Source organism: Glaciibacter superstes DSM 21135 (assembly GCF_000421145.1).
GTDB classification, from domain to species: Bacteria; Actinomycetota; Actinomycetes; order Actinomycetales; family Microbacteriaceae; genus Cryobacterium; species Cryobacterium superstes.
The window spans coordinates 1-51,275 of record NZ_ATWH01000012.1; the positions used below are offsets into that span (position 1 = coordinate 1).

Consider the following 51,275-nt stretch of genomic DNA (forward strand, 5'->3'; position numbering starts at 1 on the left):
CCCGGAGCGTTCGACGACATCGACCATGCCGTCGCCTGGTTCGGCGCTTTCGTCGAGCACTACAACGACCATCACCACCACTCGTCGCTAGCCGGATTCACGCCCGCTCAGGTCTATGACGGCTCATGGCTTCACTCCGCCCAGCAGCGCCAAGCCACCCTCGATGCCGCCTACCAGGCCAACCCACACCGCTACCGGAAACCACCCGTCGTGAGCCCACCCCCGCAGCAAGTGACCCTGAACCTCGCCCACAAAGACGGCAAAACCCACACCCCACCTACCCTGCTCGAACTCCTCGCAGGATAAACACACCAAACAGGTCACACCAGATTGACAACCAGCGGCGGTCCGAAATCGGGGCGAAATGGTTCATTTTCACGAATATCTCCGTCGAATGGGTCGGGTGATTGGTGAAGCGGCCTTGTCAGGGAAGGCGCAGAAGACTCTCAGTAGACTGAGACCATATGAATTGGAATGAATTCTGGGCGGTGCCCGAGGGCTTCTTCGTGGTTTCGGTCGTGCCTCGGCTGATCGGCGTCGTGGTGATCATCGTCGTCGCGCTCATCCTCCGCTGGGTGCTGCACTTCGTCATCCGGCACGTCGTCAATCGAATCGTGTCTGGTGTCAAGAAGAAGCAGAACATCGAAGACACCCAGGCGCTGATGGCGTCGCCACTGGCGGCCGTGCGCGTGGTGCAGCGCACCCGCACCCTCGGTTCGGTGCTGACCAACATCGTCAACATCATCCTCTTTATCGTCGCAATCCTGCTGATCATCAACACGATCAACGATGCCGTTCTGGGATCCTTCGCCATCCTCACTGCAGCAATCGGTGCCGGTCTCGGTTTTGGTGCCCAGAACATCGTCAAAGACGTGTTGAACGGCCTGTTCATGGTGGTGGAGGACCAGCTCGGAGTGGGCGACGTCGTCGATGTCGGACCGGCCACCGGTGTCGTTGAGGGTGTCGGCATCCGAATCACCCAGATCCGCGACGTCAACGGCATCCTCTGGTTCGTCCGCAATGGCGAGATTCTGCGAGTCGGCAATATGTCGCAGGGCTGGGCGCGTGCCATCATCGACCTGGCGATCCCCTACGACTCCGACGTCGAAGCGGTGCAGACCGAGGTCCTGCGGGTCGCCCTCGACATGGCGTCGAATAGCAAGTGGCGGTCACGCATCCTCGAAAAGCCTGAGATCTGGGGGCTTCAGTCGATTTCAGACGAGGCGCTCGTGATCCGGCTGGTCGTCAAGACCCGCACCTCGACGAAGGACGACGTCTCCCGAGAGCTGCGGATCCGGCTGAAGAAGGCCCTCGATGAAATGGGCATCGTTCTCCCGTCGCTCAACACCGTCGTGCTGACCGGGTTCGACAGCGCCTCCAGCGTTTCCGGCGCAAGGCCGCCTCGAACCAGCCCGATGCCGGTTGTTCCCACGAAAAAACTGCTGCGCAAATCCAAACGCCAGACCCGGCCGGAGGCACCCGATGTCCGCTGAGCACCCGATGTCCGCTGAGCCACCGATGATCCCCGTGCGACCAATCGCCAGTGAACCAACCGGACTGCACCTCCGTGATGGTGAGAACGGGGCATCCGTCACCGTGTCGTTCTACGACCAGGTGGGCGGCAGGGAGTTCTTCCAGAAGCTGATCACCGAGTTCTACCGCGGTGTCGCCGATGATCCCGTGCTGAAGCCGATGTACCCGGAGGATGACCTCGGGCCTGCCACCGAGCGCTTCACGATGTTCCTCGAGCAGTACTGGGGTGGCCCTGGCACCTACAGCGAGCAGCGTGGCCATCCGCGCCTGAGAATGCGGCACCAGCCGTTCAAGGTTAATCCGGATGCCCGCGACCGCTGGCTGGGCCACATGAAAAATGCTCTCGACAGTATGGAACTCCCTCCCTTGCACTATGAAACGCTCTGGTCATACCTGGAGCGCGCGGCCCATGCCATGGTGAACACGTTCGACGAATAGCCTGGGAGCAGCCGGCGCCCGGATAAACTCGGGTCGCGACGTTCGACAGACACGATGATGCTCGACAGCTGCTGACGAAGGAGTCACAATGCCAGCTCGCCCCACCGAAGCCGATGTGATCGTGGTCGGGGCCGGCCTCGCCGGACTTGTGGCCACAGCCGAACTGATCGATGCAGGCAAGCGCGTTCTTCTGGTCGAGCAGGAACCGGCGGCGTCCCTCGGTGGTCAAGCATGGTGGTCATTCGGCGGCTTGTTCCTCATCGACTCGCCTGAGCAGCGCCGCATGGGTATTCGTGACTCACTCGAACTCGCCAGGCAGGACTGGTTTGGCAGCGCCGGCTTCGATCGCGAAGAGGACGCCTGGCCGAAGCAGTGGGCAGAGGCCTACCTGAACTTTGCGGCGGGCGAGAAACGTGCGTGGCTTCGCGAGAAGGGTGTCGGCTTCTTTCCCGTCGTCGGCTGGGCGGAACGCGGTGGGTACACCGCGCTCGAGCACGGCAACTCCGTGCCCCGATTCCACATTGTCTGGGGCACCGGCCCCGGCGTCCTTGAGCCATTCGTGACACGGGTGCGCGAGGGAGTGAGCGCCGGTCTCGTGACCGCGCTGCACCGCCACCGCGTCGACGAACTGATCGTTGAAGGCGGCAGTGTGGTCGGAGTGCGCGGCGCCGTGCTCGCGGCCAGTGGTGCTGCACGAGGCGAAGCGAGCTCGCGGGCATCCGTTGGAGAATTCGACCTTCGCGCTTCAGCGGTGATCGTCACCAGCGGCGGCATCGGCGGCAACCACGACCTCGTCAGGGCACAATGGCCGAAGCGTATGGGGGCGGCACCCGGGCATCTGCTCTCCGGGGTGCCGGCTCACGTGGACGGACGGATGCTGGGCATCGCGGAGCAAGCCGGCGCCCGACTGATCAACGGCGACCGGATGTGGCACTACACCGAAGGCATCACCAACTGGGATCCGGTCTGGGCGGCCCACGGCATCCGTATTCTGCCCGGGCCGTCGTCGCTCTGGCTCGACGCCACCGGCAAGCGGCTCCCGGTGCCGTTGTTCCCCGGGTTTGACACGCTGGGAACCCTGGAACACATCCTGCAGACCGGGTACGAGCACAGCTGGTTTGTGCTCACGCAGAAGATCATCGAGAAGGAGTTCGCCCTCTCGGGCAGCGAACAGAACCCCGACCTGACCGGCAAAGACCTGAAGCTGCTGGCCAAGCGAGTCACGCCTGGCGCGCCTGGACCGGTGGAGGCGTTCAAGGACAAAGGCGTGGACTTCGTTGTGGCGGACACACTCCACGAGCTGGTGGCCGGTATGCAGAAGCTCTCCCCCGATGTGCCACTGGACTTCCCGCGGATCGAACAGGAGATTCTCGCCCGCGATCGCGAACTGGACAACGACTTCACGAAGGATGCCCAGATTAACGCCATCCGGCAGGCCAGGCACTATCGGGGTGACAAGCTCATCCGGGTAGCGAGCCCGCACAAGCTGCTCGACCCGAAGGCAGGGCCGCTCATCGCCGTGAAACTGCACATTCTTACGCGGAAGAGCCTCGGCGGCATCGAGACCGACCTGTCCGCGCGAGTGCTGGCTGCCGACGGCCAGCCGGTACCCGGCCTGTACGCTGCAGGGGAAGCGAGCGGATTCGGCGGTGGAGGGATGCACGGCTACCGGTCACTCGAGGGAACCTTCCTCGGCGGATGCCTGTTCTCTGGTCGCGTCGCGGGGCGCGCGGTCGCCGCCGCGCTGTAGGGTTCAGGCCCGCAGGGTCCAGGGCTTGCGACGCACGAGCACATGGCCTCGACTGGTGCTGAGCCTGGTCCACGGTCCGGTCTCGAACAGCTGCACCGGCTCGTCGGGCGCAAGGAAACCCAGGCTGACGGCGGCGAACGCGGCTCCGGCCGGAATGTGCTCAAGTGCCTCTATGGGTCTCCCCCACACCTCGGAACGCACGCGCTGCACGATCTGCTCACCGGTTCCGCTTGGGATCACCGACGCCACCTCAGCGATACCGGCGCGGGCCGCGGAATCGAGGATCGCGGCATCCGTTTCACCCTGCGTGACCCAGCCGCCACGCGGCGGGGAGATGCCGGCCCAGGTCACCGTGCTCACCTGGAGCGGCACAGTGACGATCACCGCCTGGCCAGCGGATGACGCGGCCTGGCCCTGCACGGACTGCAGGCGGGCAATCCGGTCGAGGAGGGAACGCATCGGCACAACCACGTCGAGGTCGACAGGCTCCGTCAGGGCGAAGGTTCGCAGCCCGAGCACCGTCGGGCTCGAATCGAGCAGACCCCGTGGATACAGGATGGCCGTGTACACCGCCAGCACGCCGGAAGCCGAAATGAGGCGCACCGAACCGTCCTCCACCCTGGCAGCGCGCGACAAGTACACGTGGAGGTCGGCGAGGGAGTGGGAATCGGCAAGGGAGAATGACTGGCTCATCTGATCTCTAAACTACCAAGTAAGCAGTAGCGGAATGTACGCCGGAGGAGACAGCATGGATACGCCGATGGAAGGCCTGCTCGCCGCTCTCGACCTCACCGACACCGGAGCACGCACCAGCGAAGACATCTTCACCGGACCATCACAATGGATGCCGCTCGGCCGGGTCTTCGGCGGCCAGGTACTCGCGCAGTCGCTCGTTGCTGCAATGCGCACCGTGCCCGATGACCGGTTCGTCCATTCCATGCACGGATACTTTCTCCGCCCGGGCGACGTCAACCAGCCGATCACCTTCTCTGTCGACCGCATCCACGACGGTCGGTCGTTCTCAACGCGGCGCACGCAGGCTTACCAGGACGGCGTGCCGATCCTCTCCCTGATTGCGTCGTTCCAGGACGAGGACGAGGGTGTCGAACATCAGATCGAGATGCCCGGCGACATTCCGGAGCCGGAATCCCTTCCGAGCGCCGCCGATGCACTCGCCCAGGTCGACCACTCGATCGCCAGATACTGGGCAAGTGAACGGCCATTCGACATCCGTCACCTGCCGTCGCCGATCTATCTGCGCGTGAACGGCGAGCACACCGCAAAGCAGGCGGTGTGGATGAAGACCCTTGGCGTTCTGCCAGACGACCAGAACCTGCACAGGGCGGCCCTCGCCTATGCGAGCGACTACTCCATCATGGAACCGGTGATGAGGCGCCACGGCGTCGCCTGGGCGACACCGGGTCTGAAGGTTGCGAGCCTCGACCACGCCATGTGGTGGCACCGGTTCGGTCGAGTGGACGAATGGATGCTGTACGTGCAGGACTCCCCCTCGGCCCAGGGCGGCCGCGGCCTCGCCACGGGCAGCATCTACAGTCGCTCAGGGCTGCTCCTGGCCACCGTCGCCCAGGAGGGGATGCTACGGGTGCCGTCCGGCGAAGACCAGCCGCTCCGACCCTGATCCCGCATACTGATCGTGTGACGAGTCACAGTGAACCGTATTACCTGGCGTCTCGTTGTACTGGATAGAGATGCCGACCCGTGGGCATCGGCCATCGCACAACCGATTCGAAGACCGATTCAAGGAGCATGATGACGACGAACACGGATGTCTCCCGCCGCAGCCTGATTCTCATCGGAGGAGCAGGGAGCGTGCTGGCCCTCGCGGCATGCAGCACTCCTGACGAATCGCCGGGTTCAGCCCCGGCCGACAGCAGCGCGCCGGACCCATCGCCGGATTCCAGCGGCACCGAAAGCGCCGCGCCAGGTGCATCAGCGGAAATCGCCAAGCTCGCCGACATTCCGGTGGGCGGCTCGGTCGCAGCCGAACTCGACGGCAAGCCGATCCTGATCTCACAACCGACGGCGGGGTCGATCGTCGCGTTCAGCGCGATCTGCACCCACCAGGGCTGTGTTGTGAACCCTGCGCAGGACACGCTGGACTGTCCGTGCCACGGCTCCCGGTACGACGCCGCAACCGGCGAGGTGCTCGACGGGCCGGCACCGCTGCCGCTGGAGAAGGTGACAGTCGCCGTTTCCGGCGAGTCGGTTGTGGCGGGCTGAGGCGGCAATGGACGGCTACGCCATCAATGGGCTGCCGCTGCATGTTCTTCTGGTGCACGCCGTTGTTGTTCTCGTTCCGCTGACGGCCCTCGGCCTGGTGCTGTCGGCATTGTGGCCGGCGGCCAGGCGTCGCCTGGGATTTGTCACGGCGCTCCTTGGGCTGGCGCTGATCGCCCTCGTGCCCCTGACGACCCAGGCCGGACAATGGCTGAAGAGCCGGGTTGCCAGCACTCCGCTGGTGGAGACCCATGCTTCTCTCGGCGACCGGTTGTGGCCGTGGTCGCTCGCTCTCGGAATCCTCGCGATCGCCAGCTGGCTGTGGTACTTCTTCGCGGCCCGCAGAGACCACCGACACACTTCGCATCGACGTGCACGCCGCGCGGTGGCGACGGTCATCGCGATCCTGGCCGTCGTCGTCGGTGGAGTCGTGACCTACCAGACGATCGTTGTCGGCGAGTCCGGCACCAGGGCGGTGTGGGAGAACTCGTTCAGCGAGACGGAACTGGACTAAACGGGGTCAGAATCCGCAGAACCGGACTCGCGAATGCAGATCATCCTGGCCGCTTCAGCGACGGGCGAACCGTACGGGTTCGTCAAGGTACGGCGTCCAGGCCGCACGCTCGATCTCGCTGATCTTGCGCGGTCGCTCTGATGCGGCATCCACAAGCACGATGGTGGTGCTGGCACGGGCATACTGCACGGCAGGCTCCGCCCCCTCCGGGCTCCACACCTCGTAGCAGACCTCAAGGCTTGCGCCGCCGAGTTTGCCCAGCCAGAGCCTGACATCGACCGGTTGCCGAAGGTAGGGCACGGGCGCCAGGTATTCGATCTCCTGCCGAGCGATCAAAGTGAGGGTGGCAGCGCCCGGCCGCCCGTCGAGCACGGCTGTGCTGGCCCCGACGGCCGACTCGCCAGACTCGCCGTTGGCCCAGAAGGCCTGGATGCGGGCCTCCTCGAGGAGACGGAGCATCTCAGCGTTGTTGACGTGGCCGTAGGCGTCGAGGTCTGACCAGCGCAGACGGATCGGTACGTGCAGCTTCACCGCCGTGCCTAGTCGCGCGTGAGCTTGCGGTAGGCGGAGCGGTGCGGCTTGGCGGCGTCCGGCCCGAGACGCTCGATCTTGTTCTCCTCGTACGCTTCGAAGTTGCCCTCGAACCAATACCACCTCGCCGGCTCCCCATCTGTGCCCTCGTACGCGAGGATGTGGGTGGCAATGCGGTCGAGGAACCATCGGTCGTGTGTGATCACCACAGCACAGCCTGGGAACTCGAGGAGTGCGTTTTCGAGAGAGCCGAGGGTTTCAACGTCGAGGTCGTTTGTCGGCTCGTCGAGCATCAGCAGGTTGCCGCCCTGTTTGAGCGTCAACGCCAGATTCAGACGGTTGCGCTCACCGCCGGAGAGGACTCCCGCCTTCTTTTGCTGGTCTGGTCCCTTGAATCCGAAGGTGGAGACGTATGCGCGGGACGGAATCTCGCTCTTGCCGACCTGGATATAGTCCTGACCGTCTGAGACGACCTCCCACAGCGATTTGTTGGGGTCGATGCCACCGCGCTCCTGGTCGACGTAGGAGATGTCGACGGTGTCGCCGATTTTCAGCTCGCCGCCGTCGAGCGACTCCTTGCCGACGATGGTCTTGAAGAGGGTCGTCTTTCCGACTCCGTTCGGGCCGATCACGCCGACGATGCCGTTGCGGGGCAAAGTGAAGGTGAGGTCTTCGATGAGCACCCGGTCGCCGAAGCCCTTCTTCAGCTTCTTGGCGTCGATCACCTGCGAACCGAGCCTCGGACCCACCGGAATCTGGATCTCCTCGAAGTCGAGCTTGCGTGTGCGTTCGGCTTCCGTCACCATTTCTTCGTATCGGGCAAGGCGCGCCTTCGACTTCGCCTGGCGGCCCTTTGCATTGGAGCGAACCCACTCGAGTTCGTCTGCGAGGCGTTTCGAGAGTTTTGCGTCTTTCTTGCCCGCCACCTGCAGGCGCTCCTGCTTCTTCTCGAGGTAGGTCGAGTAGTTGCCCTCGTATGGGTAGAGGTGGCCGCGGTCAACCTCGGCGATCCATTCGGCGACGTGGTCGAGGAAGTACCGGTCGTGGGTGACGGCGAGCACGGCGCCCGGGTACTTCGCGAGGTGCTGCTCGAGCCACAGCACGCTTTCGGCGTCGAGATGGTTGGTGGGCTCGTCGAGCAGTAACAGGTCTGGCTTCTGCAACAGCAGCTTGGTCAGGGCGACCCGGCGCTTCTCTCCTCCGGAGAGGTTGGCGACGTCGGCATCGCCAGGCGGTGTGCGCAATGCGTCCATGGCCTGCTCCAGCTGCGAGTCGAGGTCCCAGGCGTCTGCATGGTCGATCTCTTCCTGGAGCACGCCCATCTCAGCCAGCAGAGTGTCGAAGTCGGCATCTGGTTCGGCCATCGCCGCGGAGATCTCATTGAACCTGTCGATCTTCCCCTTGATGGGGCCGACGCCTTCCTGCACATTCTCGAGCACGGTTTTCGACTCGTCGAGCTCAGGCTCCTGCATCAGGATGCCGACGCTGTAGCCGGGAGTGAGCTTGGCTTCGCCGTTGCTCGGGGTGTCGAGCCCGGCCATGATCTTGAGAATCGTGGACTTTCCGGCACCGTTCGGGCCGACCACGCCGATCTTCGCTCCCGGCAGGAACGACATCGTGACGTCGTCGAGGATAAGTTTTTCGCCAACCGCCTTGCGGGCGCGGACCATCGAGTAAATATATTCGGCCATAGTGCTAACCAGTCTATTTGGCCATCCGCGTCAGTTTGGCACTACCAGTCGATTGGTCGGGTGGCTCCCACCAGGCACGTCCCGGTGCCGAGGATGGGAGCGATCGTGCTGTGGTAGCCGTCGCTGGCCGGGCCGGTCTGGCCGATCAGGCATTCTCCGTTGAATCGAACGGAGAATTGGATCGAGTCCGCGTCAAGGTCGACCGAGGTCTTGTCGAAGGTGACTTCCATCTGGGTCTTGTCGAACCCGGCAGCCGTGAGCGCATCGATGAAGGCAGCCCCGCCGGCGGCGGGGTCTGCGGCGAGTACCTGCCCGGCTATCAGGTTGAAGTACGGGAGGTTCTCCGACGCACTGAGCTCAGGGGCGAGAACCGGTGGAAGTCCTGGTGACTCTGCCGGCGTCGTAGCAGTCGGGGTACCGGTCTCTGGCGTGGGTGCCGGAGAGGTGCACGCGACAAGGCCGAAGCCGAGTGCTGCGCTCAGCGTCAGCGCGGCGACACGCCTGCGAAGCTTCCTTGCGGGCGTGCTCACTGATCGTGAGCCCTTGGTCAACCCGCGTGCCTCGAGCATGCGCCATCCTCCCCGTTGGCTGCGCCCAGAGCAGCCAACCCTACGAGTCTATGGTGGCGAGGCCGTGAATCTCTGACCCAGCAGCGTCGTCGGGAAGAAAGCCATCCGTTCGCGCTTCGACCTCGTTCTGGAGGCCGGCGTCTTCTGTGCGGGTGTCTTCTGGTGCATCGGGGTCGGGTGCACCCGACCCCTGTTCATCACGTGATGTCGACCGCGCAATCGGTGCTTTTGCATAGTTGGTGGTGCACCAGAACAGGTCGTGCCCCACCGAATCAGCTTCCACCTCGATGGAGGTTCCCTTCCGGTCGGGGTTCTCCCAGTTGCGAACCCGCAGCTTCCCCGTCACCAGCACATGCTCGCCCTTCCGCACCGAATGCGAGACGTTGTATGCGAGGTGTCGAAACGTCGAGACCGTGTACCAGTTCGTGTCTCCGTCGATCCAGGCCCCTGTCGCCCTGTCGTACCTCCGCTGGCCAGAGGCCAGCCGAAATGACGTGATCGCCAGCCCGGAAGTGGTGACCAGGTGCTTCGGGTCCGTGCCAACGATTCCGGTCAGCGTGATGGTGTCGCTCATTGTTCTCTCCCTGCATGAGTGTCGAGACATCGGCTCGTCGAGCCGGTGCACGCACCCCGGGATCGGCCACTCGTGCCAGTCTCCGTCGTCCCGGGGTACGCACGAACGAGTGTGCGCTCATGGCCCGTCGCGTGGCGGCGCACACGACGCATCCGTGGACAACTACAGAAAGCGAAGGCTGGGGAGGGCGACAGAGGCGCGCAGCCCTAAGGTGTTTCCATGACTTTCATCGCTTCCGAGAACCGCTACGAATCCATGCCATATCGCCGAACGGGGAGAAGCGGACTCCGGCTTCCCGCGCTGTCATTGGGCCTCTGGCACAATTTCGGCCACGAGCGATCCGTCGAGACCCAGCGTGCGATTCTGCGCAGGGCATTCGACCTCGGCGTCACGCACTTCGACCTGGCCAACAACTACGGACCGCCCCCCGGATCCGCCGAGTCGAATTTCGGGCGCATCTTCGCGGAGGATTTCCGCCCATACCGCGACGAGCTCGTGATCTCCAGCAAGGCCGGCTACGACATGTGGCCGGGACCATACGGCGACTTCGGTTCGCGCAAGTATCTGCTGTCGTCCCTGGATGCGAGCCTCGGGCGCCTCGGCCTCGACTATGTCGACATCTTCTACTCCCACCGGCCAGATCCGGAGACTCCAATCGAGGAGACCATGGGAGCCCTGGCAACAGCCGTGCAGCAGGGCAAGGCGCTCTACGTCGGCATCTCCAATTACGATCCTGAACAGACCAGAGCGGCTGCAGCGGCACTCGCCGAACACAAGATTCCCCTGCTGATTCACCAGCCGAGGTATTCGATGTTCGACCGCCACATCGAAGACGGCCTGTTCCCGGTACTCGACGAACTGGGCGTCGGCAGCATCGTGTTCTCCCCACTTTCACAGGGCCTGCTCACCGACCGCTACCTCGATGGCACTGTTCCATCTGGCTCTCGGATCGCGACCAGTCACTTCCTCTCCGAATCATCCCTGAGTGACGTCTACCTGGAGCGGGCGAGGGCCTTGAATGAGATCGCTGCCGGGCGCGGCCAGAGCCTGGCACAACTGGCGGTGACGTGGATCCTCCGGCAGCCGGCGGTGACCAGTGTCCTGGTCGGCGCGTCGAGTGTCACCCAGCTCGAGCAGAACGTTGCGGCGCTGGACGCGCCGGCACTGACGGAACAGGAAGTCGCCGCCATCGAGCCGTATGCAGTGCATGGCACGTCCCGGTAGCGAGGCCCGGTAGCGAGGTGAGTGTCGGTGGTCAGCCGTACCGTGAAAGCAACATCAATCGCGGCCGGCTGACTCTCGGAGGATTTCATGACCGCACTGCCAACACTGCCCGCACTGGCCCGCCCTGCCTCGCCCAAGGGCGTCACACTCGTTCCGGTGAAGGAGACCCTGTGGCGGGTCACCGACAAGGCTGGCACCGTTCTCGGGCACATCGAACGACGAACGGATGCCGATGGCGAACGTTTCGCCGCGCGCCGGCTGATTGCCGCAGTGCGTTCAATGGAGCTGGGCGTGTTCTGGCGTATCGACGACGCGGCTGACTGTTTCCGCTGACCGTAATCCGGGTTTCTCCACCCAGTTGGGGCACGCCGCGCGTGGTGCCGATGATCGGTGCCGATGGCCGGTAGTCTGCGGCACATGCAGTGGTGGAATAGCTTTTTAGACTGGCTCACGGCCCTCAGCACGCGCCCGGTGGTTTTCGGTGCGATCGTGCTCGTCATAGCGATTGTCGTGGCCAGCCTTTTGGCCGCGTGGATCTCCCGAGGCGCCATCAGGCGCTTGCTGGAGCAACGCGATCGCGAGTTGAGGGCGGCAGCTGTCGGTGCCCTCGTCGATGCCGCCACCGAGGCATCCGTCTGGAATTCACTGACACCCCAGGAACAGGTGATGGCAGACCGGTCGGTCGGCCAGGCCGACATCCAGGTGCGATTGCTGCCGGTGAAGGGTTCCGCCATCGCCGCCAACTGGGCAGCCCACCAGCTTGCCGAGTTCAAACGCACCTCGGCCACGTTCGGCTACCAGCTCGAACCCGCGGTGCTGGAGTTCAGGGACCGCCTGATCGAATGGCAGAACAAGCCAGGTCGCGCACGCAAGATCTTCCAGGACGACCTCGAACGTTGGTCCGTTTCGAAGTCGACGCCTGACGCGGGCCTCCTGGCCGACCAAGACAAGTGGGTCGCCGGCCAGCACCACGACCAGTTTGCGGCCCCAACGCCGGTTGCTGCTACCCGGTCCGAATCGACGCCGGCCACGACTCCAACGTCGTACCCGGCGCACACTGCATCACCCGGCACCGAGACTCAGCGACTTCTTGACGACGTCCAGGCGCTTGAAGTCCGACCGGCTGGCACGGCCGATGACCGCACCGCACCGGCCCGAACCGTCTGATTCGGGCTAGATCCACCAGTCGTCGAACGGTGTGACCGGCGTGCGGCGCTTGTGCTCTGTGCTGAGGTATCGACGCTCGATTGCTTCGGCGACCTCGGCGGGAACTTCCTTGCCCTCGAGATAGTCGTCGATGTCGTCGTAGCGGAGCCCCAGGTTGGCCTCATCCGTCTGTCCGGGAGTGTCGTCGAGCAGGTCTGCCGTCGGAACCTTCAGGTAGAGCCGCTCCGGCGCACCCAGCTGCATCATCAGTGATCGTCCCTGGCGTTTGGTCAAACCGGTCAACGGGAGGATGTCAGCTCCGCCATCTCCGAACTTCGTGAAGAAGCCGGTGACGCCCTCTGCGGCGTGGTCCGTTCCCACCACGACCGACGCGCTTTGCCCTGCCAGGGCGTATTGAGCGATCATCCGCGCGCGGGCCTTCGCATTTCCCTTGTTGAAATCGCTCATTTCAGCGCCCGTGCTGTCGGCAAACTCCGATTCGAAGCCGTCGACGGCACGTTGGATATTAAAGGTGACCACGGATGACGGGCGGATGAACTCGAGCGCCGACTGCGCATCGTCTTCGTCTCGTTGCACCGCATACGGAAGCCGCACGGCCGTGAACGACGCGTGGTATCCGTCGGTGGCCAGGTGCTCGACCGCGAGCTGACAGAGCCGCCCGGCCAGTGTCGAATCCTGTCCCCCGCTGATTCCTAGAACGAGCCCGCTCAACTCAGTGCGCCGCAGGTAGTCGCCCAGAAAACGAACCCGCCGCTCGACCTCTCTGGCCGGATCGATCTCTGCTGAGACGTGGAGCTCCGCGATGATCCGCGCCTGTAGTTCTCGCATGTGCCCCCGGTAGGAATCGAACCTACGACCGACAGATTACAAGCACGTAGGTTTGCTGACTGGTGAACATAGCCTAGTCGACCTGGATTCGGAGCGTCATCGGCGTCAGAACGTACATTCTGCGTCGGCGCCGAAGACCGGCCTCGCCCACGTAACTTCCATCAGGAAGGCAGCGCACGCATGAACCGCATCGACCAGGCCATCAAGGACCGCGACGAGATCCTTGCCCTCCTCGTCGGTCACGACAGGCGGGCAGTATCGGCGCTCGAACACGGCGAGGATCTGGAGCTCCTGCGACGCATCACGAAGGCACCACTGGACGCGGCACTCCCTCTCGCAATCGAAAGAGCGTGGATGCGCGGACACAGCCGGCGCTCGATTCTAAAAGCTTCCGGAGTAACGCACGAGCAACTCGACAGCCATGTTGCCGGCATGTACCGCGTGCGCGCGTCCCAAACCTCCGCCCCGGCATACAAGTCCCAGAAGACGGCGTGACGCCGTTCACGCACCTGCGGTTAGTCTCCGATAAAGGAGATACAACGGTGCAAGATTCTGGGGATATTCTCGCCTTCTGGGCGCGATTCATGCAGGCGGAAGATCTGACAGACGCGACCATTACGGAACGTCTCAGATTCATTCGCCACGTCGAGCGGGCAACTGGAGACCTGCTAACCCTCACCAGGCATGACCTCATTAGCTTCATGGGCTCAAATGAAACCTGGACGAACTCGACCAAGCAGCACTACCGATCAGCGCTGCACACATTCTTCACCTGGCTCCAGGACGAAGGCGTGCGCCTAGACAACCCCGCTGCGCGCCTCCCAAAAGTGAAAGCGCGAAAGCGCACCCCGAACCCCGCAACCGTCGATGACATCGCCCTGGTCCTCAATGGCGGTGCCTACGCACGCACCAGACGAATGGTGGCCCTTCACTACTACGTGGGTCTCCGCGTCCACGAGATCGCAAAAGCCCACGGTCACGACGTCGACTGGAACGAACGCACAATCCGCGTGTATGGGAAGGGCAAAAAGACTCGCGTCCTCCCGTTGAACGACGCAGTTTGGGAGGTCGTGAAGGATCTCCCCCGTGACGGGTATTGGTTCCCGAACTGGAAAGCAAACAAACTCTTCGCGCTCGGTGAGGGTCACATTCTCTCGAACTCTGTCAGCGACGTTCTGAGCCGTGCAATGCGACGCTCGGGCATCATCGGTCACAAACCCCACGATCTCCGCGCAGCGACAGCCACAGAGCAGAACCGGGCCGGTGTGAGCCCCTTCGTGATCCAGCAGAACATGCGGCACGAGAACATGGACACGACGACGAAGTACGTGCTGGTCGATATCGAACAGATGCGTGCCGGCTTCAACGCGCTACCGGCGGTTCCTATGCCGGGGAAGTCGAATCGTCGCAGGGCCGCGTAATAGACTTTCGTGGTCGCCCCCGTAGCTCAGCGGATAGAGCAGAGGCCTTCTAATCCTTTTGTCGCCGGTTCGATTCCGGCCGGGGGCACCCGAGTAGTACGATCACTTCACCCTGAACCAAGGAGCATCACGCAATGAAGCGCACTCTCGCAACCATCATCACCGCGGCAGCGATCGTCATGCTCATCACGAGTTGTTCGAGCTCTGCAGCTCCCGTTAGTGCACCAACTGCAGCCGTCCCTGACGTCATCGGTACCACTGGGGATGTTGCAAAGACCCAGCTCAAAGAGGCTGGCTATGAGGTCGAGTTCACCACTCCGGATGAGGGCAGCGTGTGGATGCCTTCGAACTGGACTGTTGACGGCCAGGACCCAGCGGCGGGGACGAAGGCAGAGGCAGGTGTCACGGTCACGCTGAGCGTCAGCAAACCTGAAGTGGTGGCCGAGCCTGTCGCACCAGCGCTTGCGACTTCGACAGGGCTCACGGCGACGTTTGCTCAGGCTGCATGCGACCAATCCGGCGAACAGGCCTTCCCCTACGGATTCAAGGGTCACTGGATTGTTGGTAGCCTCGCTGAGGAGATCCAGGATGACCAGTGGTTCATGAAGGTGGAGGCCACTGTGACCAACGAGGCGAACGCGGAACGCGAGTACAACGTCGAGTGCTTCGTGTCCGGGACGAACGAGGCACCAGTGGTCACCGCTTTCAACGCCTACTAGAATTCCCCGCATGAAGGATGACCTCGAGCTGATCGACGGCGAAGCCGATGACGACGACCCCGAAGTGATCGCCGGCATGGAATACCTCCGCGAGGTGCGTGCGGCCGAGGCTGAGCTGCCCGCACCGTGGGATGTCAGACGCACAACCTAGAATCTTCCGTGCGCGGGCCGGCGCGCTCCCCGATCTGAGGAGCCCCGAATGACTTTCCCGAAACCCATCCGCCTGGACGTCGATAACTGGATCTGTATGCGCACCGACCCTGTTCTCCCGAAGGCCGGTATCCAGCGTCTCCGTGACCGTGCAGGGGCCGAGAAGTACCTGCTGATCAAATGGGACACCGACCCTGCGAAACGTGCGCTGATGGGCGTGTACGCGTCGCTCGAGCAGGCTAACGAGCTGGTGCTGTACGACACTCCGAAGGGCGGGCCGGACGGTCCACCGAACGGGCGGAGTTAACGACGAAAGGCCCCGACCGATCCGAAGATCAGCCGGGGCCAGTGTTCGTGCGGGGTCAGTTGTGCTCGAGTAGGAAGTCAACGATCAGCTGATGGTCGACCGCGGCGTACGTGTCGAAGTCGTGCCCGGTGGGCAACGCCACCAAGGTTCTGTTGGTGGGGTCTGCCGCCGCGAACGCTTCCGTGTAGGCGGGCAGGCAGAGCGTGTCGGTGAGGCCGTAGAAGATCAGCATCGGGATGCCTTGCAGTGCCGAGCTTGCCCGGTACGTGTATGGGTTTCTCGTTGCTCCTTGCGTCGATTCGACGTAGGAGCCACCGTAGGCGGCGTTCACGAGTGAACCGTAGCCCGACCGGTTGTTTGCCCGAATGTCTTCCGGGTTCATGACGGGGATGACGGAGACGATGCAGGTCACCCGTGTCGGGTTAGCTCTGGCGTAATTCAGGGACACGATGCCGCCCATAGAAGCGGATATCAGCGCGCTCTTGAGCAAGCCACCCGATGTCACCCCGTCCAGTTCAAGAAGCCGTTGCCGGTTCGACACTAGACGCGCCGTACTCGTCGCGTTGCCCCACGTCTGCTGGCCGCCGTTGTCCCCTGAGATGCCGGTGAACTCCGCGGCAGCAACCATGTTCGTCAGCGTGTCCTGATTGCCCAAGGGGCTAATGCAATAGGTGCAATCAGAACCCGCTCCGTGCACGTATTGCACACCTTGCTTTGCGGGGCTAGATGGAATCTTGGGGTATATCTCCAGGTGCCCCTCGTTGAAGGCAATCACATCGCGGGTGTACGTGGTCGCGGTCATAGGCTCACCACCGAGATCCCCATCGGGTTCGTGGCATCCCCCGAGACTCGTGCCCCGATAGCATCGGTGCCGGACTTGACCTGAACCTTGTACACGTAGCTCGCCCCTGGAGTGAGCCCGCTGACGCGAACACGCCGGCTGACCGAATGCCACAGGTCGGTGCCCCCTCCACGTGTTTCAATCCGCGCCTTCTCCGTGGCCCCCAGTCGCATCGACAGGATGGTTTCGACGACCCCGTTCTCGTTGGCTACGTTCGCATCGCAACGCAACTCGACCGGCCGCGTGCCAGCCTTGAAGGTTATCGTCAGGCCCGGCACATCGACCAGTGTCGTGGTGCTGGTGCTAAAGAACGCGGTCGATTCGGCATACCCGAGCTCGCTACCGCCGTGACCTACCACCACCCACGCGGACCCAGTGGATCGGTACGCTTCTTCAATTTCCGTGCAGTAGTAGATGGTGCCATCCGGAACGGTTGACGCGGCGGGGCGCGCGGCGTATGTGCCGGTGAGATCGCGTGCCACCCACGACGGATTGGCGCTACTCCCGCCCGACTGCAGAATCTGCCCCGCCGTGCCTACCGGCACCGACACCTGCGCGGCCGTGCTGGTCGTCCCTCCGATAACGAGCGCCCTGGCAGTCTGGGATGCACGCCCAGTACCGCCCCGGGCAACGAGCAGGGTGCCCGAAGTAATGTCGACGGCGGAGTGCTCGTGATCGGTGTCAGACTTCCCCTCGAGCGCAGAATCAACCTCACCCCGCGTGACGATATCCCGGGGTGAGGTCGACGGCGGGCCGACGTACTCCACAGCCATCGTCTACGCCTGAACGGTGACGGTGTACTGGTTCGCCGTTGGCGCGGTCGCGAACAGAACGGTGACCGCGCTCGTGCTGGTCTTCTGCACCTCGGCGACAACCTGACTGTACGGCGACGCGGTGAGGGACACGTCGACGGTCACGGCGCGGGTGCCGAAACCGTGCGTGACGACGAACGACGTCGCCGAAGCGTTGCCCACCGTCTGCGTGAACACCGGCTTGTCGGTGAGATCGTCGTAGCTTCCAGACGTGGCCACGGTTGCGAGGTCGGCGATGTTCGCTTTGAGGGCGATCGACGCTGTCACCGTGGCGGCGAAGTTCGGGTCATCCCCAAGCGCGGCCGCGAGCTCGTTGAGGGTGTCGAGCGAGCCGGGTGCTGCGTCGATGAGGGCTGCGATCTTCGCCGTCACAGCGGTGTCGAAGTCGGAGATCGTGGACACGGTCTGCGTGCCGGTGTGGTTCGCTCGTGAGCGCAGGAACGTGTCGGTCTGGTTCGCGGTCGCCGCGGTGGCGATGCCTGTGAGCTTGGTGCGCTCGGCCGCGGTCAACAGTTTCAGACCTGCGGTCTCGGCGAGCTTGTCGAGGGTGATCGCCGCGGCCGCGGCGACCTGCGCGTTGCTGATCGCAGAGTTCGCCACCGACAGGCTAATGGTCCCGGCGGTGTCGTTGTACGTGGCCGTGACGTTGGACGACCCGGACAGCATCGCCGCGACGACGTCCTGCACGGCTTCGGCGTCGAGCGCACCGTCGTCGCCGAGGTACACCCAGCCGGTGCCGTTCGAGATGCCGAACTGTTCGAGGGTGGTGTCGAAGTAGAACCGGCCCGCCTTGTGCGGCGGCGCGGTCGCCAGGTTCTGCGCCGTCGCGTTGAGGAGCTCGAGCAGGTTGAAGTCCATGGGCTGGACAATGGGAATGGCCATGATGCTCCCTAAGAGAGTCGGGCGGTGCCAGAGAAGGCGCCGACTGAGATGGATCGAACGAGGTTCGGCGCCGGGTAGGTGATCTCCGTTTCGACACGTGTGCCAGCGGAGTCGGTGATGGTCACGTTCGGTTCGAACGGGAGCGGGTGAACGATCTCCCACACGGCGGCCGGTGTTACCTGGTTGTGGGTGAAGCGCACGTCGTCGAGGGTCATCCCGGGTGGGTTCTCTGTCAGGTATGCGTCCACCGCGGTCGCGAGGGCTTCTTGACCGATGCCCGGGGCGATCGGCAGCGCCGACACCTCGACAACAGTCACCGGGGACGCGACGACCTCGACGATGATGGGTCGCTCGAGTGCTTCGACTTCCTCGATCTCAGACATGGCGGGTCGCGTCCGGGTCGATCGTTACGGTGCCTTCCGTGAAACGGATCTTCCCTCCGTCAGGGGCGGTGAGTTCCATATCCCACACACCCACCCGGCGCGAGTTCCACGCTTCGCTTTCGGTGACCGCAGCGGGGATCATCATCTGGATGACACCCGATTCACCCTGCAAAGTGATGTGCCCGGTGAGGTCCAGGTAGATTTCCCCGCCGATGCGGGCGCGGATCTGACCTTCTGCCGAGTACCCGGTCAGATCGACCGGGGTGCTCACGTCACCGTCCCTGATCGAATACCGCCACGTGAAAGGGTTATCGGCTCCCTGCGCGATGAGGAGGTTTGTTTCGACGAGGGACGTGCGGCCCACGGTTACAGCAGCCATTCGGGTCACCCTTCAAATTGGCAGATCTCAGCGGGCGTTGGGGTTGTACGTGGACAGCAGCTGGTGTCGTGGCACGTACGCGGCGTTCGGGACGATGCCGATACCCAGCGCGGCGAGCGCAGCGAGGGCGACGGTGAGCCAGTCGGCGAGGGCGACCTGGCCGAAGCCGATACCGGGGCTGAGGATCAGGACGAGGGCGGCGAGCGCGGCGCCGATAACGGAGACGATGGCTTTCGCGTAGGCGCGGATCCCGGTGTCGAGGTTCGGGACCAGGTAGACGCCGGCGGCGGTGAAGAGGGCGATGATGATGTTGACGAACTCGACGGGGCTGATCACTCCGTCTGAGAGGGCGGCAACGAGGATGATGACTGCGGCGGCGATGATCTGGCCGATCGCTTTCGCGTAAATGCCGATGCTCATGGCGTTTCTCCTTCGGTTGGTGCGCACTCGTACCGAGGCGCAGCGGGGTCAAACGGGGTCGTGCGGGTGCAGAGGTAGGTGACGTCGAGAGCGTCGCTGTACGTCCAGCTGAGTGGTGGCTGGCCGTCCACACCGTTGGCGCCTGCAGGGCCGGGAACGGTCGACGCGGCACCAGGCGGGCCAGCAGGTCCAGCGGCCCCAGACGCGCCGTCCTGGCCGTCAGCACCAACGACACCGGAAGGTCCCGCCACACCGACACCGGGCGCACCATCCATGCCAGGAAGACCATCGATACCGTCGCGGCCATCCTCACCAGGCGAACCGCGGGGACCAGTAGCTCCGACCGGCCCCGGCTGCCCGGTCACTTCCTTAGCAGGCGGAGCGACGGGGGTCTCATCCAGACCCTTCACCTGCTCACGCAAAGCATCCGAGTTCGTAGACAGCTGGGCAAGCTTGCTGTCCTTATCGGTCACTTGCACCATCAGGAAAACCATGGTCACCAGCAACCCCAACACGGCGATCGCAGCGACAATGGTCGCCCCCGGTGTTCGTTTCTCGATCATGGCTGCAAGCCTCCCTGGATGATGAAAATGGCAATCGCAGACACGAACGGTGACGCGATCAGACCGATCAGCAGCCACCGGTTGCGGGCCTTCTGATCCTCGGAACGGTTCTCTTCCGCCCTGCTGGCCTGCGCCGCTTCTTTCAGTCCTTGCTCAATGTCACGGAGCCGAGAGTCGGTGCGGGCCTTGTCGGCGGCGTACAGCTCGACGGAAACGACTTTCCCGCCGATCGCACCGACCGCGTCCTCGACCCGTTTCAGACCGCGCATCAACTCCCACGGTGTCGGCTCGGGTCCCTGATCGGGCATCAGCTCTCCTTCGTGTGTCGGCAGGAATCACAGGACCGGCCGTGCGCGCATGCCGGCTGGTTGCATGGGTGTCGGCACAGGCAGGTCATGCGGGTCAGCTTGCGGCGTCTGCGAAGACCTTGCGGATCGCGGTCTCAGCGGCCTGCTCAACCTGTGCCTGCGTGAGTTCCGCGCCCGAGTCGTTGAGGCCAGCGATGACAGCCGACACCAGCAGCGGGGCGATCGCACTTGCGATGACAGCAGGGTCGACGGTTGAACGCTGGGCGATCTTCCGGGCAGTGATGGCGGTGAGCGTGTTCCACACGTTGCCGTCAGACATTTGCACAAAGTCACCGACAATGCCGGTTGCCTTGAGTGCTTCCATCTCGTTCACCGAGTGCAGCGGGACCAGCTCGCCGTCTTCGGTGACAAGTCCAACGGAGGTGTCGTAATTCCTGATGAGTGCTGACATGCGCTTCTTTCCAATCGTCTTGGTGTCGAGGCTTGCGACTTCGGATACGCCGGCCAGGGTGGAGTTGATGAAGTACGGCGAAGCGCCCATGAACCGGTCGCTGATGGCTGCGTAGTCGGCGATCGGCATGGTGCCAAGACCGCTGCCGAAGTCCGAGACACGCCAGTTCGCGGAGAGGAAGCGGCCAGGGCTGGACACCATGCCGATGTGCCCGTTGTTCGGGCCTGCCTTGTCGAAGTACACGAACCAGCCGCCCGGGATCTCATCGAACGGGATCTCGTCCTCGGTATACAGGTGATGCCCGTACCCCTCCGTGGCGAGCGCCATGAGGTAGGCGGACGGGGCGGAGGTCGAGAAGCCGCCAGCGCGGAATACGAGTGACCCGCACTTCTGGTCCCAGGATGCGCCGGGTTCGAGGTTGTCGGTCGGGTTGGCGCGGCACCAGTCAACGAAACCCTGCGGTGTGCGCGTCATGCTGCACGCAACCATTCGATGCCGAACGTGGCTTTCACGAGGTTCTGTGTCGCACCGGAGTTCTGCAAGACATTCAGTCGCACGTCATCGCCTGCAGCGAGCAGAACGGGGACAGCAAAATTCCACAGGCCGGAACCGCTGAGCGAGTTGGTTGTCGTGGCCCCGGCCACCGTGTTCGCGGCGTCGATGGAGTTTTTTGTTGCGTACAGCCAACGGTCGGTACCGCCGCCCGGTATGTTGTCCATCCAGCCAGAGAGCCGATACCAGCCGGCGCGGGGAACCTCGAAAATGCCGGCCGAGTGAGTGATCCCACCATCGAGATAGAGGCCGTTCCAGACGAGCGTGGTGCCGGACCCTGTTATCAGAGCCTGTGCTGTGCTGTGCACGGCGAAGGCCGACCCGAACAGGGGAATCCACGCACCACCGGTGCGCTTGTATTCGAGCTCGTCAGTGGTGTCTCCCCAGAGGAGTCCTTCCCACACGTCTTTGCCGGTCGCGGCGAGCCGCTCCGTGGTGGTACCAGTGCGCCTGTTGCCGACCTTCGCCGCGTAATCCGCGACAATGTTCTCATCGACACCAATGTCAGGTGCGCCACCCACGAGGAACTGTGGCTGGTTCTTTGCACCGGGGGTAGCGTCTGCCGTCATTAGGTTCTCCAATCGGACCAGCCGCCCCAGAGGAGCGGCGAGATAATGCAGGAAAGGTGTTAGCGAGTGCCGGCGAAACGCAGTGCGCCCGAGAGACCGTCCGACTGCGTGCCTCGCCAGATGGTGTATCCAGATGGCGTGACACCGATGCCGCCGCCGAAATCACGCAGTCGGATCGCGAAGTCCACAGGAAGCGCAACCCAACCGGACCGAGGCTCCACCGGCACTTCGAAAGCAACAGACACGGCGCCACCAAGGAACGTCGAGGACCCGTGCCAGCCGATCATCGGAGCGTTGCCTGACGCCTGCCGAGGGTTCAGGAAGATCTCCATCGAAGTCGGTTGCGTGCCTCGAAGGGCATCCGCGACACGGGTCCCGTAGAACCAGGCGCCCACGTTGTTGTCGCCGTTGTAGACATCGTTGGTCCACCAGCCACCGTTGTACGACCCCGACCCCTCGGCCATGACGACCAGATCAGAGAACGGCCCGCCACCGCCGCCCGGGTTCTGACCGGTATCCGGTGCAACCGGTGTGGCGGTGATCTTTCCCTGGATGATGCCCGTTGTCCAGTTGATCTCCACATCGTCACCGACAACGGGCGTGTAACTCGACCGGAGCCCGAGAACGTAGTCGATGCCGTCTACCGTAACGGTGCACTTAGGTGCACCGCCTGCCTTGATCTTCCCGATCGGGTTCAACTGCGCAGACGGACCGGTCACGATCAGCGCGCCGAGACGCCGCTCCAGCTGCACGGCCATGCCCACGACAGGCGGATAGTACCCAGAACACGGAATCGCCACCGAACGGTCACCGACGTTGACGACGGCGAGCGCACCGTCCATTCTCACAAAAATGCCCAGCTTGTGACCGACGTCAGGGATCGTCGCCAGCCGATTCAGAATCAGATCCGTGTCCGAAGCCATTACAAGCTCCGTTCAGCTCGAAGGGTAACCGTCATCAACTCGGAGTCCGAATACGCGAACTTCACCAGGCGCCCCGAAATCGGTCGGGTATGGCCCTGCACCTCCACCGGGTCACCAAGCTCAAACAAGGGATTGAGAACGCACTGGATTGGAACATCGAACTGCTGCGACCCGGTCACCTGCTCGAGCACAGCCTGCACAGCCGAGTCGGCCTGCTGCTGAGTCTTCACAAACTCCGACGCGAAATAGCGGGTGTACTCGCCGTAATTCCCGGTCGTGGCCAAAGGTCCCTCCAGCACCGCGGCAACCGAGTACAACGGCTTCCTGTCCTCAGTCTCGAAATTACCGACGACGCAGTTGTAGACGTTCTCTGTCTCCACCGAATACGGCACATCAATGACAGTTCCGTTCTCGCCCACCAGCAACGAGCCCACAACCGTGCCCGCACCATCCGGAACGACCGTCACAGCTCCTGCCGGGTCAACAACCGCGCGGCCGCCAAGAACACCGGCGAGCGACTGCACAGCCTTCAACCGACCGCCTTGCACCGCCTCGTAGACAACCGCGGTGGGGATGGGCTTATCGGCGACTGACTCGACCACCGGCATGTTCGTGATGCGGCGGATCTCCTCCCAGCACGAGACGAGTGAAGGCGGTTGTTCCTCGGAACGGAATCCGCGCCGCTTCAACTCCACATCCAACGATTCAAACTCGATCTCAACAACCGAAGCGACGACCCGCTCTGCACCGTTCACAAGAGCCGTGTGGTCCTGCGCGTATGGGACACCCGTGACCTTGAACCAGCCCAGCGTGACGGTCTCCGAGAAGTCACCAGCCGTGATCTCCATCAACAGGAGCAGTTTCGCCCGAAACGGCGACAGCACACCCTCGGTGCCCTCCGGCACCAACGATTCCCCCGACTCCGACTGGTAGACGATAGTCCCGGAACCGCCATGCTTTACCGCAGCACCAAGGTCCCCATCCAGCGACCAGGACAACATGTCGAGGTTCTGTTTGACCCGCTCCGAACCGTGGAACACGTCCGCTATCAGCCTGCGAGAAAACGACCCCTGAAGCACGTTGGTCAACGCTTCGCTGTGTGTGCGCATTACGCCGTCCCTGCCAAGTCGTATCTTCGGTTCACCGCAAGCCGGGTGAGATTATCGGCCTTCACCGCCGACCTCGTGCTGTAGTACGCGTTGATGTCAGCGCGGGTGAGCAGCGGAATGAACAGTGCCGGGGTGGGCGGTGAAACCTCGTCGCCGCTCATCGACCACTTCATGGACTCCCCGCCGATATGCAAATTGATTGCCTCCTCCCGCGGGTCCAATACGGACGCGAAAAGGGGCCGCGGTACCCGCATCTTCATGTCCGCGCCAACACGCACGCAGAGCACCGGGACGCTGTTCGACGTATACGTCCCCACCATGTCCGCGAACCGGTCGGTGTCATCGTCGGTGAGCGTGTAGCAATCCAACGCAATGCCCTGAATGCCCTGCCTCGGCTCGGAGACGACGATGCCCACACGGCGGCCACGCGGATAGAGCACCGAGCCCGGCACCGGCCGGGAGATCGACCTTGCCGCATCAGACGCCATCCGCACCCGAACCGCGCCCTGTGGGTCCAGAGGATTATGCAGCCACGTTTCGTTCACATTCAGCGTGACCGATGTCGCATCCGTGTAACCCAAGGATGATCCAGCGGAGTTGAACATCTCGGCACGGTATGAGACTTCCAGCCCGAACGGAACCTCGAAGTCGATGCGAGTCAGTGCGCCCGCGACAGGCGTATTCACAGCTCCCCGCATTCGATACTCACGGCCCCCGCCGAGACGATACGCGGTCACGAACGTCGTGCCCGCGGCGAAGCTCGAAAAGAGAACTTCAGCTCGCGGGCACGGTGCCGCATCAACAGACGGAGTGATCACAGGTGCGTATGCCATCAGACCTGCACTCCCATCCTTAGCTTCCGAGACTTGCCATCTGACGATTCAGCGAACACCATCTGCGCTTCACCATTCGCCAGCTCACGGAGCCAGCCAACAAAAGTGCCGTCCATGTAGATCGGACGCTCCGAAGCAGCACTCGCCGCGGTAGACGAACCAAGGCCCGAGGCTGATCGTCCAGCGACCATCAGTTCTGCCATGTCCCAACCGGACGACTGGCGATCGAAACCACCCATGAACTGCTCTGACAGGGCAGCGCCACCCTCGCTCACCCGGCGCCAACCGGACCCAGAGAACGGTCCACGCTTCGCCGGCGAGTGAGGGAAGAACCCTGCAATGAAGTCCATGACCCCACCGATCGCGTCACCGATGTTGCCGATCATGCCCGTGATGCCGTCGATGAAGCCCTGGAACAGATCCTGCCCTGCACCAACCAGCAGGTTGCCGAGATCCCCGATAATCGACAGAATCCGGTCCGGCAGGCCAGTGATGAAGCCGAGCACGTTCTGCACACCGGTAGACACGTTGTTCACGAATCCGGAGATCGCCCCCGAGACAGTGGACACCACACCGGAGACGAACCCGACGATGCCGTTCCACACGCTCTGGAAGAACGAACCGATCGCCGACCAGGCCCCATTCCACACCGCCACGATCGTTGAAACGACAGCGTTGATGATCGCCATGACCGTGTTGATATACGCGGTCACGAACGAAACAATTGCCTCCCAGATCACCGAAATGACGAGGAAGAACGCGTTCCAATAGTTGTTCCACACGTCGACGATGAACCCGACAACGGTTGTGATCACCAGCACCAGGGTGTTGATGTACGCCGTGACGAACGCGACGATCCCTTCCCAGATGGCGGTGAAGAAATCAGCGAGGGCAGTGAACACCGTCGTCGCAACCGCAACAATGTTGTTCCACGCCTCCGACAAGAACTGGGTGAAGTTCGCCCAAATCTCCTGCCCGAGCTCCGTCTGAGTGAAGAACCAGATCAGGCCCGCCACCAGGGCTGCAATGGCGATGACGATCAGCGCGATCGGGTTCGCCGACATCGCCACGTTCAAGGCCCACTGCGCCGCCGTAGCGATACCCATGGCGGCAGAACCAGCGAGCATCGCTACACGAGACCCGACAGTCGCAGCAGTGTTCACGACCTTCGCCGCAGCATCCCGCAGCCACAGCACCGACGACGACGCCATGATCGCGATACCACCACGCTGAACGACGTTCGACGCCAGCTGTGATGCTGTCGCCGACCTCGTCGCACCCGCGAGAGAGAACTGCGACGCGGCAAGAGTGAACGTCGCCCCAATCCGGGCAGCATCCAACGGAATCGACGCGAGCGCCGCCACGTTCGCGAGCGTCTGGGCGGCCTTGTAGATGACAAAACCGCCAGCGAGGCCGATGATCAGCGGTGTCAGGATCGCTGAGTTGTCTGCCAGCCATCCGAGGATGTCGGTGAACGCCTGCAGCACCGGGATGATGAGCGGGATACCCGCCGCAATGAGCTTCCCGATCTCCCCCGCGATACCCCCGATGCCCTTTCCGACCTCGAGGAAGATCGGCAGCATTGGCCGGATGATCGCGCCGATACTGCCGAACGTTGACCCGAGCGACGAGAAGTCACCCGACTGGAACGCCGAGACAATCCCGGTGAACGCGTTCTTGATGGTGTCGAACACCCCGATGATCGTCGAACCGACTGCTGAGAAGTCCAGACCGTCGATCCAGCCGGCGAAAGTAGCGATCGCCGGTGTGAGTGCACCACTGAACTTGTCCGCCAACGGCTGCAAACCGGTAGCGAGCCGGTCGACCGCGCCAGCGATCGACGTGAACAGGCCAGGTGCAGCGTCAACAGCGGAACCGGTGAACATCGCGCCCAGGCGACCCCACGCAGCACCAACGTTCGCCCACGCACCACGCGCAGTTGCACCTGACGACAACGCCGCCCCGCCAACACCCGCCTCGAGCGCGTTCTGGAACGTTGCGAAGTCGACCTCACCGCGGGTGACCATCTTCGCGGCCTCATCAGCGGTGACCCCGTACTGGTCAGCGACCATCTGCAGCAGCGGCACACCACGGTTCTGGAACTGATTCAGAACCTCAGTCGTCAGCCGGCCGTTCGTGGCCACCTTGTTGACCATCGCGCCCATCTCGGACAGCGGAGTCTTCGCGATCGTCGCAGCATCCGCCGTGAGCTTCAACGTGCGCGTGAGCGCCTCACCAGGCTTGATACCGGCGGCCACAGCGGATGCTGCGATAGTCGCCGCAGCATCCAGCCCGAACGCTGTGCCCTTGACGGAGTCCAACGCCGACCCCATGATGACGCCGACAGTCTCCCCCGAGTGACCGAGCCCTTCGAGCTGCGCCTTGGCATCCTGGATGTTCAGGGCCCGGCTGAGCCCTTTACCGGCGATCGCTGCGATACCCGCGACGGCAGCACCGATACCGACAGCAATGCCGGCACCGATGCCCTTGACCGCGTTCCCGAACGCGGACGAGAACTTCCCGCCTGATTCCTTGCCCGTGCTGTCGACCTCGGAAACCACCGTCGAACGGAAGCCTTTGAAGACAGGGATGATGAAAACTTCGCCGGAACCAACAGTCGACATGGAAGCTCCGTCCGTGGGCTAGTGGGCGAACGCCGAACGGCGCAGCAGGGAAGCACGCAACTCGGCGCGCTCTTCGGTAGTGACCTCTTCGGCCGCGCCATTCGCAGGCCAGGGCGCCGGCAACGTGAAGGGCTCCGGGTGTTCATTCACATCCCGGTTCGCGTTCATGAACGCCGACGTGTGAATGCCGGCCATGACCTCGCCGTACCCGGCAGCAAAAAGCCACCCTTGGAGATCCGCGTTCAGGTGAGACCCAAACTCGCGACGCAGCTCGTCGATGAGGTCGAGCGCTTCCCGGAAGGGAATGCTGCGCCCGATCTCGTGGAGGCTTACTCCGAATCGGTGTCGGAAGTCGTAGCGGAGGGCTCGACGGTGCTCTCCGACGAAACGGTAGAGCCCTTGGATTCCCCCATTTCGGCGCCCATCCTCTCGCCGAGCACCTCGGAGTACCGCACAAGAATCTTGAGAGCTTTCGCACCGTCACGCATGCCCTCGATCGTCGCCTTGTCCTCAGGCCAGAGAATGTTGTCGATGATGAACCGGGGCATCTTCGACTGCGGGATCTTCAGCTCCTCGAGGTTCATGAACAGTTCGATGCGCTCGAGTGGAATGCGGAGGTCGAGAGACTTCTCACCCTCGTTCGTCTGACACTTCAGATGATCCTCGACGACAAGGAAGTCAGGCTTCGGGCCAGGAGTAGCGGTTTTTGCGGTTGCCATGATGGGCCTTTCATTGATGGGTTGTGATGGGCAAGGGGTGAAACGGGGTGCTGGCCGGGAGGCCCATCACGGTTCCCGGCCAGCAGTCAGTTACGGAGTGACCTCGGCAGGGACCAGCCACTCACCGATGTGCTCGTTGTTCAGCGACGCAGAGCGCTTCGCGTGGAACGTCAGCTCGGTGCCGTTCACGGATCCGCGCTCCGACTTGTCGACCTTCGCCGCGGTCACGGTGACCTCCGCGATGCGGCGCCGGATGACACCGTTCTTGAAGATCTCCTCCGAGAACACGACGAACTCGACCGAGTGTCCGCCGGCGTCGATGGTGATGTACCCGTTTACGTCCGCGGTCTTGCCCCAGGCGAGCTCACGCACGATCGCGTCGTACTGGGCGAGATTCGCGACCAAGTCGGCGTTCGCGAGGCCGGAGGGAATCGAATACCCCTCCTGCCAGAACACGATCGGGTCGCCGTCCGGTTCGAGAGTCCACTCGAAACCGCCGTCCTCGGTGAGGAGACCGGCTTTCTTGAAGGCGACCGGCAGGACGAAGTCCGCGGCGCCTCCCTCAATAGCGGTGGGGAAGGTCGTACCCGAAGGGGCGAAACCCAGAAAGCCGGTGACCGGAAGGCCGACCGCGGTGACGTCATTCCCGAAAGAATCAGCAGTCATTTTGATTGCTCCTTAAAAGCGAAAAGCCCCCGAGTCTCGGAGGCAGATTGAAAGTGGTTGTGAAACGGGTTACAACGGGGTGCCGGCGACAGCGAGAGTCAGAGTGATGTACCGCCTCGCCTTCTCTTGCGACTCAGGGACAGGAAGCGGACCGGATGACCGCAGAACGGCCGTGACCGGGTTGCCAGGCTCCACCGCGGGGATCTGCGTGCGGAGGGCATGGACGATGTTGGCGAGGTCGTTCGCGTCCTTCGGGTTCTCCACCGTCCCAGCGAGGATCGAGAGACCCACGTCACGCTCAGCGGAGATGATCGACGTATCAACGCCACCATCGGCCCGGACGATCAACTGCCTCGCCGCGTTGCTCTCCCTGATGTCGACGACCACGTTCCGACAAACCGCCTCCGGGCGAGCTGCGAGAGCACGTCGATACCAGCCGACCAGGAACAGGTCGAGGTCGGCGTGGATGACCAACGGGTCAGCCATTGCCTGCCGCCCTCAACGCCCGGGAAAGCGTCCCGTGCTTCGACTCGACGAGCATCGCATGATCCGAATCGGCGACCACCTTCGCCACCACCCGAAACGGGGTGTGCACGACCTCCACATGGATGCTGTCCCGGTAATCACCGGTATCGACCGGTGCGGAAGCCCGCGCGGCCGCCGCAACCTGCTCGGCTTTCGCCTTGACGATGCTCTGCACTGCGGCAGAGTTCCCTAGACCAGGAATGAATGACTCGTTGAATTTCATCCGGCAACCTCCTCGAGCGGGATCTCCACGACTGGCCGCCACCCAGTGAACGGGTTGAAGTCCGCCTCCGGCTTCACATGGATGTACAGCACTTCATCACCAGAGCGAACACGGTCACCGGCCAGCACATCAACCGTGACATTCGTGCAGTACAGGCTCTTCGCCGTGACGATCTGCGTGCGGGTGGCACTCGCAGGCGCGACGCTCGACGAGGACGCGATCCACGCACCCTCGAGCGGTAGCTCGTCTAACGGATCGTCCCAACTGCCGGGGATCTGCCGGTCAGGGTTGTACGGGTCCGGGATCGGCAGGCGGCGTTCCCGTTTCACTTGAGACGTGTGGTTGAACTGCACGAGCGACCTCCTCCCGTGACTTAGTAGGCGTCCGCGGTTTGCGTGGCGCCCGGGTCCGTTTCGCCTTGATCTTCTTCGCCGGCGCCGCGGGTGTACCGGCTTCACGCCAGCCCTGCCTGCGATAGTCCGCCACGGTCTCAGCTGGGACCGTGATGGTCTGCGCGCCCTTCAGCAACGTCGCCATGATCACTCTCCTTCGTTTTCCTCAGGCCAGATTCGCGAGAACGTCTTCGTGGCCCTCGGGAACTTGCCAATAGGCCCGCCGGTCACGGTGCTGCTGCCGCAGAGCGCGCGCAAAGCACCACGGTCATCCTCGGAGAAGCAAGACGCGACAACGGTGTAGTCGACGGATGCCGACCCGATCCGCTGCGCCTTCACCAGGCGTGAACCCCGCGCCACCACCTCACGGCCAACACCGATCAGGATCGCGATCGCACTCCACCGGTTACGGCCATCCTCCAGCCCGTCCAGGTAGGGGGCGATGGAGATCGCGTACGCAATCACCCGTAGCGCCGTATTCTCGTCGACGCCCGTGATCTCGTTTGGTTCGATCACTCCATCACCCCCTACTCGTTACTTGACCTTGGCGATCAAGCCCACATCGAGCGCGTGCTTGATGCCGGCCTTCGTGTACCCGTCACCGACCGGTGCACCCCTGTAGAGGTACCGCTCGCCGCCGCCCTCCGTGGGGAGCACAACGGCCGCCCCAGTGACGACGTGACCCTTCGACTTCGGAGCAGCCGCAGCGGACGCGTCAGGCTTGTCGGGCGCCGCAGCAACGGCAGTCGCCGCAGGCTCGGTGGGAGCCGCCGCAGCGGACGCCTCCGTAGCCTTCGGCGCTTCGGTGGCCTTCGTGGCCTGTGCAGGCTTCGTCTCGACCATCAGAGCGTCGTTCCCGTGATCTTGACGCCGGCGAGCGGCTCCGTGACGACCGGCACGACCACGCGACGGGCACGCACCTCGTACTTGTCATCGCGGTGACGATCCGACTTCGTCTCCACACCGGAACCAGCGACAGACGCGTAACCCGGCGAGCCGAGCTTCTCGTCCGCGACACCGCCGAGCTGATCACGGTCGACCAGCAGCGGGTCCGACCCCAAGTAATGCGGGGTCGTCGCCCAGGTGAACCCCAGCGCATCAACCGGGATATTCCCGGTGATCGCGATGTTGCCCTGCTCACGCGGAAGCGCCTTGTCGTCGACCAGGAGGCCGATGAGCTTCGCGTACTGCGTCGGCTTCAGCACCACGGTGTCGAGTTCAATACCGGTGCCGTCCTCCCCGCGCGTGGTCGAGATGCTCGTGAGAGCCTCAATGACCTTGCCCGCGGTCGTCCAAGCGGACGGCGACGCGAACGTGCTCGACACCTTCGACGCGATGACAGCCATCGCCACCGAGTCAACGTGACGGACCACCGAGTTGCTGAGACGGACCAGCGCCTTGTTGACGATGGAGATGCCCTGCTGGGAGATCTTCTCGTCGGTGATGTCCGACTCGAGACCCCACTTGACGGTCTTCGCAGCAGCGAGCTCGCCCTGCGTCAGAACCGTCTTCGGGTACTCGCCGCCAGGAGCGACAGCTTCAGGCGAGTCCGCGGCGAAGATCTCCTCGCCGGTCTCGTAGAAGATACCGCCGCCCTTCGCTTCGTACCGCCCCGAGAGGAGGTAGTCCGCGATGAAGCGCATCTTGGTGAGATCCGCGACACGCTTCGCGATGAGCTGCGGGCTCTGGAGCAGAAGGTGAATCTGCGCCGTGGTGAGCGTCCCCTCGGGACGCGCCACCGGGTAAGTGTAGGAAGCCATTCGACTATCCCCTCTCAGTTCGTCTGGACGTCGATGACGTCACCGTCGGCGGCAGCAGCCTGGAGGGCGATGCCGATGGAATTGACTCCGACGCCGATCGTGGCGATCTTCCCGGCGGTGGCCGAGATGACCTGCACACCGGCGACGATCGCACCCGATGCGGTGAGACGCTGCACGCCACCGCCGTAGACAGTGACCGTCTCACTGATCGCAGCATCGAAACCAGCGACCCCGACAGCGAGAGCGTCAGCGCCGGCCGGGCCGACAGTCCGGTCACCGGTGACAGCGACCAAGCGTCCGCCGATCACAGCGGCCGAGGCCGTGAACGTCACAGCCTGGCCGGGCTTGAACTTGGGCAGGTAGTCAGCCATTTTCAGGCCTCCTTCGTGTCGTCGCCGAACGCGAGTGCGTACAGGCTTTCGGCTTCGGTCGGTTCCTCGGAGGTTCCGATCTCGGAGACGGGGACCGTGTTCTTCGCGAGCGACCCGAGGAGAGCAGTCGTGCCCGCTTCGTTCGTCACGAGCTGAGCCAGCCACGTGTCACGATGCGCGGGCGAGATGCGGCCCTCGGTCACGGCATTCGACACGATGGACTCGCGGCGAGTGGTGTCCTGCTCCTCGCGCGCCTGCCGACCCAGCTCGGCCGAAGCCTGCAGGTCAGAAAGCACGGCGGAGTCTATCAGGACTGTGCCCTCAGGCACTGTCGGGGTGTCGCTGGTCTGCTCCGCGAGTGCCTCGTCAACAGCTGCCAGGAGCAGCTCATCGGAAGCAGCGGCATCGGTCACACCGAGCCGCTCACGGAGGCCAGCCGCCAGAATGTCACTCATTTCGAGTTGTTCCTTTCGGTTGGGTACACCCGGCTCGGTCTGAGACGGGAGTTCAAGGGACGCGAGCGACGGAATCGCCGTTCGCGCACGAGCCGAGAACCGCGCACGGTCCACCGGCTGAGTAGCAGGAGAATCGACCCACTCGTCGGCAAGACCAGCGGCCACGGCCTCCTCAGCCGTGTACCAGCTCTCGGCCTGCATCGCCGCACGCCAAGTTGCACGGTCGGTGCCAGTCCTGCCGGCGTACACGTCCGCGATCGAGTTCGAGAGCTTGTGGAGGATCGTCGCAACTTCGTCCATCAACTCCGCGTCGCCATAAGCACCGCCGGAAGCGTCATGGATCATCAGCTGAGAACCGCGGTTCATCACGATCTTGTCGCCAGCCATAGCGATCACCGATGCCGCGGAGGCCGCCAACCCATCGACGTGCACTGTGACGTGCGCTCGATGGCGTCGGATCGCATTCATGATCGCGATGCCATCCCACGCAGCGCCGCCAGGCGAGTTGATGTAGACGTTCAGCTCGTCCACGTCGAGTGCTGCGAGTTCGGTTGCCATGGTCTGGGCCGAAACGCCACCGCCCCAGAAGCTCTCACCGATCTCGTCGTAGATGAAAACGTCCGCAGACGTCGGCTCATCGGCTGCCTGTGCCTCGGCTCGCGCTTCTATCCGGAACCACGGTCGGGTGGGCCGGGCTGCTTCGTTGGTCATGCGGCCTCCTTGGGCTGTTTCGCGGCCGCAACGTCCGTCGCAGTCGGGTCTTTCACAGGCAGGCTGAACGCCGCCCGCATGAACGTCTCGAGCGTCTCGTCAGGAGTGATCACGCCGGCGTCAATGAGCGACTTCAGCGCCTCCGCAGTCAGCGCCCCACCCGAACCGATCGGCTTGAACACCAACCGCGGTGCCGGTTCCTCGGGACTCCAGTTCAGGTCAACGAGATCTTCGACGACGTGCGCCTGCGTGGTGTCCCTGATGTGCTCGGCAACCGCGTTCAGCGAGCTAGTGAAGAAGTCCGCGAACGTCGACCCCAACGCCCACGACCCCGTCTCCGTGCCGAGGTTCAGGAAGTGCGCCAGCACCGCGCGAGCGATCTGCTCATCGTGGTACCGGATCGGCTTGTCGGTGTCCGGCAGCTTCCCCGTGACACCCATCAGCTCGAGTTTGGATCCGGCCGGGATCGATGCCCCCGCAGCCTCTCCCGCTCGGAAGCCAGTCGCGAGCGTCAGGCCAGCGCCCTTCTCCGACTTCAGCCACTCGTCACGCTCAGTGGGCGAGGCGGTGTCCGGTACCGGAGCGCCCGTGTAGACCGGAACACCGAGACCGTTACGTTCCACCGTGAGGGCTTGCGCGCGCAGCATCCGGTCCTTCAGTAACCAGTTCTTGTACGCCGTGCGCAGGAGGCTCTGGCCGATCCAGTTCCCGCCCTCACGGTCGTTCACGTACGCAACCAGCCGGTCCACGGGGATCGGCTTATCAACCCCGTGCTGCTCGATCGCGATCAGACCACCATCACGGGCGACCTGCACATTCGAGATACTCCGAGGCGGCCGCCATGCGAGCTTCTTCAACCGCAGCTTCTTCCCCTCCGGCTTGTAGACCTGCTCGAAGAAGGAGTGCCCGTAAACCAGCTCGAGCAGCGCCAGCCGGAGGTGTTCGCCCCACTGGAACCGGCCACGCGTGCGGAGGGCAACAGCAGGAGGGCGGCCCTTCACCGGCAGACCCAGGTCAGTCGCGACTTCACTCACGACCTCATCGCGGGCGCCGGCGGGGTCGATCATCCACTCGGCGCCACGGATCGGCAAGGTCACCGCCCGCAACACAGACCCGATCTGGGAATCCTCACGGCGCATTTTGTCGAAAACTGCGACCGACAACGGCCACACCAGGTTCGGGTTCGTTTCGTGTGTTTCTTCCGCCAGAGACGCCCATGAGGCCAACTGGTCGGACTGATAACCGATCTCGGCCACTTGAAACCTTCTCTCAGAATTGCGCTAGAACCCCACAACCGCGAGGTTCACATCGGACGGCGACACGTCGTCACGGGTGACGAGCTCGGCTTGCGGGGGCGGTGGCGGAGTCGGTTCCTGCGGGGCCGGCTCGAGTACTTCGAGCCCATAGAGTGCGTTCGACTCAGCAACAAGCCCGCTGATATCGACAGGCAATGACTTCTCCCGATGCCACGCCTTGTTCTCCGCGTACGACATGACCACGGCACCTTCAACAGCCAGATCAACATCCGGCTGCTCGATGATGACCAAGCCCTTATCGCGAACTCTGTCTTTGGTGCGTCCCGTCGCAAGGGCGAAAGTTCCACCGTCGATGGCATGCACGACCAGGCCGAGTTTCCTCAACGGTTCGATCAGGTCGACCGCAGGCACGCCACGGCCTTGAATGACGACCTCCTTGTGCCCCGACTTCTCGGCGAGGTCCGCCATGTAGTCAGGCACCCACAGCACGCCGGCACGCTTCACGCGCACCGTCACGAACGGGCGGCCATCCTCAGTGGAGACAGCTGCAGAGATCCACGACGTCGAACGGTCCGAGGACACGTCCACGCCCCACACTGTGCGGGAACCCTTCGGGATCCGGACGGAGCTGATCGGGACGTGCAAGTCCTTCCAGTCATTGACGTTGATGAAAGAATCAACCTTCGACGTCACCCACTGGCAGAGGACCTCGGTCCGGTACCCGGCATCCGTCATGCCGCGAATGTCAGCGAGGGCCGAAGCAACAGTCATTGACCCATAGCCGATAGACGGGTTCGCCTGCAGGATGCCGTCGACGTCGTCCTTGTCGCAGCCCTCCGGCGCCGACCACTCGAACAGCGCGAGTGACATGTCGCGGCCGTTGGCGAAGTCCTCCGCCGAAGCGAGCCCGGACTCTACGTACGCTTTCCACTCGTTGATGTCAGCAATGCCAGCGTCACGCTGCTGCCGAAGCACCACAGCACTCATGTCGCCAGCGTTCGACAAGCCGATGAGCATGCCGCTCCAGAACGCCTTCATCGTCTGCGAAACCGCGTTCCAGGCCTTCCAGTCCTTCTGCTCACGCATCTCGTCCATCAGGACGCGCGCCGCAGGCTTGCCTCGGGCGTTCTTCGCGGCGCGGATCTCGTAGTGAGCTCGTGACCGCGCGGTGATCGCGATCGATCCGTTCGCGTCCCTGACTTTCGCGGTCGCGTCACGCAGCGCCGGAATGGCGAGGACAGCTTCTTCCACGGTCTCCGGGTCCGGGTCGCACCACATCTTGACCGCAGTCCACGGCTCCTTCGCGATGTCGAGGTTCTGCGCGACACCGACGACCTTGAACTTCAGCGGCGGCACCCGGTCAGGATGCCGAGCCGAGTCCACCCACAGCCACCAGGCGGCGAGCACCGACGCAAGCGTCGTCTTTCCCTGCTGCCGAGCGACGAGAACGATCACGCGACGGAACCGATACTGCCCATCCTCGAGCAGCTCGAGCGCGTGAATGAGGAGCCAGCACTGCCAGGGATACAACTCCACGCCGAGGATGTCGCGCGCGAAGTCGATGACCTCGAAGCCGAGGGACGTTTCCGGCGTCAGCTCACGCAGAGGACGCGTCCACAGCCGAGGCTCCGTGCGGCCGAACTGTTTCAGCATCCGAGCCTCCGACTACGCGATACCGCGCTCCTCCTTGAACCGAGCCAGATCATTCGGCACCACCGGCACATCGTCGTCATCGACCTCAGCGCCAGCCGCCGCGACAGCAGCCCGCTGCGCGGACGATTCCGAGGACCCCTGAACGCGACCGCCAGTCCCCGCAAGCACCCGCCGCAAATCCTTCGTCGCCGACAAATACGCCAGACGCGTCCGCGCCCCGCCACCCTCATCGAGTTCCTTCGCGAGATCCCGCAACAGCTCCACCAGCAGCGCCTCCTCAGGCACATGCACCAGCCCTGTAGCTCGCAGCATCCGCGTCAACGCACTCCGATGCCTACGATTCGCAGCAGCCATCTCCGAACCTCCAGGGGTGGGGTGAAAAACGCGACTCAAACCCGGGGAGAGAGGACCACTCAGGCGGGGAGTGGTCCGTGGTGTCTGATGTTGCTGGATTTTCTGACGGTCGGGGTGGGTGAGGCGATACTCTGACTGGACGATCGCCGATGATTGGAGGCTTCGATGCCGCGGTTCTATGAGTCAGACGGTTCTTACGAGAACGTGAACGAGATCGCTGATCGCAACGGGTTGATCTGGGATGGTCACTACGGTTCCCCGTATGGCGTTGAGGAGCTCATCGAGCGTGGCCGACTCGATGCGCATAAGGGTGAGGTCGACAGGTTCGATCGGTTGTTCGATCACACCATGCGGTTGCGTCCTCGTGGGTCAGGAGCGCGTAAGCCTGTACTGGCGATTAGCTCTCCGTATGTTGATGATGACGAGGGCCTTCGGAGCATGGTCTTGGAGTTCTGCGATTTGTTTGGTTTGGCTGCTCGAGTGAACGATCCGAGTTACAGGACATATCGGGTGGAGACGACGGTACCTATCGTGTTTTGGCGACCTGACTTGCACCACTTGGTGTGACCCTCGCAGGTTGCTGGGATCACCACCAGTCAGGTACTGCGTCTCCTAGACCCAGGCTTGGTGCGTTCTTCCCTCGCGCCTGGTTGCACAGCGTGTGACTGTGCCTGAAGTTGGTGGGGTCTTCTTGTAGCTCCGGGTAGTCGTCAACGGAGAAGAAGTGGTCGAGGTTGTGACTGGCTGGTGTGCTGCCTGGGTCGGCGTCGTAGTCGATGCCTTCTTTGCACAGCCAGCAGTCTGCGTCGACGTCGCCAGCAGTGTTGAGGAGCTTTCCTTGCTCGAAAAATTCGTCCCGCAGTTTGTGCATGCGGCGTGTGTTGGTGCGTACGCGTGACGCCATAACGGGTGGCCTTTCGATCCCCGGCCCTATCCTCTGCCGCAAGTAGTGTTCGCTGCAGATCCATCAGGAAGGGAGGTGATAGATATGGCAGGAAACAAGAATCGCGCCGACGTCTCCGGCAACCGGAAAGACGGGTACAAGGCGACGCAGCAGGGCAAGCCAACGATAAAGGCCCCGACGCAAGGGGCAGTCGAAGCGAAAGCCAAGGCGCAGGTCGAGAAGGCCGGCGGCGGTCAGGTGTACATCCACCGGCCGAACGGGCAGATCCGTGACGCAGACACGGTGGCGAAGGGCAACGAGTCCAAGGCGAAGGACACGAAGCACTAACAGGGATGGGAGTGCTCAGCGCGAACTGGGCACTCCCGGACCGGCTGATGCGTCGGTAGGGTGGCGGCATGAGATCCAAGGACGAACGCAAAGCCGACTTCGAACGCCGTGAAGCCGAACGGAAAGCGAAGCTCGCGGCTAAGACCGAGGCGCGCCGGGTGAAGGCTGCAGCTGGTGATGCGCGGCGTGCGGTGAAGTTAGGCAAGTGGGATACCAGGAAGCGTGCCATTGATGCGTCTGCGCAGATGGATGTGTATCTGGATCAGCAGCGGCGCCTGAAGGCCGGTGAGGTGATCCCTGCGGAGGATGTGGTGGGGTTGCCGCAGCGGGTGCCGTACACGTACTAAGAGGTTGCCACTCGCCCATTGGTGAACGTGTGCGATCCTCCGACCGGCATCGCGGAATGTGCACGCGGTGCCGGCGGTCGGGTCGACCTTGATCGGTTGGGCTGGCGAGTGACAAGTATTGGTTATGCCCGAACTGGGCACAGACAGTGCGACGGCTCGATCGGTACGCTCGTTGGCACCATCAACGAGGACGGGAATGAGCATGGCAATTGAGTACCAGATCCGAAAGAGCACGAGCGCAACCCAGCCGTACTACTGGCGGATCGTCGAGACGGGGAATAGCTCTGTGCTCGCCACCAGTGAGACCTATGTGCAGAAGCAGAGCGCAGTGAGCGCCGCCTACTTAGCAAAGAATGGCAGCGCGTCAGGGGACATCATGGACTACACCGGCTCGTAGACCGGTGATGGGCGAGGCCCCTGGAATTGCGCTCCCAGCGGAGCCTCGCCCGGTGACCGTTTCTGCCCGACACACGGAGGTCAATCCGTTACCCGGGCCGAAGGGCGGCCACAAGGCTTAACGATAAAAGCCCCGATGAATTCTCATCGAGGCGTGATTGTCGCTAGCGCCATGCTACTACAGGGTGGTGCACACGCGTCATTCCGCGGTTGTCGGCGTGGCGCGGGTTGCTTTGTGTCGGAGGATCGTTTCTCGGTATTGCGCGAGGAGCTCGTCGACGTGGATGTAATTAGTGCCAAGGATCCGGTACACGCGAAGGCCGTTCCGCGCGTACCGGTCGATGGTGGAACGGGTCTTCTTGATGCGTTGTGCTGCCTGGACTTTCGTTAGGTAGTTGCTGCGGTGCTCGAGGAAGTCAAGGGTTGTGCCACGATCAATCATCGTCGTTCGCATCTAGGCTTTGGTTATGAAAGGCACTCGACTCGTCACTTTTCGCATCAACCGCAGCGACCTCGCTCAGGCCCTCACGCTCGTCGAGGGTGGCCTTGAGGCACGAGATACGTCGAAAGACTGGAGTGACTCGCTTCCCGAACACCTCGCGGTCGTCCAGTACTCGGCATGGTACGGACCAGAAACCGACGTCATCAGCTATGCCGAACAACTCACTTCGCAAGCCACTCAAAACCTGCGGACGGCTGGGCTCTGGTTCGAGTCTGTCGGCAGTGGCGTAGTCGCTGGGGGCGGCGCTGGGTACTCGAAGTACATCGTGCGTAGCCCGGGATCGACGGACCCTCGAGAAAGCATGAGCTTCATGGCAATGGATGAGGCAGATTTTCATCGCCAGTACGATCTCTTCTTCAGCCATATTCCACTTGGCGAGATGGAAGTCGAAGTCATCCATCCAAAATACGACGATTGACGAATCGGGCTGGGAAATAATACTCATGCCAGCCAGTCCAGAATACGCGAATACGACTGCCCCGGAACCTCATAACCGCAATGCGAGCAGGACACACTCACGTCGTGGACATCCTCGGAGAACCATACGGCACTGACCGTTTCGAGGTCGCACACTGGGCACGGACGCGGGTACACGTCCCGTGGTCGACGCGGCGCTGTCGGGTATTTGCCCCGGAGTCTCCACAGCAGCCCCGTCACGTCGCTTTCGTACTCTTCCGCGCCCGGGAACCCATGGATGCGTTCTGCGTGTGTCAGCAGCCACATTGTTTGCAGGCGGATAAGCATGTGCGCGCCCTCCGGAGTCGTCCCTGCGCGGAACCCCAGCACCGGCGCATCCGCATAGCCGGCGGACGGGTGAGAGTCGTAGAAGTTCCTCGACGCGATCGCAGCGGTCGATGGCGGATCTACTTCCAGCACGCGTGCCCAGTAGGTGACCCATTCGACCAGCTGCCCGTACACCGCATCAGAGTCATCGGTTGCTGTGAGGCGCATCGGTGACACGTACTCGGCGAGGACTTCCCCGCGCTCCGTGTGATCGATGAGTGACCGGACGTAGAGGATCAGGTCTGGTGCTTCTCTGAGCGCGCTGAGCGCCCTGCGGTGACGGATGCGGGCGAGTTTCTGCTCCTCGGTCTCTTCGACCTCTTGGGGGATGTCGAGCTCAACCACGTTTCTTGACCTTTCCGTATCGGATGACCTCGTAGCCGGATCGGATGATGATCGCGACGACGAGGAGTGCGAGGAGCACGCCGACGATGACGAGGCACCAGGTGAGCGCCCAGAGGAGGAATTCCCACGGCGTCATCGGGAACCTCCACCCATAGGGACGGGCAGCGCGCCACGGCGATCGATGTACTCACACCACGCGACAGCGACAGCCGCAACCTGCACAAGCTCGGTGCGAAGCTTGATCGCATCACTCTCAGCCAACGCCTCGAAGACCTCTTCCAACAGGATCGAGGCCATGCTCGCACCGCCGTGGCGCGACTCGACATCGGTTTGATTCGTCGCCCGATACGCCAGCTGGAAGGCGGGAGTACCAGAGTAGATCGGCCCCATTTCGCGCAGGGGACGCACGCTCGCCCCGGTGCCGTCGTAGCTCATCGATTGGTCACCCCACTTCGCGTCCTGACGGTCGCGCTCGTCCTGCACATCCTGCAAGACCTTGCCTGTTGTGGCGCTCATGACTGGCTCCTGTTCTGTTGGTCTGGGGTGGGTGCAACTGAGATGGTGAACGACTCCCTACGACCGTGATAGTCGTCCCAACGCGGTGACAACCAGTGCGCCCACATCTCCGCGAGCGCGTCTTCGTCGACTTCTGGAGCGTCAGGATCAGAGTCGCCCCCGTAGTGCACCGTGCAGCCCGGGAGTGCCGCGACGAGCGCAATGATTGCCGTATGGATCTCCGGCCAAGGACCCCGCTCGTAACCAGGGCCGTAGTAGCGTGCGCCGTTCATGTCGACGTCGATCCGGTCGGGGTCCCACGACGTGCGGCCAAGGGTGCCGCGGATCTCCCGCTCTTCGAAGAAGCGGTTCGCGACCTCGATCTCCGCATCCGTCACGGTGCCCATCGCGTAAAGATTCACATCGACACCCATCACTCGCTCCTGTCTGGGGTGTGCACAACGATCAGCACGCTTCCCTCTGCGTCCCGAGCGATCTCGTACGACTGCCAGCGACGCTCTGGGTTTCCGCCCATCACCGTCCAATCGCCGTGTGCTGTCTTGCAGGCAACCACTGGCGCGTTTGCGAGACTACGATTCGGGCCGAGGTCGAGGATCACGCTCCCGACCGGCAACGCGTCCAGCTCTTCCACCGTCGAGATCGTCTGCGGCCGCTTCACCGCTTCCAACCAGCGGTCGAATCGCTCTACGCTGATCGTGCGCGGTTCGCCCAGCCTGTTCCGCTCGAAGGTGCACGCCTGGCGTATCACGTCCGTCGTCGGTGTCCACTCAGCCATTGCTCTGCTCTCCTGTCTTGCGGTCGGCCAGGGTGACGTGCTCTTCGGCGATTCTGCGTTTGTCTTCCCGCCACTCCGGATTGTGTCGGGAATCGAGAAACAGAAACTTCTCCCCACACGAACACTCGAACGCGCCCGTGAGGTATCGCGCACTGGGGCTCGCTGACCATGGCGGAATCTGCTTGATCGTGTGTCGGGCTTCCAGTGCTTTGGTGGGAGAGGTGGAGAGGATGTCATCAAGCGGGCACCACTCGCATTCGTCGGTGCATTCGGCTGGCTGATCCTCGGTCGCCTCGTAAACCTCGTGCGCTTGCTTCTCGTCGCGCCACTCACGCACCAGCTCGATCACCGCCTCAAGCTCGGCCACCTGTGCCAGTGCGGCGTCACGCTCCGCGCGTGCAGCCTTGAGCGCACTCGCCATTCGCACCACTACGCCCTCGGATGGCACGCCCTCATGTTCGACGCCCACAGTGTTGGCCTGCACCTTGATGCACACCTCAAGGTCCACCAGATCTCCCCAGTCACTCATGATCGGGAACCTCCACCCAGAGCAGCAGCCAATGCAGCACGGGCATCGCCACGCCACATGTCGGCCCTGCTCGGGTCCTCGCGCACCATCTCGTCCCAGGTGTATTCGCCGTCACTGATGCTTGGCGGCTCAAACATCACCCGCGCCGCCCTCTCGACCATGTCGTCGGTGACCGCCCCCGTTACCGGCTGTGCGCCCTGGTCGATCAGGAACTTTCCGATCGCCCAGAACTCGCAGCGCTCCCACTCGCATCCGTCGTAGATCAGGTTCCCCGACTGGGCATGCCAGCGTGCGTGAGCATCCGCCAAGTCGCTCGGGGCGATGATGGTATTCGGCTCAGGCGTTACCGGCTGTGCGGCAAGGTGGGCGATTATGGCGTTGGCCTCTTCCTGACATGCTTTGCACCACGACTCCCCGGCGCATGACCCACACGCCTGAAAGTCAGCAATGAACTCGATCAGCGCCTCCCGATCAATGGTCACCGGCTCCGCTTTCGCGGCCTGCCACTCGACTCCAGCCACGAACGCCTCATTGGCGTGTTCCTCATAGCCATACGGGTCCGACTGTGCCTCTCCGGTCGGACTGAATGGGTCGTCCACGATTTGATTGCGCGGGTAGCGCTGATTGGCCTCGGCCTGTGCCGCCTCCCGCTGTTCGTCACTCATGACTGCCACTCCTGTCCGGGCTGAGTCGTCTCCCACGGAGCCGCATTCGCATCCTGCTGCTGCGGAGCCCGCACCACCTCCGACACCACCTGCCCCCGACTCAGCTGCATGTCGAAATACACCCTGCCCTCCTTCTCCGTCCGCTTCGCCGACAACTGCCCGTAAAACCGTGCCCGGTCCCCCACATTCAGCCCGTGCCCATCGCCCAGCCACACCGTGAAGAAGCTCTTGAACTCCTGCCCGTTATCCCCAGTGATGACCTCCTCGATCGACACGCCCTTGCCGCCCACCAGTCGCTTCACCGTTGCCTCATTCGTACGTGCCTCAGCCAATGCCCTGCTCCTTCACAATCGTCATGTCCTGGTCAAACCCGCTCGGCGTCGCCGAGAGTCGCTCGCGCAGTTCGGCGAACGACACAGTCGCACCGGCGAACGCGGCCGCACGGTCCTCCGCCTCGATACGGTCAGCCTCAGCCGCCGCAGCGAGCAGCTCCTCGCCAAGCTGCCGGGCCTCCTCCGTCGTGTAATACGACGTCTTCCGCCGCTGCCACAACGTCACCCCGTACTCGTCATTCACCTCAACACGCGCCATATCAACCTCCGCCCTAATTGCCATTTCCCTCATCCCTCCTAGAACGCGGCCGTGGGAGTCCACGGCCAATCCGAAATCCCCCGCGAAATCCGCGACGGCCACTTCCGCTCATCCCTGTCACCACGCCACCGCACCAACTGAAAAGCATTCGACGACCTCGCCTGCTTATCCGGACGCAACCCCAAACCGAACTCCGGCCACCCCATCAACGCCGCCGACCCCCGCGGCCGAAGATCCCGCTCCCCAACGCCAGGGTGCCCATGCCCCGCGTGAGCCTCAATCACCATCGCCAAACCCCGGTCGCGCAGCGTGTCCAAAGCCGCCAAGAGCGGCGCCGCATCATCATCGTTGTTAATCGCCCGCGGAATCAGCCTGTACAGCGGGCCGATGAACAACACATCCGGTTTGAGCTCGTCGACCATCGAATGCACCTCCCCCAAATCCGAGTCCTTCGACAAATCCAGGCGCGGCGTACAAGCCAGGTGCACAGCATCCGCAGGATTCACACGCCCATGCATCGCCGCCTTCGACACCATCGGCCTCACCGCGCGACGCCACTGCCTCTCCGTGTTCTCCGTATCCACCACCAGCACCCGCGCCGGCTTCATCTTGAAAAACGTGAACGGATGAATGCCGGCCGCCGTCATGAGCGCCAACTGCCGCACGAGTGTGCTCTTGCCTGACCCTTCTCCGCCCGTAAGGATCAGACGGTCCTGCCGCTCGAGCAGACCATCAACAACCCAGTCGTACTCGTCGTTATCGTCGAGCAGCACCTCGCCGAGAGTCTTCGGCAGCAGATGCCGTTTCGACGCCGCCAGTTGCAAGCCCTTCAGTCCCTCGGTGGCCTGGGCGATCGCCACGCCAGGATCCAGTGTCGTGACCATCCGTGACGCGACGATCTGCAACCCGCGACGCAGCGACCCCTCACGGACTTTTGCCGCGTACGAGCCGACCGATGACGCCGTGGGAACCTCTCCCATCCAGGTGTGCAGGTCGACGACGTCGACACCGGGAACCTCCCACCCGGGCAGCTTCCCCGACACCGTGATGACATCCACCGGTTCATGCGCGGCGCCCATCGACAGGATGCCGGCGAAGATCGCACCCAACGCCTGGTCCTCGAAGTCACCGGGCCCGACCTGCTCAACAGCGAACCGCAGCACACGAGAGTCGAGGAGCACCGCGGCGATCACTGCTTGCTCTGGAGTGATCATCGGCGCATCCACTCGGTGCCGTCAACCTGAGCCTCATTCGCCCGAGCCCAGATATGCGCCGGCAACACCCATGCCGTCGACTCCCGCCAATGCAACGTCAGCGCTTCCTTCGCGCGGTCAAAGTCCAGCGAGCCGATGGACAGGTGCCAGGCCTCCACCATCTCCGGCGTCACCGTCCGGTTGTCCACTGCGCTCGCCAACACCAATAGCGTTGCGATCTCTGACTTCTTCAATTTCCGCCTCCTGATACTGGGCGACGACCGGGAGATTCCGGGCGAACGCCGATTGCTTTCCTGCTTGCTTGTCGCGCTCCGCGAGCGCTTGCAACTTCATCCGCGAGAACTGCTTCCGCAACGTGTCCATCGACCGCACATTGGCCTGCCAGAACTCATTGGCCGTCGCCCAACGAATAAGCCACTCGATCTGAGCCGCGGAGTACCCGTCGAGCCTCATCAGCCGCTCGCACGACGCCCACCAGGTCTTGCCAACGACGCCAACCTTGTGACCGTTTCCCCGCACGAGTTCGGCGAGCAACTCACACAATCGCTTCACCTCATCGCTAAAAGACTCAACGTCGGACGCTTCAGCGTCGGACGAAGAAGTTTTGTTAACTGGGCTGGGTAGGGAAGGGCTAGGAAGGGTAGGGAAGGGACGGTGTGACTCCCCCGGGGACTCCCCTACATGTCCACCGGGGACACCCTCGGGGACAGGCACCGAAGTTTCGCCCACGTGATCAGCATTTCCCTCGAACTGACCGGCATTGTTGCGCCGCCAACGCGCCTTCTTCTCCCGCTCTCGCTCCCGTTTCGCCTCAACGTCAGCGCGTGACTGCTGATAGGCCTTCCAGTCGTGAAACTGGTATCCCTTCGCGGTCTCACGCCAGAGACCCGCATCAACGAGGATCTGTGCTCCGGATGCGTCGGCACCCCATTCCTCGATCATGAACACGGGCACGGCACCGTCAGTCAGGTGTTTTCCACACCAGCTCCCTGCGAGTGTCCAGAGCCCGATCGCCTGGAGGCGTTGCGCTCGCGGGATGCCGAGAACCTTCGGGCTTGTGCTCAGCCCGTCGTCTACGTTGAACCACACCATTACGCTGCCAGCTCCAGTTCCCATTGCTCGCCATACACATCAGCCATCATTCGTTTCGCCGCCACTTCCGTCGTCGGCACCCGGCTCCCATCCGGCAGCAGCACCGACCAGGAGCGTTCCAGCGGGAACCACACCGGCACCCGCCCGGGGTCCTTCACCCACTTCTTGACCTTCCAGCCCCGCAACAGTGCGACCGTCTGCAGCCCGTGCTCGTACGCCTCATTGCAGAACGCGCAAGAGGTGAGACCGTCGACGATCACAGGCCGGTGAATGGTGCCGCCCATGCCAACCGCACGCCGGTGCTGGAACGTCAACGGGGACGTTGCGCCGCATGACACGCAGCGGTAGCCGTCTCGTTTGTACGTGCCTTTGCGTACGGTGGCGGTTGGCTCCATGGTCAGGCCTGCTTCGCGTTGACGATTGACTGCTCAAGCTCGGACAGTTCATAGCCCCAGCCCTGCAAACGCTGCATGTGGGCGGCGGTGATGCCCTGCTGCCAACCCTTGCGGTCGAACTCCATGCCGCCTTCAACGTGACCCAGTGCCACGGCCAGTGCGATGTGCAACGCGCGGTGCGGCTGCGCCAACAGTTGAGCCTTCACAGCGTCGTGCGGGTACTCTCCGTACTCCAGCTGGAGGAGCGTGTGCTGCATCTTCTGCTGGGTCGGCGTCGTACCCGGCGCATTCTGGGTGACGTGCTCACCCAGCACGACCTCGAACACGGGGACACCGGTCGCATCGACGTGCACCTCGAACCCATCACCACGGACGAGCGTCACGGTCACGCTCCGCACATCCTCGGCAGGCTGCTTCTTCGCTTTCTCCACGTCGAGCTCCAACGTCAGCGACACCACCTGGTCCTGCGCGAACCGCAGCATCTGCCCCAGCTCGCTTATCCGATCCAGCTGCTGCGCCATGTCGTCGACCTCGGCATCTGTGTAGCCGAGCGACTTCAGATCGATAACCTCCTCGACGACCGGTGAAAGAACTGGCACATCAACTGAGGCTTCATCTGCCACCGCCTCTGGCTCGTCGAGCAGTCCCAACGCCACCTCGCCCAGCTCGTCACCAAGCGCCTCGAACGCAGCGACACAATCCGTGTGACGGCAACCCTTCTCGTAGTGACTCGCAGCACCATGACGCCCACGAACCAGCGCCACCTTCCCCGACGCAGCAGCCTTATCCGCCACCGGAACGACCGCAACCGCCACCACACCCACCGTGTCGGCCTTCGCAGCCCTCGCGCGCTTCGCCGGCTTACCCGCCGCCTCAGCCGCAACGATCTCCGCCGGCGTCATCCCCCGGTCAACCATCTTCTGGAACGCATAGTCACCCCGGTACCGCGTCTCAGCCTTCCGGCACGACAGACCCAACTCAGTGTTGGCCGGGCATGCACCGCCCTTGCAACCCAGCTCGTAGCCTTCCTTCGTCCCGTGCGGGAACCCGTCCTCGAACAAATCCATGCCGCTCATTTCCCTGCTCCTTCTGCCTTGATTGCTTCGAGGACGTCGACCAGGTCGGTCGCATCCGTTGCCTTGATCTGTCTGCCGGGGAACACCGCGACGAACCCGCGCGCCCGAATATTGACGACGGCGACCAACGACCAGTCGGCCTTTGTGACGATCCGGAAGTTGCCCGGCCGGTCGAGGTTGATCGCCAGTTCGAACCCGGCCTGCTCCACCAGGTCGCGGACCTTCCGCTCCGTCGCATCCGTCGCCGCGCTCACGACGCTTCCCCCGAGTGCAATTGCGCGAACCTCACTGCCTTCCTCCGCGACTTGAACTCGCGCCAAGTGCCTTCGAGCTCACCGGATCCGTTCCGCAGCGACACCCACCACCTGCCGCTGTCTTTGAACACGAACCAGCGCCACGACGACGCAAGGGACTTCTCCGCTTGCGCGAGTTCCTGCTCGAGGCGCACAGCCGTCGCACGCGCCCGGTCACGCTCACCACGGAGCTGCTCCGCGACCGTCTCCCACAGCACCGTGGCAGCGGCCGTATTGCCCTCCAGTGACCGCAGCTCGCCACGCAGCCGCTTCTCCGCAGCCTGAGCGTCGACCATCTGAAACCACACATCCGTTGTCCGCAGCAGCGCCTCCGTGGCCTCCTGCATCGACAGCGGCGACGAGCTGGCCAAGTCGGCCGCATTCTTCACAACAGTGCGTCCGCGTTCGACGTCACGACGCAGCTCGTCACGCTCCGCCATCACCTCACTGATCGTCACCTCAGCCCACGTCGGCGCCGGCTCAGCAGCCAAACCCGCCAAGATCTCCTGCAACACCTCCAGCACCTCGCCGTTGCGCCAATGCAACGCGTTCAACTGCTCCGTGTCGAAGTTGTCGATCGACTTCGCGATGTAACCAACAACGTCTGCCACACCCTCCAGCCCGGCGCTCACAACGCACGCTCCGATAGAGTCACGCCTATGGACAGCGGATGGTCAGTCATAATCGGAGCCGCGATTGCGTTGATCGGCGCGTTCCTCGGCGCGTGGGCGCAGTCGCTTTTCACAGCACGCGCCCAGTCGGCACAGGCGCGCCGGCAACTGCGCACCGAAGCAATCCGTGAAGTCACGATCAGCCTCGTCGAGTTGGAGGCAGCAATCCGGGAGGGTGAGCCACGTCTGGAAGCAGCTTCCAATCGTATGAACGGCGCAGTCATCGCTCTCGGCCTCTCACTCAAGAGAGGCGAAAGGGGCGCACTCACATTTGTGCAAAACGCTTTCGAGCACCTGATGAGTCGGAACTGCCCCGAACCAGCCCATGTCCTTGACATCGTCTCGCTCACACTTCTCGGGTGGAATCGAGGAGGGCTGAAGCTAAAGGACTTCGCACACCAGGACCTCGATGACTTCAAACCACCCCGCATGCGAGATTGAAGGGCAACCACTCGGGTCGAGGCGCTCACGAGCCCAGCTCCATCAGCGGCCGCATATGACCCTCGACATAAGCGCGCTCAATAGCCGGCGCCGTCTCCTCGAACACCGTCCGCCCGTTCGGCAACACAGTGTGAGCGAGAAACTCCTGCTCAAACGTGACAATCCCCGAATCGACAGCTTCGAGCTTCGCCTTCACCATCAACGCCAACGCACGCCACTTCTGACGCACCGCCTGCTCATACGCCTCAACGGCCGCACTCGCCGTCCTGGCACCCCGCGAGTGATGCGTGAACTGCTTACTGTTCCTGTCCGGCAGCGGCAGCATGAACTTCACCTGCCGGCCGTTCGCGACGAACCCGATCATTGCCCGGTCCTTCGATGTCGCGTAGGCGAAGTCCTCCGCACCGTAACGGTGCAAGGTCGCCTCGATCTCATTGCGTGAGCGGCCCGAATCCACGGACGTGCTCGCTGCATACTGAGCCATCACGCACCTGCCTTCACCGCGGCAAGCGAAGCCCGCAACGCCCGCACCCACGCCGTACGCGACGCCGCCCGCTCCTGCTCCTTCGCCCACCCCTCAGCGTGGTAGTCGACGCTCCACTGAGCAGCCGCCAACTCCTGCGCACGGAACTCGTCGACACTCTGAACCTCAGGCTCGGTCAGGTACCTCGTCGAGCAGTCGAACTTGATCGACTCACGCAACTGCTGCAGCATGAAATCGCGCAGCCCCTGGTGCTCCTGGGTCGGCGGCTCCCAAGCCTCAACCTGCACCAGCATCGCCTCGTACCGAGCACGCATAGCAGCAGCACGCTCGACCGCGGCCGCATACTCTGCTGTCCGATTCTGGCGTGACGCAACTTCGCAGAGCGCCCAATCGTCATCGCGCAGCGCCGACAGGTCGGCCAGTTTGGCCTTCGCCTCGTCGAGCCCTCTCCGGTGATGGTCGCTCGGAGCGAACTCATCCGGAATCGACGCACCTGGTGCCTCATCCCTCATCTCGATCAGCGCACCGAACGCTCGCGCGCATTGCAACGCGAATTCCTCGAAGCTCTGCTCTTTGCCCTCATACAAATCGGACGTGTATCCCGTTGGCATCACTGCCTACCTCTCCCGGCGAGCTGATAGGTCAGCTCCACCTGCTTGCTCTGCGTCTGCACAGCAGAAGTCCTGCTCCGCACCAATTCCGCCACCGACTTCGCATACTCATAAGCGATCTCGGCATTGTCGGCGGACTCCCACTGCTCCTCAGTCGCCACTTCGGCCTCCAACTTCCGCGTGTCAGCGTCCTTCCCCACCGCGTCCTTCAACGCCCCCAGGCGAGCCCGCGCATGCGCCCTCCGTGCGACCCGCCTGGTCTTGTCCGCCTCCCGGAGTATCCGCACGTTCTGCGCAGCGAGGTGCCCCATCAGGTCCAGGTCGGCGATGATCGAATCGGGTGTTTTGATCTGCCCGGGCTCAGGCGGTTTCCGACCAGCACGCTGTGCGACCCAGTCGGACCACGCCTCGATCTGTTTCGGTTCCTCGACGGGTGTCTGTGTGTCCTCGTCGACGACTTGTTCGCCTGAACCCGGTCCGGTCATGCGAGCCCCAACCCTCGGCGCACAGCGTTGTTCAGGTCGAGGAAGTGCATAAGCTTCTCGTGCTTGGCGTCACTACCAACGCCGTCACGGATGCCCGCCTTTAGTTCTTCGCTGGCATGGTCCCGTTCGCGTTGAAGGTTGCCAATCCGCTGCTGCTCCACCAGGGCGAGCGTCGCGTGCGCCTGAGCGATACCCGCATAGACTCCAGCAACCACGTCGTCCTTATGCGTGGTCTGCGCCGAAACAGCGTTGTCTATCCAGAGCTGCGCGGTCGCCTCGCGGTCGACCTTCGCCGCGCTCACGCTCCACCACCCTGAGCAGCCCAGTCCGCCAGCTCGTCCGCAGTCGGCTGAGACGGATCATCCTCGAACGGGACGGCCGCCAGCGGAGTGGGGACAGGTGCAGGCTCCACGTCCAGAGTCACCGGCTTGCTCTCCGGCTCTGGCGCATCCACCATCGGAGTGAACACAGCACGCCGATCCCACAACACACCGCCGACCTTGCGACCATCAGCCACCACCAGGCCCAACTCGCCAGCCTGCTGAGCCTCACCATGCAGCACCCGCAAAGACTCCAGGTCCGTGCACTCCTCGGCCAGCGTCACCCAGTCACGGGACAGCTCACCCTTGACGACGATCGGTTCCGGCTTCGCCTCCACCAGCTCACGTGCGGGTGACTCCTGCACGACCTGCACCGGACCCGCCTGCGCCATCTCCTCCGACGAATACAGCCCCGACAGATCCTGAGGGAACGCCTTCCGCAAAGCCAACATCTCAGCGACCTTCGCCAACATCAGATCCGGCATCTTCGCCCACATCGACGAAACCTTCTTCTCGCCGGTCTTCGAACCGTTCGACCACACGTCATCCATGACCGCGTACGAATCCCAGCGAGCGACAACCTTCAACGCCTCACGGAACCCCGCCCGATACACGCCAACCCGGGCGAACTTCGGGAACGACTCTGAATCCTTCTGGACCCACGCGTCGAACCAGGTGCGCCCATCATCAGACCACTCGGCCGCAGTCTGCCCCTCATACTGACGAGACCGCTCAGCGACCAGACGAGCACCATCGATGCTGATCTGTGTCTGCCACTTCCCAGCCCTCCGGATGCAGTAAATCTGCCGGGCAATCGGGTCCAAGCCAGTCCGCCGGCAGTGGGCCAGGAACGCTTCCACCACAGGCCGTTCGGCGAGCTGCTTCGGAGCGCCCTTCCGCTCGGAGTAGACCAGCCCTGCAGCTTCCACGAGGGCCTTCTCCTGGTCCGTCCACTTCGAGTAGTCACCCGTCGACGGCAGCGACGCAATCTCAGTCGTATCGCTCATTTCACTTCCTCCATCTCTTCGACGCGCTTCATGAGCCACGTCAACGTCGTACCGAACCGCCCAGGCAGGTGGATCGAGTGCTGCATTCCGTCGATCACCGCGACGAGCGTGTAGGGAG

The 51,275-nt window shown here is 63.2% G+C and carries 77 protein-coding genes, 1 tRNA gene and 1 pseudogene (1 of these 79 running past the window's edge); 21 read left to right on the top strand and 58 right to left on the bottom strand.

What is annotated here, in order from left to right:
- From K323_RS30080 to K323_RS0116285, 4 genes and pseudogenes are all read left to right on the top strand, one after another.
- Positions 1-306 (top strand): annotated as a pseudogene (locus K323_RS30080) (hypothetical protein); the annotation flags it as partial.
- 158 nt (positions 307-464) lie between these two features.
- Entirely contained in the window at positions 465-1,493 is a 1,029-nt protein-coding gene (locus tag K323_RS26730) for a mechanosensitive ion channel family protein (protein WP_051147405.1), read from the top strand.
- Between the two features lie 7 nt (positions 1,494-1,500).
- Positions 1,501-1,971 carry a globin gene (locus K323_RS0116280; RefSeq protein WP_084697428.1) on the top strand — a complete coding sequence of 157 codons (471 nt, stop codon included), beginning with the start codon at positions 1,501-1,503 and terminating at the stop codon, positions 1,969-1,971.
- Between the two features lie 88 nt (positions 1,972-2,059).
- Complete coding sequence (locus tag K323_RS0116285; RefSeq protein ID WP_022886327.1) at positions 2,060-3,721, top strand: FAD-binding dehydrogenase; 1,662 nt, start codon at positions 2,060-2,062, stop codon at positions 3,719-3,721.
- A gap of 3 nt (positions 3,722-3,724) precedes the next feature.
- Here the strand turns inward: K323_RS0116285 and K323_RS0116290 are convergent, their stop codons facing one another.
- Complete coding sequence (locus tag K323_RS0116290; protein ID WP_022886328.1) at positions 3,725-4,414, bottom strand: DUF8185 domain-containing protein; 690 nt, start codon at positions 4,412-4,414, stop codon at positions 3,725-3,727.
- A 55-nt stretch (positions 4,415-4,469) separates the two neighbouring features.
- Between K323_RS0116290 and K323_RS0116295 the strand changes: the two genes are divergently transcribed.
- The 3 genes from K323_RS0116295 to K323_RS0116305 all read left to right on the top strand — a co-directional run bounded on the left by K323_RS0116295 (position 4,470) and on the right by K323_RS0116305 (position 6,473).
- Positions 4,470-5,360, top strand: coding sequence for an acyl-CoA thioesterase (locus K323_RS0116295; protein WP_245571014.1), 891 nt, complete (start codon positions 4,470-4,472; stop codon positions 5,358-5,360).
- 131 nt (positions 5,361-5,491) lie between these two features.
- Positions 5,492-5,962, top strand: coding sequence for a QcrA and Rieske domain-containing protein (locus K323_RS0116300; protein ID WP_026851752.1), 471 nt, complete (start codon positions 5,492-5,494; stop codon positions 5,960-5,962).
- Positions 5,963-5,969: 7 nt separating this feature from the next.
- Positions 5,970-6,473, top strand: coding sequence for a DUF2231 domain-containing protein (locus K323_RS0116305; protein ID WP_026851753.1), 504 nt, complete (start codon positions 5,970-5,972; stop codon positions 6,471-6,473).
- Positions 6,474-6,527: 54 nt separating this feature from the next.
- Here the strand turns inward: K323_RS0116305 and K323_RS0116310 are convergent, their stop codons facing one another.
- From K323_RS0116310 to K323_RS26735, 4 genes are read right to left on the bottom strand one after another with little or no spacing between them, the layout of a single operon-like run.
- On the bottom strand, positions 6,528-7,004 hold the full coding sequence (locus K323_RS0116310) for an acyl-CoA thioesterase (RefSeq protein ID WP_022886331.1): 477 nt from the start codon (positions 7,002-7,004) through the stop codon (positions 6,528-6,530).
- An 8-nt stretch (positions 7,005-7,012) separates the two neighbouring features.
- Positions 7,013-8,695, bottom strand: coding sequence for an energy-dependent translational throttle protein EttA (gene ettA / locus K323_RS0116315; RefSeq protein ID WP_022886332.1), 1,683 nt, complete (start codon positions 8,693-8,695; stop codon positions 7,013-7,015).
- A gap of 41 nt (positions 8,696-8,736) precedes the next feature.
- A complete protein-coding gene (locus K323_RS0116320; RefSeq protein WP_022886333.1) occupies positions 8,737-9,264 on the bottom strand; it encodes a DUF6993 domain-containing protein in 528 nt (175 codons plus the stop codon).
- Positions 9,265-9,304: 40 nt separating this feature from the next.
- Positions 9,305-9,838 carry a single-stranded DNA-binding protein gene (locus K323_RS26735; protein ID WP_022886334.1) on the bottom strand — a complete coding sequence of 178 codons (534 nt, stop codon included), beginning with the start codon at positions 9,836-9,838 and terminating at the stop codon, positions 9,305-9,307.
- Between the two features lie 219 nt (positions 9,839-10,057).
- Between K323_RS26735 and mgrA the strand changes: the two genes are divergently transcribed.
- The 3 genes from mgrA (at position 10,058) to K323_RS26740 (ending at position 12,229) form a co-directional block, all read left to right on the top strand.
- Positions 10,058-11,062: an L-glyceraldehyde 3-phosphate reductase gene (mgrA, locus tag K323_RS0116330; protein ID WP_022886335.1), complete on the top strand. Its 1,005-nt coding sequence runs from the start codon at positions 10,058-10,060 to the stop codon at positions 11,060-11,062.
- Positions 11,063-11,149: 87 nt separating this feature from the next.
- Entirely contained in the window at positions 11,150-11,395 is a 246-nt protein-coding gene (locus K323_RS0116335) for a hypothetical protein (RefSeq protein WP_022886336.1), read from the top strand.
- Between the two features lie 84 nt (positions 11,396-11,479).
- A complete protein-coding gene (locus tag K323_RS26740) occupies positions 11,480-12,229 on the top strand; it encodes a hypothetical protein (RefSeq protein ID WP_022886337.1) in 750 nt (249 codons plus the stop codon).
- A 6-nt stretch (positions 12,230-12,235) separates the two neighbouring features.
- On the opposite strand, the gene nadE is transcribed toward K323_RS26740, so the two are convergent.
- The gene (nadE, locus tag K323_RS0116345; RefSeq protein WP_022886338.1) at positions 12,236-13,057 is read right to left on the bottom strand and encodes an ammonia-dependent NAD(+) synthetase; all 822 of its coding nucleotides are present in this window, start codon (positions 13,055-13,057) and stop codon (positions 12,236-12,238) included.
- A 180-nt stretch (positions 13,058-13,237) separates the two neighbouring features.
- Here nadE and K323_RS0116350 point away from each other — a divergent pair, with 180 nt between their 5' ends.
- The 6 genes from K323_RS0116350 (at position 13,238) to K323_RS26750 (ending at position 15,654) form a co-directional block, all read left to right on the top strand.
- Positions 13,238-13,552, top strand: coding sequence for a hypothetical protein (locus tag K323_RS0116350; protein WP_022886339.1), 315 nt, complete (start codon positions 13,238-13,240; stop codon positions 13,550-13,552).
- A gap of 47 nt (positions 13,553-13,599) precedes the next feature.
- The gene (locus tag K323_RS29030; protein WP_022886340.1) at positions 13,600-14,478 is read left to right on the top strand and encodes a tyrosine-type recombinase/integrase; all 879 of its coding nucleotides are present in this window, start codon (positions 13,600-13,602) and stop codon (positions 14,476-14,478) included.
- A 15-nt stretch (positions 14,479-14,493) separates the two neighbouring features.
- Positions 14,494-14,566 (top strand) — tRNA-Arg (locus K323_RS0116360).
- 46 nt (positions 14,567-14,612) lie between these two features.
- Positions 14,613-15,197 carry a YPYG domain-containing protein gene (locus K323_RS0116365; RefSeq protein WP_022886341.1) on the top strand — a complete coding sequence of 195 codons (585 nt, stop codon included), beginning with the start codon at positions 14,613-14,615 and terminating at the stop codon, positions 15,195-15,197.
- A 10-nt stretch (positions 15,198-15,207) separates the two neighbouring features.
- On the top strand, positions 15,208-15,348 hold the full coding sequence (locus tag K323_RS29850) for a hypothetical protein (protein ID WP_022886342.1): 141 nt from the start codon (positions 15,208-15,210) through the stop codon (positions 15,346-15,348).
- A 48-nt stretch (positions 15,349-15,396) separates the two neighbouring features.
- Positions 15,397-15,654 (top strand): hypothetical protein, encoded by a 258-nt coding sequence (locus tag K323_RS26750; RefSeq protein ID WP_022886343.1) that lies wholly within the window; start codon positions 15,397-15,399, stop codon positions 15,652-15,654.
- A gap of 55 nt (positions 15,655-15,709) precedes the next feature.
- Here the strand turns inward: K323_RS26750 and K323_RS0116380 are convergent, their stop codons facing one another.
- From K323_RS0116380 to K323_RS0116525, 30 genes are all read right to left on the bottom strand, one after another.
- Complete coding sequence (locus K323_RS0116380) at positions 15,710-16,456, bottom strand: alpha/beta hydrolase (protein ID WP_157509471.1); 747 nt, start codon at positions 16,454-16,456, stop codon at positions 15,710-15,712.
- A complete protein-coding gene (locus K323_RS0116385; protein WP_022886345.1) occupies positions 16,453-17,268 on the bottom strand; it encodes a hypothetical protein in 816 nt (271 codons plus the stop codon). The genes K323_RS0116380 and K323_RS0116385 overlap by 4 nt, the downstream gene beginning before the upstream one ends.
- Positions 17,269-17,271: 3 nt before the next feature.
- The gene (locus K323_RS30265) at positions 17,272-18,189 is read right to left on the bottom strand and encodes a hypothetical protein (protein WP_022886346.1); all 918 of its coding nucleotides are present in this window, start codon (positions 18,187-18,189) and stop codon (positions 17,272-17,274) included.
- Between the two features lie 8 nt (positions 18,190-18,197).
- Positions 18,198-18,572, bottom strand: coding sequence for a hypothetical protein (locus tag K323_RS0116395; protein ID WP_022886347.1), 375 nt, complete (start codon positions 18,570-18,572; stop codon positions 18,198-18,200).
- Positions 18,565-18,951 (bottom strand): hypothetical protein, encoded by a 387-nt coding sequence (locus tag K323_RS0116400; RefSeq protein ID WP_022886348.1) that lies wholly within the window; start codon positions 18,949-18,951, stop codon positions 18,565-18,567. The genes K323_RS0116395 and K323_RS0116400 overlap by 8 nt, the downstream gene beginning before the upstream one ends.
- Positions 18,952-18,978: 27 nt before the next feature.
- Positions 18,979-19,371, bottom strand: coding sequence for a hypothetical protein (locus K323_RS0116405; protein ID WP_022886349.1), 393 nt, complete (start codon positions 19,369-19,371; stop codon positions 18,979-18,981).
- Positions 19,368-19,934 (bottom strand): collagen-like protein, encoded by a 567-nt coding sequence (locus K323_RS26755; protein ID WP_022886350.1) that lies wholly within the window; start codon positions 19,932-19,934, stop codon positions 19,368-19,370. The genes K323_RS0116405 and K323_RS26755 overlap by 4 nt, the downstream gene beginning before the upstream one ends.
- On the bottom strand, positions 19,931-20,242 hold the full coding sequence (locus tag K323_RS0116415) for a hypothetical protein (protein ID WP_022886351.1): 312 nt from the start codon (positions 20,240-20,242) through the stop codon (positions 19,931-19,933). Before K323_RS0116415 ends, K323_RS26755 begins: the two co-directional genes overlap by 4 nt.
- A 94-nt stretch (positions 20,243-20,336) precedes the next feature.
- Positions 20,337-21,167, bottom strand: a complete 831-nt coding sequence (locus K323_RS0116420) for a hypothetical protein (protein ID WP_022886352.1) — start codon at positions 21,165-21,167, stop codon at positions 20,337-20,339.
- A complete protein-coding gene (locus tag K323_RS0116425; protein WP_022886353.1) occupies positions 21,164-21,814 on the bottom strand; it encodes a hypothetical protein in 651 nt (216 codons plus the stop codon). The genes K323_RS0116420 and K323_RS0116425 overlap by 4 nt, the downstream gene beginning before the upstream one ends.
- A gap of 59 nt (positions 21,815-21,873) precedes the next feature.
- A complete protein-coding gene (locus K323_RS0116430) occupies positions 21,874-22,737 on the bottom strand; it encodes a hypothetical protein (protein ID WP_022886354.1) in 864 nt (287 codons plus the stop codon).
- Positions 22,737-23,846, bottom strand: a complete 1,110-nt coding sequence (locus tag K323_RS0116435) for a hypothetical protein (RefSeq protein ID WP_022886355.1) — start codon at positions 23,844-23,846, stop codon at positions 22,737-22,739. The genes K323_RS0116430 and K323_RS0116435 overlap by 1 nt, the downstream gene beginning before the upstream one ends.
- Entirely contained in the window at positions 23,846-24,679 is an 834-nt protein-coding gene (locus tag K323_RS0116440) for a hypothetical protein (RefSeq protein WP_022886356.1), read from the bottom strand. The genes K323_RS0116435 and K323_RS0116440 overlap by 1 nt, the downstream gene beginning before the upstream one ends.
- Entirely contained in the window at positions 24,679-27,303 is a 2,625-nt protein-coding gene (locus K323_RS0116445; protein WP_022886357.1) for a phage tail protein, read from the bottom strand. The genes K323_RS0116440 and K323_RS0116445 overlap by 1 nt, the downstream gene beginning before the upstream one ends.
- An 18-nt stretch (positions 27,304-27,321) precedes the next feature.
- On the bottom strand, positions 27,322-27,498 hold the full coding sequence (locus tag K323_RS29860) for a hypothetical protein (RefSeq protein WP_022886358.1): 177 nt from the start codon (positions 27,496-27,498) through the stop codon (positions 27,322-27,324).
- Between the two features lie 134 nt (positions 27,499-27,632).
- On the bottom strand, positions 27,633-28,022 hold the full coding sequence (locus K323_RS0116455) for a hypothetical protein (protein WP_022886359.1): 390 nt from the start codon (positions 28,020-28,022) through the stop codon (positions 27,633-27,635).
- Positions 28,023-28,112: 90 nt separating this feature from the next.
- On the bottom strand, positions 28,113-28,688 hold the full coding sequence (locus K323_RS0116460; RefSeq protein WP_022886360.1) for a hypothetical protein: 576 nt from the start codon (positions 28,686-28,688) through the stop codon (positions 28,113-28,115).
- A gap of 69 nt (positions 28,689-28,757) precedes the next feature.
- Positions 28,758-29,174 carry a hypothetical protein gene (locus K323_RS0116465; RefSeq protein WP_022886361.1) on the bottom strand — a complete coding sequence of 139 codons (417 nt, stop codon included), beginning with the start codon at positions 29,172-29,174 and terminating at the stop codon, positions 28,758-28,760.
- Positions 29,167-29,388, bottom strand: a complete 222-nt coding sequence (locus K323_RS0116470; RefSeq protein WP_169515674.1) for an HK97 gp10 family phage protein — start codon at positions 29,386-29,388, stop codon at positions 29,167-29,169. The genes K323_RS0116465 and K323_RS0116470 overlap by 8 nt, the downstream gene beginning before the upstream one ends.
- A 44-nt stretch (positions 29,389-29,432) precedes the next feature.
- Positions 29,433-29,789, bottom strand: coding sequence for a hypothetical protein (locus tag K323_RS0116475; protein ID WP_022886363.1), 357 nt, complete (start codon positions 29,787-29,789; stop codon positions 29,433-29,435).
- A 186-nt stretch (positions 29,790-29,975) separates the two neighbouring features.
- Positions 29,976-30,344 (bottom strand): hypothetical protein, encoded by a 369-nt coding sequence (locus K323_RS26760; protein WP_022886364.1) that lies wholly within the window; start codon positions 30,342-30,344, stop codon positions 29,976-29,978.
- Positions 30,345-30,362: 18 nt separating this feature from the next.
- A complete protein-coding gene (locus K323_RS0116485; RefSeq protein WP_022886365.1) occupies positions 30,363-30,671 on the bottom strand; it encodes a hypothetical protein in 309 nt (102 codons plus the stop codon).
- Positions 30,671-31,588: a phage major capsid protein gene (locus K323_RS0116490; RefSeq protein WP_033373423.1), complete on the bottom strand. Its 918-nt coding sequence runs from the start codon at positions 31,586-31,588 to the stop codon at positions 30,671-30,673. The genes K323_RS0116485 and K323_RS0116490 overlap by 1 nt, the downstream gene beginning before the upstream one ends.
- Before the next feature lie 14 nt (positions 31,589-31,602).
- Entirely contained in the window at positions 31,603-31,959 is a 357-nt protein-coding gene (locus K323_RS0116495; RefSeq protein ID WP_022886367.1) for a capsid cement protein, read from the bottom strand.
- A 2-nt stretch (positions 31,960-31,961) separates the two neighbouring features.
- Entirely contained in the window at positions 31,962-33,125 is a 1,164-nt protein-coding gene (locus tag K323_RS26765) for a head maturation protease, ClpP-related (RefSeq protein WP_022886368.1), read from the bottom strand.
- The gene (locus tag K323_RS0116505) at positions 33,122-34,381 is read right to left on the bottom strand and encodes a phage portal protein family protein (RefSeq protein WP_022886369.1); all 1,260 of its coding nucleotides are present in this window, start codon (positions 34,379-34,381) and stop codon (positions 33,122-33,124) included. The genes K323_RS26765 and K323_RS0116505 overlap by 4 nt, the downstream gene beginning before the upstream one ends.
- A 24-nt stretch (positions 34,382-34,405) precedes the next feature.
- Entirely contained in the window at positions 34,406-36,034 is a 1,629-nt protein-coding gene (locus tag K323_RS26770; protein WP_022886370.1) for a terminase, read from the bottom strand.
- Between the two features lie 12 nt (positions 36,035-36,046).
- Entirely contained in the window at positions 36,047-36,388 is a 342-nt protein-coding gene (locus tag K323_RS0116515) for a hypothetical protein (protein ID WP_157509472.1), read from the bottom strand.
- A gap of 183 nt (positions 36,389-36,571) precedes the next feature.
- Positions 36,572-36,733, bottom strand: a complete 162-nt coding sequence (locus tag K323_RS30270; protein WP_022886372.1) for a hypothetical protein — start codon at positions 36,731-36,733, stop codon at positions 36,572-36,574.
- A 241-nt stretch (positions 36,734-36,974) separates the two neighbouring features.
- The gene (locus K323_RS0116525) at positions 36,975-37,292 is read right to left on the bottom strand and encodes a hypothetical protein (protein WP_022886373.1); all 318 of its coding nucleotides are present in this window, start codon (positions 37,290-37,292) and stop codon (positions 36,975-36,977) included.
- Between the two features lie 84 nt (positions 37,293-37,376).
- On the opposite strand from K323_RS0116525, the gene K323_RS26775 reads away from it, so the two are divergent.
- The 3 genes from K323_RS26775 (at position 37,377) to K323_RS0116540 (ending at position 38,363) form a co-directional block, all read left to right on the top strand.
- A complete protein-coding gene (locus tag K323_RS26775) occupies positions 37,377-37,619 on the top strand; it encodes a DUF2188 domain-containing protein (RefSeq protein ID WP_022886374.1) in 243 nt (80 codons plus the stop codon).
- Positions 37,620-37,687: 68 nt separating this feature from the next.
- Positions 37,688-37,966, top strand: a complete 279-nt coding sequence (locus K323_RS0116535) for a hypothetical protein (RefSeq protein WP_022886375.1) — start codon at positions 37,688-37,690, stop codon at positions 37,964-37,966.
- 196 nt (positions 37,967-38,162) lie between these two features.
- Positions 38,163-38,363, top strand: a complete 201-nt coding sequence (locus K323_RS0116540) for a YegP family protein (protein WP_022886376.1) — start codon at positions 38,163-38,165, stop codon at positions 38,361-38,363.
- A 198-nt stretch (positions 38,364-38,561) separates the two neighbouring features.
- On the opposite strand, the gene K323_RS0116545 is transcribed toward K323_RS0116540, so the two are convergent.
- The gene (locus K323_RS0116545) at positions 38,562-38,816 is read right to left on the bottom strand and encodes a hypothetical protein (protein ID WP_022886377.1); all 255 of its coding nucleotides are present in this window, start codon (positions 38,814-38,816) and stop codon (positions 38,562-38,564) included.
- A gap of 13 nt (positions 38,817-38,829) precedes the next feature.
- Here K323_RS0116545 and K323_RS0116550 point away from each other — a divergent pair, with 13 nt between their 5' ends.
- A complete protein-coding gene (locus K323_RS0116550; RefSeq protein WP_022886378.1) occupies positions 38,830-39,282 on the top strand; it encodes a hypothetical protein in 453 nt (150 codons plus the stop codon).
- A gap of 23 nt (positions 39,283-39,305) precedes the next feature.
- On the opposite strand, the gene K323_RS0116555 is transcribed toward K323_RS0116550, so the two are convergent.
- The 15 genes from K323_RS0116555 to K323_RS0116625 all read right to left on the bottom strand — a co-directional run bounded on the left by K323_RS0116555 (position 39,306) and on the right by K323_RS0116625 (position 47,749).
- Positions 39,306-39,992, bottom strand: coding sequence for a hypothetical protein (locus K323_RS0116555; protein WP_022886379.1), 687 nt, complete (start codon positions 39,990-39,992; stop codon positions 39,306-39,308).
- Positions 39,985-40,128 (bottom strand): hypothetical protein, encoded by a 144-nt coding sequence (locus K323_RS29870; RefSeq protein ID WP_022886380.1) that lies wholly within the window; start codon positions 40,126-40,128, stop codon positions 39,985-39,987. The genes K323_RS0116555 and K323_RS29870 overlap by 8 nt, the downstream gene beginning before the upstream one ends.
- Positions 40,125-40,508, bottom strand: a complete 384-nt coding sequence (locus tag K323_RS0116565; protein ID WP_022886381.1) for a hypothetical protein — start codon at positions 40,506-40,508, stop codon at positions 40,125-40,127. Before K323_RS0116565 ends, K323_RS29870 begins: the two co-directional genes overlap by 4 nt.
- Positions 40,505-40,921: a hypothetical protein gene (locus K323_RS0116570; RefSeq protein ID WP_022886382.1), complete on the bottom strand. Its 417-nt coding sequence runs from the start codon at positions 40,919-40,921 to the stop codon at positions 40,505-40,507. The genes K323_RS0116565 and K323_RS0116570 overlap by 4 nt, the downstream gene beginning before the upstream one ends.
- Positions 40,921-41,283, bottom strand: coding sequence for a hypothetical protein (locus tag K323_RS0116575; RefSeq protein ID WP_022886383.1), 363 nt, complete (start codon positions 41,281-41,283; stop codon positions 40,921-40,923). Before K323_RS0116575 ends, K323_RS0116570 begins: the two co-directional genes overlap by 1 nt.
- The gene (locus tag K323_RS0116580) at positions 41,276-41,812 is read right to left on the bottom strand and encodes a hypothetical protein (protein ID WP_022886384.1); all 537 of its coding nucleotides are present in this window, start codon (positions 41,810-41,812) and stop codon (positions 41,276-41,278) included. The genes K323_RS0116575 and K323_RS0116580 overlap by 8 nt, the downstream gene beginning before the upstream one ends.
- Complete coding sequence (locus tag K323_RS0116585) at positions 41,809-42,477, bottom strand: hypothetical protein (protein WP_022886385.1); 669 nt, start codon at positions 42,475-42,477, stop codon at positions 41,809-41,811. The genes K323_RS0116580 and K323_RS0116585 overlap by 4 nt, the downstream gene beginning before the upstream one ends.
- A complete protein-coding gene (locus K323_RS0116590; protein WP_157509473.1) occupies positions 42,474-42,809 on the bottom strand; it encodes a hypothetical protein in 336 nt (111 codons plus the stop codon). The genes K323_RS0116585 and K323_RS0116590 overlap by 4 nt, the downstream gene beginning before the upstream one ends.
- Complete coding sequence (locus K323_RS0116595) at positions 42,802-43,068, bottom strand: hypothetical protein (protein ID WP_157509474.1); 267 nt, start codon at positions 43,066-43,068, stop codon at positions 42,802-42,804. The genes K323_RS0116590 and K323_RS0116595 overlap by 8 nt, the downstream gene beginning before the upstream one ends.
- Positions 43,069-43,106: 38 nt before the next feature.
- Positions 43,107-44,282 carry an AAA family ATPase gene (locus K323_RS29035; RefSeq protein WP_022886388.1) on the bottom strand — a complete coding sequence of 392 codons (1,176 nt, stop codon included), beginning with the start codon at positions 44,280-44,282 and terminating at the stop codon, positions 43,107-43,109.
- Positions 44,283-44,399: 117 nt separating this feature from the next.
- On the bottom strand, positions 44,400-45,230 hold the full coding sequence (locus K323_RS0116605; protein WP_157509475.1) for a hypothetical protein: 831 nt from the start codon (positions 45,228-45,230) through the stop codon (positions 44,400-44,402).
- A 143-nt stretch (positions 45,231-45,373) separates the two neighbouring features.
- Positions 45,374-45,769 carry a hypothetical protein gene (locus K323_RS26785; RefSeq protein ID WP_022886390.1) on the bottom strand — a complete coding sequence of 132 codons (396 nt, stop codon included), beginning with the start codon at positions 45,767-45,769 and terminating at the stop codon, positions 45,374-45,376.
- A gap of 2 nt (positions 45,770-45,771) precedes the next feature.
- Positions 45,772-46,845, bottom strand: a complete 1,074-nt coding sequence (locus K323_RS0116615; protein ID WP_022886391.1) for a hypothetical protein — start codon at positions 46,843-46,845, stop codon at positions 45,772-45,774.
- Positions 46,842-47,099 carry a hypothetical protein gene (locus K323_RS0116620; RefSeq protein WP_022886392.1) on the bottom strand — a complete coding sequence of 86 codons (258 nt, stop codon included), beginning with the start codon at positions 47,097-47,099 and terminating at the stop codon, positions 46,842-46,844. The genes K323_RS0116615 and K323_RS0116620 overlap by 4 nt, the downstream gene beginning before the upstream one ends.
- Positions 47,096-47,749 (bottom strand): hypothetical protein, encoded by a 654-nt coding sequence (locus tag K323_RS0116625; RefSeq protein WP_157509476.1) that lies wholly within the window; start codon positions 47,747-47,749, stop codon positions 47,096-47,098. Before K323_RS0116625 ends, K323_RS0116620 begins: the two co-directional genes overlap by 4 nt.
- Before the next feature lie 48 nt (positions 47,750-47,797).
- Here K323_RS0116625 and K323_RS0116630 point away from each other — a divergent pair, with 48 nt between their 5' ends.
- On the top strand, positions 47,798-48,250 hold the full coding sequence (locus tag K323_RS0116630) for a hypothetical protein (RefSeq protein ID WP_022886394.1): 453 nt from the start codon (positions 47,798-47,800) through the stop codon (positions 48,248-48,250).
- A gap of 25 nt (positions 48,251-48,275) precedes the next feature.
- Here the strand turns inward: K323_RS0116630 and K323_RS0116635 are convergent, their stop codons facing one another.
- The 6 genes in view from K323_RS0116635 to K323_RS0116660 are tightly spaced (each overlapping or abutting the next) and all read right to left on the bottom strand, a layout consistent with a single transcriptional unit that may run on beyond the window.
- Entirely contained in the window at positions 48,276-48,734 is a 459-nt protein-coding gene (locus K323_RS0116635; protein WP_022886395.1) for a hypothetical protein, read from the bottom strand.
- Positions 48,734-49,345 (bottom strand): hypothetical protein, encoded by a 612-nt coding sequence (locus tag K323_RS0116640; RefSeq protein ID WP_022886396.1) that lies wholly within the window; start codon positions 49,343-49,345, stop codon positions 48,734-48,736. The genes K323_RS0116635 and K323_RS0116640 overlap by 1 nt, the downstream gene beginning before the upstream one ends.
- The gene (locus K323_RS0116645; RefSeq protein ID WP_022886397.1) at positions 49,345-49,830 is read right to left on the bottom strand and encodes a hypothetical protein; all 486 of its coding nucleotides are present in this window, start codon (positions 49,828-49,830) and stop codon (positions 49,345-49,347) included. The genes K323_RS0116640 and K323_RS0116645 overlap by 1 nt, the downstream gene beginning before the upstream one ends.
- A complete protein-coding gene (locus tag K323_RS0116650) occupies positions 49,827-50,132 on the bottom strand; it encodes a hypothetical protein (RefSeq protein WP_022886398.1) in 306 nt (101 codons plus the stop codon). The genes K323_RS0116645 and K323_RS0116650 overlap by 4 nt, the downstream gene beginning before the upstream one ends.
- Entirely contained in the window at positions 50,129-51,157 is a 1,029-nt protein-coding gene (gene bet / locus K323_RS29040; RefSeq protein ID WP_022886399.1) for a phage recombination protein Bet, read from the bottom strand. Before bet ends, K323_RS0116650 begins: the two co-directional genes overlap by 4 nt.
- A protein-coding gene (locus K323_RS0116660; protein WP_022886400.1) for a hypothetical protein crosses the window boundary here: on the bottom strand, positions 51,154-51,275 show its end. It continues 238 nt past the right edge of the window; only the last 122 of its 360 coding nucleotides appear in the window; its start codon lies beyond the right edge, outside the window — the gene reads right to left on this strand; its stop codon occupies positions 51,154-51,156. Before K323_RS0116660 ends, bet begins: the two co-directional genes overlap by 4 nt.

Coding starts and splice junctions, on each gene's coding strand:
- K323_RS26730 (WP_051147405.1), top strand. CDS start 465: ATGAATTGGAATGAATTCTGGGCGGTGCCCGAGGGCTTCTTCGTGGTT.
- K323_RS0116280 (WP_084697428.1), top strand. CDS start 1,501: ATGTCCGCTGAGCCACCGATGATCCCCGTGCGACCAATCGCCAGTGAA.
- K323_RS0116285 (WP_022886327.1), top strand. CDS start 2,060: ATGCCAGCTCGCCCCACCGAAGCCGATGTGATCGTGGTCGGGGCCGGC.
- K323_RS0116290 (WP_022886328.1), bottom strand. CDS start 4,414: ATGAGCCAGTCATTCTCCCTTGCCGATTCCCACTCCCTCGCCGACCTC.
- K323_RS0116295 (WP_245571014.1), top strand. CDS start 4,470: ATGGATACGCCGATGGAAGGCCTGCTCGCCGCTCTCGACCTCACCGAC.
- K323_RS0116300 (WP_026851752.1), top strand. CDS start 5,492: ATGACGACGAACACGGATGTCTCCCGCCGCAGCCTGATTCTCATCGGA.
- K323_RS0116305 (WP_026851753.1), top strand. CDS start 5,970: ATGGACGGCTACGCCATCAATGGGCTGCCGCTGCATGTTCTTCTGGTG.
- ettA (WP_022886332.1), bottom strand. CDS start 8,695: ATGGCCGAATATATTTACTCGATGGTCCGCGCCCGCAAGGCGGTTGGC.
- K323_RS0116320 (WP_022886333.1), bottom strand. CDS start 9,264: ATGCTCGAGGCACGCGGGTTGACCAAGGGCTCACGATCAGTGAGCACG.
- K323_RS26735 (WP_022886334.1), bottom strand. CDS start 9,838: ATGAGCGACACCATCACGCTGACCGGAATCGTTGGCACGGACCCGAAG.
- mgrA (WP_022886335.1), top strand. CDS start 10,058: ATGACTTTCATCGCTTCCGAGAACCGCTACGAATCCATGCCATATCGC.
- K323_RS0116335 (WP_022886336.1), top strand. CDS start 11,150: ATGACCGCACTGCCAACACTGCCCGCACTGGCCCGCCCTGCCTCGCCC.
- K323_RS26740 (WP_022886337.1), top strand. CDS start 11,480: ATGCAGTGGTGGAATAGCTTTTTAGACTGGCTCACGGCCCTCAGCACG.
- nadE (WP_022886338.1), bottom strand. CDS start 13,057: ATGCGAGAACTACAGGCGCGGATCATCGCGGAGCTCCACGTCTCAGCA.
- K323_RS0116350 (WP_022886339.1), top strand. CDS start 13,238: ATGAACCGCATCGACCAGGCCATCAAGGACCGCGACGAGATCCTTGCC.
- K323_RS0116365 (WP_022886341.1), top strand. CDS start 14,613: ATGAAGCGCACTCTCGCAACCATCATCACCGCGGCAGCGATCGTCATG.
- K323_RS29850 (WP_022886342.1), top strand. CDS start 15,208: ATGAAGGATGACCTCGAGCTGATCGACGGCGAAGCCGATGACGACGAC.
- K323_RS26750 (WP_022886343.1), top strand. CDS start 15,397: ATGACTTTCCCGAAACCCATCCGCCTGGACGTCGATAACTGGATCTGT.
- K323_RS0116380 (WP_157509471.1), bottom strand. CDS start 16,456: ATGACCGCGACCACGTACACCCGCGATGTGATTGCCTTCAACGAGGGG.
- K323_RS0116385 (WP_022886345.1), bottom strand. CDS start 17,268: ATGGCTGTGGAGTACGTCGGCCCGCCGTCGACCTCACCCCGGGATATC.
- K323_RS30265 (WP_022886346.1), bottom strand. CDS start 18,189: ATGGCCATTCCCATTGTCCAGCCCATGGACTTCAACCTGCTCGAGCTC.
- K323_RS0116395 (WP_022886347.1), bottom strand. CDS start 18,572: ATGTCTGAGATCGAGGAAGTCGAAGCACTCGAGCGACCCATCATCGTC.
- K323_RS0116400 (WP_022886348.1), bottom strand. CDS start 18,951: ATGGCTGCTGTAACCGTGGGCCGCACGTCCCTCGTCGAAACAAACCTC.
- K323_RS0116405 (WP_022886349.1), bottom strand. CDS start 19,371: ATGAGCATCGGCATTTACGCGAAAGCGATCGGCCAGATCATCGCCGCC.
- K323_RS26755 (WP_022886350.1), bottom strand. CDS start 19,934: ATGATCGAGAAACGAACACCGGGGGCGACCATTGTCGCTGCGATCGCC.
- K323_RS0116415 (WP_022886351.1), bottom strand. CDS start 20,242: ATGCCCGATCAGGGACCCGAGCCGACACCGTGGGAGTTGATGCGCGGT.
- K323_RS0116420 (WP_022886352.1), bottom strand. CDS start 21,167: ATGACGCGCACACCGCAGGGTTTCGTTGACTGGTGCCGCGCCAACCCG.
- K323_RS0116425 (WP_022886353.1), bottom strand. CDS start 21,814: ATGACGGCAGACGCTACCCCCGGTGCAAAGAACCAGCCACAGTTCCTC.
- K323_RS0116430 (WP_022886354.1), bottom strand. CDS start 22,737: ATGGCTTCGGACACGGATCTGATTCTGAATCGGCTGGCGACGATCCCT.
- K323_RS0116435 (WP_022886355.1), bottom strand. CDS start 23,846: ATGCGCACACACAGCGAAGCGTTGACCAACGTGCTTCAGGGGTCGTTT.
- K323_RS0116440 (WP_022886356.1), bottom strand. CDS start 24,679: ATGGCATACGCACCTGTGATCACTCCGTCTGTTGATGCGGCACCGTGC.
- K323_RS0116445 (WP_022886357.1), bottom strand. CDS start 27,303: ATGTCGACTGTTGGTTCCGGCGAAGTTTTCATCATCCCTGTCTTCAAA.
- K323_RS29860 (WP_022886358.1), bottom strand. CDS start 27,498: ATGGCCGGCATTCACACGTCGGCGTTCATGAACGCGAACCGGGATGTG.
- K323_RS0116455 (WP_022886359.1), bottom strand. CDS start 28,022: ATGGCAACCGCAAAAACCGCTACTCCTGGCCCGAAGCCTGACTTCCTT.
- K323_RS0116460 (WP_022886360.1), bottom strand. CDS start 28,688: ATGACTGCTGATTCTTTCGGGAATGACGTCACCGCGGTCGGCCTTCCG.
- K323_RS0116465 (WP_022886361.1), bottom strand. CDS start 29,174: ATGGCTGACCCGTTGGTCATCCACGCCGACCTCGACCTGTTCCTGGTC.
- K323_RS0116485 (WP_022886365.1), bottom strand. CDS start 30,671: ATGGTCGAGACGAAGCCTGCACAGGCCACGAAGGCCACCGAAGCGCCG.
- K323_RS0116490 (WP_033373423.1), bottom strand. CDS start 31,588: ATGGCTTCCTACACTTACCCGGTGGCGCGTCCCGAGGGGACGCTCACC.
- K323_RS0116495 (WP_022886367.1), bottom strand. CDS start 31,959: ATGGCTGACTACCTGCCCAAGTTCAAGCCCGGCCAGGCTGTGACGTTC.
- K323_RS26765 (WP_022886368.1), bottom strand. CDS start 33,125: ATGACCAACGAAGCAGCCCGGCCCACCCGACCGTGGTTCCGGATAGAA.
- K323_RS26770 (WP_022886370.1), bottom strand. CDS start 36,034: ATGCTGAAACAGTTCGGCCGCACGGAGCCTCGGCTGTGGACGCGTCCT.
- K323_RS0116515 (WP_157509472.1), bottom strand. CDS start 36,388: ATGGCTGCTGCGAATCGTAGGCATCGGAGTGCGTTGACGCGGATGCTG.
- K323_RS0116525 (WP_022886373.1), bottom strand. CDS start 37,292: ATGGCGTCACGCGTACGCACCAACACACGCCGCATGCACAAACTGCGG.
- K323_RS26775 (WP_022886374.1), top strand. CDS start 37,377: ATGGCAGGAAACAAGAATCGCGCCGACGTCTCCGGCAACCGGAAAGAC.
- K323_RS0116535 (WP_022886375.1), top strand. CDS start 37,688: ATGAGATCCAAGGACGAACGCAAAGCCGACTTCGAACGCCGTGAAGCC.
- K323_RS0116540 (WP_022886376.1), top strand. CDS start 38,163: ATGAGCATGGCAATTGAGTACCAGATCCGAAAGAGCACGAGCGCAACC.
- K323_RS0116545 (WP_022886377.1), bottom strand. CDS start 38,816: ATGCGAACGACGATGATTGATCGTGGCACAACCCTTGACTTCCTCGAG.
- K323_RS0116550 (WP_022886378.1), top strand. CDS start 38,830: ATGAAAGGCACTCGACTCGTCACTTTTCGCATCAACCGCAGCGACCTC.
- K323_RS29870 (WP_022886380.1), bottom strand. CDS start 40,128: ATGACGCCGTGGGAATTCCTCCTCTGGGCGCTCACCTGGTGCCTCGTC.
- K323_RS0116565 (WP_022886381.1), bottom strand. CDS start 40,508: ATGAGCGCCACAACAGGCAAGGTCTTGCAGGATGTGCAGGACGAGCGC.
- K323_RS0116570 (WP_022886382.1), bottom strand. CDS start 40,921: ATGGGTGTCGATGTGAATCTTTACGCGATGGGCACCGTGACGGATGCG.
- K323_RS0116575 (WP_022886383.1), bottom strand. CDS start 41,283: ATGGCTGAGTGGACACCGACGACGGACGTGATACGCCAGGCGTGCACC.
- K323_RS0116580 (WP_022886384.1), bottom strand. CDS start 41,812: ATGAGTGACTGGGGAGATCTGGTGGACCTTGAGGTGTGCATCAAGGTG.
- K323_RS0116585 (WP_022886385.1), bottom strand. CDS start 42,477: ATGAGTGACGAACAGCGGGAGGCGGCACAGGCCGAGGCCAATCAGCGC.
- K323_RS0116595 (WP_157509474.1), bottom strand. CDS start 43,068: ATGGCGCGTGTTGAGGTGAATGACGAGTACGGGGTGACGTTGTGGCAG.
- K323_RS29035 (WP_022886388.1), bottom strand. CDS start 44,282: ATGATCACTCCAGAGCAAGCAGTGATCGCCGCGGTGCTCCTCGACTCT.
- K323_RS26785 (WP_022886390.1), bottom strand. CDS start 45,769: ATGGAGCCAACCGCCACCGTACGCAAAGGCACGTACAAACGAGACGGC.
- K323_RS0116615 (WP_022886391.1), bottom strand. CDS start 46,845: ATGAGCGGCATGGATTTGTTCGAGGACGGGTTCCCGCACGGGACGAAG.
- K323_RS0116630 (WP_022886394.1), top strand. CDS start 47,798: ATGGACAGCGGATGGTCAGTCATAATCGGAGCCGCGATTGCGTTGATC.
- K323_RS0116635 (WP_022886395.1), bottom strand. CDS start 48,734: ATGGCTCAGTATGCAGCGAGCACGTCCGTGGATTCGGGCCGCTCACGC.
- K323_RS0116640 (WP_022886396.1), bottom strand. CDS start 49,345: ATGCCAACGGGATACACGTCCGATTTGTATGAGGGCAAAGAGCAGAGC.
- K323_RS0116645 (WP_022886397.1), bottom strand. CDS start 49,830: ATGACCGGACCGGGTTCAGGCGAACAAGTCGTCGACGAGGACACACAG.
- bet (WP_022886399.1), bottom strand. CDS start 51,157: ATGAGCGATACGACTGAGATTGCGTCGCTGCCGTCGACGGGTGACTAC.